The 56,349-nt window shown below is 46.4% G+C and carries 54 protein-coding genes and 1 pseudogene; 30 read left to right on the top strand and 25 right to left on the bottom strand.

Annotated features, from left to right (window positions below; genetic code table 11):
• Positions 1 to 696 (bottom strand): annotated as a pseudogene (locus tag Q0537_RS02485) (hypothetical protein); the annotation flags it as partial.
• 589 nt (positions 697 to 1,285) lie between these two features.
• The gene (locus Q0537_RS02490) at positions 1,286 to 1,852 is read right to left on the bottom strand and encodes a PAS domain-containing protein (RefSeq protein WP_005870765.1); all 567 of its coding nucleotides are present in this window, start codon (positions 1,850 to 1,852) and stop codon (positions 1,286 to 1,288) included.
• 156 nt (positions 1,853 to 2,008) lie between these two features.
• Here Q0537_RS02490 and Q0537_RS02495 point away from each other — a divergent pair, with 156 nt between their 5' ends.
• The 6 genes from Q0537_RS02495 (at position 2,009) to Q0537_RS02520 (ending at position 8,923) form a co-directional block, all read left to right on the top strand.
• Positions 2,009 to 3,241: an MFS transporter gene (locus Q0537_RS02495; RefSeq protein ID WP_299224833.1), complete on the top strand. Its 1,233-nt coding sequence runs from the start codon at positions 2,009 to 2,011 to the stop codon at positions 3,239 to 3,241.
• 85 nt (positions 3,242 to 3,326) lie between these two features.
• Positions 3,327 to 5,591 (top strand): thiosulfate reductase PhsA, encoded by a 2,265-nt coding sequence (phsA, locus tag Q0537_RS02500; RefSeq protein WP_299224835.1) that lies wholly within the window; start codon positions 3,327 to 3,329, stop codon positions 5,589 to 5,591.
• Between the two features lie 10 nt (positions 5,592 to 5,601).
• Positions 5,602 to 6,168 (top strand): 4Fe-4S dicluster domain-containing protein, encoded by a 567-nt coding sequence (locus Q0537_RS02505; RefSeq protein ID WP_299224837.1) that lies wholly within the window; start codon positions 5,602 to 5,604, stop codon positions 6,166 to 6,168.
• Entirely contained in the window at positions 6,161 to 7,132 is a 972-nt protein-coding gene (gene nrfD, locus Q0537_RS02510; protein WP_299224839.1) for an NrfD/PsrC family molybdoenzyme membrane anchor subunit, read from the top strand. Before Q0537_RS02505 ends, nrfD begins: the two co-directional genes overlap by 8 nt.
• A gap of 26 nt (positions 7,133 to 7,158) precedes the next feature.
• The gene (locus Q0537_RS02515; RefSeq protein WP_299224841.1) at positions 7,159 to 7,812 is read left to right on the top strand and encodes a response regulator transcription factor; all 654 of its coding nucleotides are present in this window, start codon (positions 7,159 to 7,161) and stop codon (positions 7,810 to 7,812) included.
• Entirely contained in the window at positions 7,805 to 8,923 is a 1,119-nt protein-coding gene (locus Q0537_RS02520) for an ATP-binding protein (RefSeq protein ID WP_299224843.1), read from the top strand. The genes Q0537_RS02515 and Q0537_RS02520 overlap by 8 nt, the downstream gene beginning before the upstream one ends.
• Before the next feature lie 92 nt (positions 8,924 to 9,015).
• On the opposite strand, the gene Q0537_RS02525 is transcribed toward Q0537_RS02520, so the two are convergent.
• Genes Q0537_RS02525 through Q0537_RS02535 form a run of 3 tightly spaced genes read right to left on the bottom strand, consistent with a single transcriptional unit; the run spans position 9,016 to position 11,097 of the window.
• Positions 9,016 to 9,885: a hypothetical protein gene (locus Q0537_RS02525; protein ID WP_299224845.1), complete on the bottom strand. Its 870-nt coding sequence runs from the start codon at positions 9,883 to 9,885 to the stop codon at positions 9,016 to 9,018.
• A 25-nt stretch (positions 9,886 to 9,910) separates the two neighbouring features.
• Entirely contained in the window at positions 9,911 to 10,729 is an 819-nt protein-coding gene (locus Q0537_RS02530) for a cache domain-containing protein (RefSeq protein ID WP_299224848.1), read from the bottom strand.
• Positions 10,726 to 11,097 carry an HIT family protein gene (locus Q0537_RS02535; RefSeq protein ID WP_297881567.1) on the bottom strand — a complete coding sequence of 124 codons (372 nt, stop codon included), beginning with the start codon at positions 11,095 to 11,097 and terminating at the stop codon, positions 10,726 to 10,728. The genes Q0537_RS02530 and Q0537_RS02535 overlap by 4 nt, the downstream gene beginning before the upstream one ends.
• 162 nt (positions 11,098 to 11,259) lie before the next feature.
• Between Q0537_RS02535 and Q0537_RS02540 the strand changes: the two genes are divergently transcribed.
• Complete coding sequence (locus Q0537_RS02540; RefSeq protein ID WP_299224850.1) at positions 11,260 to 12,468, top strand: MFS transporter; 1,209 nt, start codon at positions 11,260 to 11,262, stop codon at positions 12,466 to 12,468.
• Between the two features lie 210 nt (positions 12,469 to 12,678).
• Here Q0537_RS02540 and Q0537_RS02545 read toward each other — a convergent pair whose 3' ends face one another.
• Positions 12,679 to 13,287, bottom strand: a complete 609-nt coding sequence (locus tag Q0537_RS02545) for a YigZ family protein (RefSeq protein ID WP_299224852.1) — start codon at positions 13,285 to 13,287, stop codon at positions 12,679 to 12,681.
• 70 nt (positions 13,288 to 13,357) lie between these two features.
• Here Q0537_RS02545 and galU point away from each other — a divergent pair, with 70 nt between their 5' ends.
• The 3 genes from galU to Q0537_RS02560 all read left to right on the top strand — a co-directional run bounded on the left by galU (position 13,358) and on the right by Q0537_RS02560 (position 16,071).
• Positions 13,358 to 14,194 carry a UTP--glucose-1-phosphate uridylyltransferase GalU gene (galU, locus tag Q0537_RS02550; RefSeq protein ID WP_297881561.1) on the top strand — a complete coding sequence of 279 codons (837 nt, stop codon included), beginning with the start codon at positions 13,358 to 13,360 and terminating at the stop codon, positions 14,192 to 14,194.
• Positions 14,181 to 15,443 carry a glucose-6-phosphate isomerase gene (locus tag Q0537_RS02555; RefSeq protein ID WP_299224854.1) on the top strand — a complete coding sequence of 421 codons (1,263 nt, stop codon included), beginning with the start codon at positions 14,181 to 14,183 and terminating at the stop codon, positions 15,441 to 15,443. The genes galU and Q0537_RS02555 overlap by 14 nt, the downstream gene beginning before the upstream one ends.
• A 235-nt stretch (positions 15,444 to 15,678) precedes the next feature.
• Positions 15,679 to 16,071 carry a VOC family protein gene (locus Q0537_RS02560; protein WP_299224856.1) on the top strand — a complete coding sequence of 131 codons (393 nt, stop codon included), beginning with the start codon at positions 15,679 to 15,681 and terminating at the stop codon, positions 16,069 to 16,071.
• A gap of 160 nt (positions 16,072 to 16,231) precedes the next feature.
• On the opposite strand, the gene Q0537_RS02565 is transcribed toward Q0537_RS02560, so the two are convergent.
• From Q0537_RS02565 to Q0537_RS02620, 12 genes are all read right to left on the bottom strand, one after another.
• On the bottom strand, positions 16,232 to 16,951 hold the full coding sequence (locus Q0537_RS02565) for a hypothetical protein (RefSeq protein ID WP_299224858.1): 720 nt from the start codon (positions 16,949 to 16,951) through the stop codon (positions 16,232 to 16,234).
• Between the two features lie 11 nt (positions 16,952 to 16,962).
• Complete coding sequence (locus Q0537_RS02570; RefSeq protein ID WP_299224860.1) at positions 16,963 to 17,991, bottom strand: hypothetical protein; 1,029 nt, start codon at positions 17,989 to 17,991, stop codon at positions 16,963 to 16,965.
• A 490-nt stretch (positions 17,992 to 18,481) separates the two neighbouring features.
• On the bottom strand, positions 18,482 to 20,488 hold the full coding sequence (locus tag Q0537_RS02575) for a TonB-dependent receptor (RefSeq protein WP_299224862.1): 2,007 nt from the start codon (positions 20,486 to 20,488) through the stop codon (positions 18,482 to 18,484).
• A gap of 157 nt (positions 20,489 to 20,645) precedes the next feature.
• A complete protein-coding gene (locus tag Q0537_RS02580; RefSeq protein WP_299224864.1) occupies positions 20,646 to 21,737 on the bottom strand; it encodes a hypothetical protein in 1,092 nt (363 codons plus the stop codon).
• A 99-nt stretch (positions 21,738 to 21,836) separates the two neighbouring features.
• Complete coding sequence (locus Q0537_RS02585; RefSeq protein ID WP_299224866.1) at positions 21,837 to 22,892, bottom strand: hypothetical protein; 1,056 nt, start codon at positions 22,890 to 22,892, stop codon at positions 21,837 to 21,839.
• Positions 22,879 to 23,370 (bottom strand): hypothetical protein, encoded by a 492-nt coding sequence (locus tag Q0537_RS02590; protein WP_299224868.1) that lies wholly within the window; start codon positions 23,368 to 23,370, stop codon positions 22,879 to 22,881. The genes Q0537_RS02585 and Q0537_RS02590 overlap by 14 nt, the downstream gene beginning before the upstream one ends.
• 34 nt (positions 23,371 to 23,404) lie before the next feature.
• Positions 23,405 to 23,911, bottom strand: a complete 507-nt coding sequence (locus Q0537_RS02595; protein WP_299224871.1) for a hypothetical protein — start codon at positions 23,909 to 23,911, stop codon at positions 23,405 to 23,407.
• Positions 23,898 to 24,566, bottom strand: coding sequence for an SDR family oxidoreductase (locus Q0537_RS02600; RefSeq protein WP_299224873.1), 669 nt, complete (start codon positions 24,564 to 24,566; stop codon positions 23,898 to 23,900). Before Q0537_RS02600 ends, Q0537_RS02595 begins: the two co-directional genes overlap by 14 nt.
• A 50-nt stretch (positions 24,567 to 24,616) precedes the next feature.
• Positions 24,617 to 24,769, bottom strand: coding sequence for a hypothetical protein (locus Q0537_RS02605; RefSeq protein ID WP_299224875.1), 153 nt, complete (start codon positions 24,767 to 24,769; stop codon positions 24,617 to 24,619).
• Between the two features lie 167 nt (positions 24,770 to 24,936).
• Positions 24,937 to 26,211, bottom strand: coding sequence for a spore photoproduct lyase family protein (locus Q0537_RS02610; RefSeq protein WP_299224877.1), 1,275 nt, complete (start codon positions 26,209 to 26,211; stop codon positions 24,937 to 24,939).
• 73 nt (positions 26,212 to 26,284) lie between these two features.
• Positions 26,285 to 26,764, bottom strand: coding sequence for a hypothetical protein (locus Q0537_RS02615; RefSeq protein WP_299224879.1), 480 nt, complete (start codon positions 26,762 to 26,764; stop codon positions 26,285 to 26,287).
• Between the two features lie 104 nt (positions 26,765 to 26,868).
• On the bottom strand, positions 26,869 to 27,987 hold the full coding sequence (locus tag Q0537_RS02620) for a hypothetical protein (RefSeq protein ID WP_299224881.1): 1,119 nt from the start codon (positions 27,985 to 27,987) through the stop codon (positions 26,869 to 26,871).
• Between the two features lie 74 nt (positions 27,988 to 28,061).
• Here Q0537_RS02620 and uvrA point away from each other — a divergent pair, with 74 nt between their 5' ends.
• On the top strand, positions 28,062 to 30,908 hold the full coding sequence (gene uvrA / locus Q0537_RS02625; RefSeq protein ID WP_299224883.1) for an excinuclease ABC subunit UvrA: 2,847 nt from the start codon (positions 28,062 to 28,064) through the stop codon (positions 30,906 to 30,908).
• A gap of 21 nt (positions 30,909 to 30,929) precedes the next feature.
• On the top strand, positions 30,930 to 32,015 hold the full coding sequence (locus Q0537_RS02630; RefSeq protein WP_299224885.1) for a hypothetical protein: 1,086 nt from the start codon (positions 30,930 to 30,932) through the stop codon (positions 32,013 to 32,015).
• A gap of 54 nt (positions 32,016 to 32,069) precedes the next feature.
• On the opposite strand, the gene recO is transcribed toward Q0537_RS02630, so the two are convergent.
• Positions 32,070 to 32,684, bottom strand: coding sequence for a recombination protein RecO (recO, locus tag Q0537_RS02635; RefSeq protein ID WP_299224887.1), 615 nt, complete (start codon positions 32,682 to 32,684; stop codon positions 32,070 to 32,072).
• A 93-nt stretch (positions 32,685 to 32,777) separates the two neighbouring features.
• On the opposite strand from recO, the gene accD reads away from it, so the two are divergent.
• From accD to Q0537_RS02670, 7 genes are all read left to right on the top strand, one after another.
• Positions 32,778 to 33,677, top strand: coding sequence for an acetyl-CoA carboxylase, carboxyltransferase subunit beta (gene accD, locus Q0537_RS02640; protein WP_299224889.1), 900 nt, complete (start codon positions 32,778 to 32,780; stop codon positions 33,675 to 33,677).
• Positions 33,677 to 34,129, top strand: coding sequence for a 23S rRNA (pseudouridine(1915)-N(3))-methyltransferase RlmH (locus Q0537_RS02645; protein ID WP_177388645.1), 453 nt, complete (start codon positions 33,677 to 33,679; stop codon positions 34,127 to 34,129). Before accD ends, Q0537_RS02645 begins: the two co-directional genes overlap by 1 nt.
• A 9-nt stretch (positions 34,130 to 34,138) precedes the next feature.
• Positions 34,139 to 34,495, top strand: coding sequence for an RNA polymerase-binding protein DksA (gene dksA / locus Q0537_RS02650; RefSeq protein ID WP_005872423.1), 357 nt, complete (start codon positions 34,139 to 34,141; stop codon positions 34,493 to 34,495).
• A 2-nt stretch (positions 34,496 to 34,497) separates the two neighbouring features.
• Positions 34,498 to 35,499, top strand: a complete 1,002-nt coding sequence (locus Q0537_RS02655) for a LapA family protein (protein WP_298961949.1) — start codon at positions 34,498 to 34,500, stop codon at positions 35,497 to 35,499.
• A gap of 538 nt (positions 35,500 to 36,037) precedes the next feature.
• Entirely contained in the window at positions 36,038 to 36,964 is a 927-nt protein-coding gene (locus tag Q0537_RS02660) for a tRNA-dihydrouridine synthase (RefSeq protein ID WP_299224891.1), read from the top strand.
• Positions 36,965 to 36,986: 22 nt separating this feature from the next.
• Complete coding sequence (locus Q0537_RS02665; RefSeq protein ID WP_299224893.1) at positions 36,987 to 37,424, top strand: hypothetical protein; 438 nt, start codon at positions 36,987 to 36,989, stop codon at positions 37,422 to 37,424.
• A 99-nt stretch (positions 37,425 to 37,523) separates the two neighbouring features.
• Entirely contained in the window at positions 37,524 to 38,255 is a 732-nt protein-coding gene (locus Q0537_RS02670) for a metallophosphoesterase (protein ID WP_299224895.1), read from the top strand.
• Positions 38,256 to 38,376: 121 nt separating this feature from the next.
• Here the strand turns inward: Q0537_RS02670 and Q0537_RS02675 are convergent, their stop codons facing one another.
• Complete coding sequence (locus Q0537_RS02675) at positions 38,377 to 39,207, bottom strand: prephenate dehydrogenase (RefSeq protein ID WP_299224897.1); 831 nt, start codon at positions 39,205 to 39,207, stop codon at positions 38,377 to 38,379.
• Positions 39,208 to 39,288: 81 nt separating this feature from the next.
• Here Q0537_RS02675 and bamA point away from each other — a divergent pair, with 81 nt between their 5' ends.
• The 10 genes from bamA to Q0537_RS02725 all read left to right on the top strand — a co-directional run bounded on the left by bamA (position 39,289) and on the right by Q0537_RS02725 (position 51,462).
• Positions 39,289 to 41,544, top strand: coding sequence for an outer membrane protein assembly factor BamA (gene bamA, locus Q0537_RS02680; RefSeq protein ID WP_291935735.1), 2,256 nt, complete (start codon positions 39,289 to 39,291; stop codon positions 41,542 to 41,544).
• Positions 41,545 to 42,101: 557 nt separating this feature from the next.
• Positions 42,102 to 43,481 (top strand): M23 family metallopeptidase, encoded by a 1,380-nt coding sequence (locus tag Q0537_RS02685; RefSeq protein ID WP_299224899.1) that lies wholly within the window; start codon positions 42,102 to 42,104, stop codon positions 43,479 to 43,481.
• Between the two features lie 50 nt (positions 43,482 to 43,531).
• Positions 43,532 to 44,416, top strand: a complete 885-nt coding sequence (gene lpxC / locus Q0537_RS02690; protein WP_299224901.1) for a UDP-3-O-acyl-N-acetylglucosamine deacetylase — start codon at positions 43,532 to 43,534, stop codon at positions 44,414 to 44,416.
• 207 nt (positions 44,417 to 44,623) lie between these two features.
• On the top strand, positions 44,624 to 44,878 hold the full coding sequence (locus Q0537_RS02695; protein ID WP_299224903.1) for a glycoprotease: 255 nt from the start codon (positions 44,624 to 44,626) through the stop codon (positions 44,876 to 44,878).
• Positions 44,879 to 44,886: 8 nt separating this feature from the next.
• On the top strand, positions 44,887 to 45,768 hold the full coding sequence (gene thrB / locus Q0537_RS02700) for a homoserine kinase (RefSeq protein WP_298027264.1): 882 nt from the start codon (positions 44,887 to 44,889) through the stop codon (positions 45,766 to 45,768).
• A gap of 21 nt (positions 45,769 to 45,789) precedes the next feature.
• Positions 45,790 to 46,017 carry a hypothetical protein gene (locus Q0537_RS02705; RefSeq protein WP_040304108.1) on the top strand — a complete coding sequence of 76 codons (228 nt, stop codon included), beginning with the start codon at positions 45,790 to 45,792 and terminating at the stop codon, positions 46,015 to 46,017.
• Positions 46,001 to 48,709 carry a translation initiation factor IF-2 gene (gene infB / locus Q0537_RS02710; protein ID WP_299224905.1) on the top strand — a complete coding sequence of 903 codons (2,709 nt, stop codon included), beginning with the start codon at positions 46,001 to 46,003 and terminating at the stop codon, positions 48,707 to 48,709. Before Q0537_RS02705 ends, infB begins: the two co-directional genes overlap by 17 nt.
• 1,158 nt (positions 48,710 to 49,867) lie before the next feature.
• The gene (gene rbfA, locus Q0537_RS02715; RefSeq protein WP_299224907.1) at positions 49,868 to 50,233 is read left to right on the top strand and encodes a 30S ribosome-binding factor RbfA; all 366 of its coding nucleotides are present in this window, start codon (positions 49,868 to 49,870) and stop codon (positions 50,231 to 50,233) included.
• A complete protein-coding gene (locus Q0537_RS02720; protein WP_297882894.1) occupies positions 50,226 to 50,645 on the top strand; it encodes a ribosome maturation factor RimP in 420 nt (139 codons plus the stop codon). Before rbfA ends, Q0537_RS02720 begins: the two co-directional genes overlap by 8 nt.
• A gap of 691 nt (positions 50,646 to 51,336) precedes the next feature.
• Positions 51,337 to 51,462, top strand: coding sequence for a hypothetical protein (locus Q0537_RS02725; RefSeq protein ID WP_299224909.1), 126 nt, complete (start codon positions 51,337 to 51,339; stop codon positions 51,460 to 51,462).
• 34 nt (positions 51,463 to 51,496) lie between these two features.
• Here Q0537_RS02725 and Q0537_RS02730 read toward each other — a convergent pair whose 3' ends face one another.
• Positions 51,497 to 51,751 (bottom strand): hypothetical protein, encoded by a 255-nt coding sequence (locus Q0537_RS02730; RefSeq protein WP_069435689.1) that lies wholly within the window; start codon positions 51,749 to 51,751, stop codon positions 51,497 to 51,499.
• 542 nt (positions 51,752 to 52,293) lie between these two features.
• Between Q0537_RS02730 and ribD the strand changes: the two genes are divergently transcribed.
• On the top strand, positions 52,294 to 53,451 hold the full coding sequence (gene ribD, locus Q0537_RS02735) for a bifunctional diaminohydroxyphosphoribosylaminopyrimidine deaminase/5-amino-6-(5-phosphoribosylamino)uracil reductase RibD (protein ID WP_299224911.1): 1,158 nt from the start codon (positions 52,294 to 52,296) through the stop codon (positions 53,449 to 53,451).
• Positions 53,452 to 53,536: 85 nt separating this feature from the next.
• On the opposite strand, the gene Q0537_RS02740 is transcribed toward ribD, so the two are convergent.
• The 4 genes from Q0537_RS02740 to Q0537_RS02755 all read right to left on the bottom strand — a co-directional run bounded on the left by Q0537_RS02740 (position 53,537) and on the right by Q0537_RS02755 (position 56,130).
• Positions 53,537 to 54,097 carry a hypothetical protein gene (locus Q0537_RS02740; protein ID WP_299224913.1) on the bottom strand — a complete coding sequence of 187 codons (561 nt, stop codon included), beginning with the start codon at positions 54,095 to 54,097 and terminating at the stop codon, positions 53,537 to 53,539.
• A gap of 251 nt (positions 54,098 to 54,348) precedes the next feature.
• Positions 54,349 to 54,630 (bottom strand): hypothetical protein, encoded by a 282-nt coding sequence (locus Q0537_RS02745; protein ID WP_299224915.1) that lies wholly within the window; start codon positions 54,628 to 54,630, stop codon positions 54,349 to 54,351.
• A gap of 157 nt (positions 54,631 to 54,787) precedes the next feature.
• Complete coding sequence (locus tag Q0537_RS02750) at positions 54,788 to 55,366, bottom strand: hypothetical protein (protein WP_299224917.1); 579 nt, start codon at positions 55,364 to 55,366, stop codon at positions 54,788 to 54,790.
• Positions 55,367 to 55,575: 209 nt separating this feature from the next.
• On the bottom strand, positions 55,576 to 56,130 hold the full coding sequence (locus Q0537_RS02755; RefSeq protein ID WP_298990062.1) for a hypothetical protein: 555 nt from the start codon (positions 56,128 to 56,130) through the stop codon (positions 55,576 to 55,578).
• Between the last annotated feature and the right edge of the window lie 219 nt (positions 56,131 to 56,349).

Below are 56,349 nucleotides of genomic sequence, written 5' to 3' on the forward strand. Positions count from 1 at the left end.
AAAGGACCAATCCATATTATGCTGCAAATTTTCACATTGCTCGACATACGCAATTTTATCTTTTTCGTAAAATTCTATTTGGTTGTTTTTAAGCTGTATCATCGGTCTCTCTTTTTTATAATCTATAAGTTCTGGCAATATAATAAATAGCGATAAAAATAATAGAAACAAAATCATGTATATACTGTCCTTGACGCTATAATTCGCTGCGCCGCTGGCTTTCCAATCAAAATTTACAATTATGGCAAATACGCTGCCTATAAAAAGAGAGAAAACCATTAATAGCTTTTGATATAGATATTCGTAGTTTTTAAGAATTATCGGATATTTGTCGTAGTCCCTGGCTTTGGGGCTCTGCTGCAAAGGGCCGCTGTCATTTGAGGTAAAATTTTGCTGCTCTGCGCTGTTTTTACAGGCGGAATTCTGAGCCGCTTCGGTTTCTAAATTTAAAGCGTCGGTAGCGAAATTCGGAGCTTTAGAATTCATGGATTCAGAATTTGAGACTTCAGAATTCTGAGCTTTAAAATTCGAAGCTTCAGAATTCGGGGCTTCAAAATTCGAAACTTCTAAATTCTCAATTTCAAAATTCTCAGTTTCGGAATTCTCGGCATCAAGCTCCCTGTCTAGATTTTGCTTTGCATTGCTACGCCGCTCATCCAGAAGCCTTTTTAATTCCTCAAGCCTGCTTTGATCCATTTATCGCCTTTAAATTTGATGGACGCGCCATTTTATATTCTCATCACTTAAAGCTCAGTAAAAATTTTATCGCTCATTCGCTGTCCTACAATAAGGCAAAGACTCTAGAAATTTTAAGCTATACGTAAAATCTACCATAAATCCAAAAAATTCTAATCAAGCGTATAAATTCCCTTATTTTTAAATCCGCCTTATACTCAGCTTTTTAAATTTTAAAGCAACCCTCGTGTCTTATAGTAAATTTCTCTCTTAGCAAATCACCTCTTTCTTAGATCAAGTAGCTATATAGCTCGATACCCTGTTGTAAGTTACTTTCTAGCGCTTCACGGAGCTACGCTAAATACGCATCAGGAATTTTAGATGTAGAAACAACCTGTATGGTGTGATACTACTAGGTGTAAAATATATATAAGAAATCTAAAATATAATCTTTAAAGAATTTTTATTAAATTCTATATTTCAAATTTAAGAAATTTCCGCGGAATTTTGACTAAATTTCGCATTTTATAATTTTATTATGTCATGGAATTTTCGAGGTAAAATTCCAACCAATTCCGCGGAATTTTAATTTGCGTCCGTGTCAGTCAAACTAGCTAAAAAGCTTTTTCATCGCCTTAAAAAACATTGCGGTGAGCGGATTTGATTTACCTGAGACCTTTGCGATCCAGCTCTCATAGGTCTCGCCTTTGCTTTTTAGAAAGTCCACGAGCGCCTTTTGGCTAGCCTGCATACCGCCGTTTCTTTCAGCATCCAGCAATGCCCTATAAATAGGCTCTATAGTTTCGATCGCAGATCTTGGCGGAGCCTTGCGAAATGCTGTGTATTCGGTGATCTGCCCTGTCACGGGATCTTTTTTAGAAGTAAATTCCGTAATGACCCAATAAAAGCGCCCGTCTTTGGCTAAATTTTTAACCACGGCGGTAAAATCCTTGCCTTGTTGTATCGTATCCCACATAAGCTTAAACGCTATTCGCGGCATGTCCGGATGTCGTATGATGTTATGCGGCTGCCCCAAAAGCTCAAGCTCACTATAGCCGCAAATCATACAAAAATACGGATTTGCAAACGTGATAATGCCCTTCGGATCGGTTTTGGAAACGATATAGCGCTTCTCATCGAGTTTGATTTCCTGATTAATCGGAGTCGGTCTTTGCATTTTTAATCCTTTGCTTAAAAATTTATTGCAGAGTATATAAAATTTTTCTTTTCAGAAATATTAAATTTTCGTTAAATTTTTATAAATGTTAAATCTTTAAGTGAATTTTTAAAATTTAATGTATAATCTCAAATCAAAATTTCAAAAGGCAGCGCGTTGAAAAATCCCTTCCTATCGCTTAAATACTCAAATTTTAGAATTTATTGGATCGGGATGAACCTCTCGCTGATCGGTTCTTGGATGCAAAGCGTCGCGCTGCCGTGGCTAGTGCTAAGCATAACCGCAGATGCTTTTAAAGTTAGCCTTGTAGCCGCGGCGCGGTTCTTGCCCGCGCTACTTTTCACGCCGTTTTCCGGTGTACTGCTCGATAAGTTTAATCGCAAAAAGATCCTTCTACTTGCTCAAATAGGCATGGCGGTGACTGCCTCAATTTTCGCGGTTATGAGCTTTTGCGAGCTATATTCTTTCGGCAAAATTTTATTTTGCGCTTTTGCAAGCGGCATCTTTACCAGCATGGACGCCCCGAGCCGTCAGTCGATGGTAAAAGACCTCATCGACTCGCCCCGCGATCTAGCCAACGCCATAGCGTTAAATTCTATGTCCTTCAACGTCGCTCGTATCGCAGGACCCGCACTTGCGGGGATCGTGATGGCGCTGTGGGGCGTGGGTTTTTGCTTTTTATTCAATGCACTTAGCTTTTTAGGCATTATCGTTTCGCTGTTTTTTATAAAAATTCCACCATCCGCTACTACGCTATCTAGCAGAAGCGGAGGCGTTTTTGCCTCGATCGGTGCTGGAATTTCGTATGTATCGCACAAAAAAACTCTAAGCGAGCTAATGATAATAGTGCTTATCGTAGCGACGCTGGTGCCAAATTACAACGTAACAATCTCGGCGCTTGTTAAGCTTAGCCTAGACGCGGATGAGCGAAGCTTTGGATATTTGATGTCGGCTCTAGGCGTGGGAGCCTTTTGCGGCGCGCTTTTTGTAGCAATTTTTGATAAACTTGGCATCCGCAAAATCAGATCGTGCGCGATCGCTATGGGGGTGAGCTTAGCTCTTACTGGAGCTGCGAATTCCTTCGCATGGGCTGCGACAGGGCTTGCCGTAACTGGATTTCTTTTCGTAATCACAAACTCAAGCATCAACTCCACCGTGCAAATGCACGTAAGCAACGAATTTCGCGGGCGTGTGCTTAGCTTATATGCGCTCTTTTTAATAGGTAGTACGCCGTTTGGAGCGCTCATATCGGGATTTTTTACCGAGTTATTAGGCGCTCGCGTAGCCCTTGCAATCTGCGGTGCAATTAGCATTTTGCTACTGCTGGCGCTATTTTATGGCTTTAAAATACGGCGCAGGACGCATTTTATCTTTCGAGATAAAGTCTAAGCCAAAAGCTGCATTATCAAAATTAACCTTATTTTTACGATGGGATTTTAGAATTTCCGCCAAAATTCAAAGGTAAGGAGTTTTTATGAATAGACGAAATTTCTTAAAAAGTACCGCCGCAATCGGCACGCTAGCGACGCTAAATCTAAATTTAAACGCTAGCGCGGTCACCGGCGGGACGGAAAAGAAAGTCGCCAGCGTCTGCGAGATGTGCTCCTCGCGCTGTCCTATCGAGGTGACCGTCAAAGACGGCCGCGGCGCTTTAATCGAGGGCAACCACAGGTTTTCAAACAAAACCTCCGTCTGCGCTCGCGGCGGCGCGGGCATCAATCAGCTCTACGACGATCAAAGGCTCATTAAGCCGCTCGTTCGCGTAGGCGAGCGCGGCGAGGGCAAATTTAAAGAGGCGAGCTGGGACGAAGCGCTTAAAATTTGCGCGCAGAGGCTAGACGAGATTTCGCAAAAATATGGCCCGCAGAGCGTGGTTTTTACATCCAAAACGGGCGAGCACCACACTCAGATGATGAATTTCGCCTGTGCCTACGGCAGCCCGAATATCTACTCGCACTGGTCCTGTTGTCCGATCACCTACAATATCGCCGTGCCGCACACCTTCGGCGCTAATATGCAAAGAGACTACGGCGACGCAAAATATATCGTAAATTTCGGCCATAATCTTTTTGAGGGCATCGACATCTCAAAAACCAAAAAGCTCGCAAAAGCCGCAAGCAGAGAGGACGTAAAGCTTTTGGTTCTCGATCCGCGCTTTAGCGTCGTAGCTTCCAAAGCTGACGAGTGGCTGCCGATAAAACCGGGAACCGACGCGGCGTTTTTGATGGCGCTAATCCACGTCTGGCTGCGCGATAACAAATACGACAAAAAATTTATCGAACAATACGCCGTGGGGCTAGAGGAGCTAAGGCAATCGGTGAAGGATACGACGCCGCTTTGGCAAGAGGCCATTACTGGGATCAAAGCGGACAAGGTAGAGCGCATCGCAAATGAAATTTACGCTGCGGCTCCCGCAGTTGTAATCGACTGGGGGCACAAAACCACGACCGCTAAGGCCGAATATATCCGCACGCGCGCCATCGCAATCGCAAACGCGCTGATGGGAAACGTCGAGAAAAAGGGCGGAATTTACTTCTCTAAAGACTCCAAAACCTTCAACGCGCTTTGCAAAGAGGATCTATTCCCTACCATCTCGAACCCGGATAAAAATTTTAAAATTCCAAAGACCGCGCGTATCGACGGCTGCGGCGAAGAAGGTAGCGAAAATTTCTTCGTGCCGCGCAAACACGGCGTTTTGATGCAGATCGCGCCTACGATTTTAAGCGAAAAACCGTATCCGGTAAAAGGCTGGGTCAGCACGCGCTTTAACCACCTCATCAACGTTGCGGGCGTGGATAAGAGCGTAGAAGCGATCAAAAAGCTAGACTTCGTGCTCGCAATCGACGTGTATATGAGCGACTTTGCGTGCCTAGCCGACGTGATCTTGCCCGAATCCACCTATTTGGAGCGCGACGAGTCGATTCAAAACAAAGGCGGCACCGCGCCGGGATTTGTGATGCGAAATAAAGCCGTCGAGCCGGTGGGCGATACGAAGTGCGGCTATGAAATTTTTAGAGAGCTTGCGAGGGTGATGAAGATCGATAAGGACTACACCTGGAACAACATCGACGAATACCGCATGCAGCAAGCCAAAGGTAACGCCGAGCTAATCGCAAATTTAATCAAAAACGGCTACGTAAGCTACAAGGTGCCGAAGCTGTATTACCGAGAGCCGAAGCTCGTGGCTAAATTTATCGATAAATATCCTGCCGCGGCGGAGTTCGTGGACGAAGACGGCGAGATGAGCTCGCAGATGAAATTTAAAACCCCGAGCGGCAAGATCGAGCTTTTCGCGCCGAAAGTGGAGGAGCTTTTCGCGGGATACGGCTGCTTAAACACCGAGGGTATGGACGTATTCGGCGGGCACAAATACTGCCTAATGACCGGCAAGACCGCGCTTCACACCAACGGCCACACTCAAAATGTCAAAATTTTAAACGATATGATGAACGAATCGCCGGTTTGGATCAGCCCGGCTTCTGCAAAAGCGGAGGGGCTAAAGACGGGCGATGTTGTGAAGCTTAAAAACAAATTCGGCGAGCAAAAGGCTAAAATTTTCGTCACGCAAGGCATCAGGGACGATTGCCTATTTTTATACCACGGCTTTGGGCACGTAAGCCCCGGGCTAAAGCGCACGAACGGCGTAGGCACCAACCAAAGCGTCCTTCTCGATCCCGCTGCGGGTCCTGTGGTAAGCACGATGGTAACCAACGTCGGTGTCGATATAGTTAAAATTTAAGGGAGCGGTTATGAAAAAACTCATAATGATTCACGACGAAAATTTATGTATAGGCTGCCAAGCCTGTTCGGTTGCGTGCAGGAACGAAAACGGCGTACCGAGCGGCGTTTATAGGCTGCAGGTGCACGGCAAAACAAGCGGCATTTTTCCAAATTTAAAGCTAGATTATTCGCGCGCCAGCTGCGTTATGTGCGAGGATAGCCCTTGCGTGGACGTCTGCCCTACGGGAGCGAGCTTTAAAACCAAAGACGGCGTAACGCTCATAGACGAGAGGCTTTGCGTCAGCTGCAAATACTGCATCCTGGCCTGTCCTTACGACGCTAGATTTGTCGATCCTATCACGCACGCTATTGGCAAATGCACCTTTTGCTACACTAACCGCACTAGCAAAGGTTTGCAGCCCGCCTGCGTAAGCGTGTGCCCAACAGATGCTTTAACTTTCGGCGACGTAAATGACGTAAATTCCGAGGTAAGCAAGCTGCTAGCCAAAACAAGCGTAGAATATCCAAAAGCATATCTAAACACCAAGCCGCGTCTAGCGAATATCAAAAACAAAAAAGGAGGACGCTATGAATAATATGTGGGGCGATATGAGCCAATACTCTGAAATTTACTGGCCTTGGCCGATTGCGATCTATCTATTTTTGGCGGGTCTTAGCGCGGGAGCGACGATGGTAGCGCTTTTAGTCAAATGGAATCGCCACGAAAGCGAGCAAAATTCCATCTGGGACGCGATGATAAGAGCGGGAGCGATCACGGCGCCGCTTACGATCTGCGCGGGGCTTTTGCTTTTGATCTTTGATCTGGGCAAGCCTCTTACCTTCTATCTTTTGCTGATCAAATTTAACTTTGGCTCGGTGATGAGTCTCGGCGTTTTGGCGCTTTTGATCTACGTGCCGTTTAGCTTTGTATTTGCGCTATGCGTCTTCGGCGAGGAAATTTGTAAATTTAAACTACTTGCGTTTCTGCGACCTATCGTAAATTTACTAAGCTCGTTTGCCAAAGCTTCCAAACTATTCGAGCGAGCTTTATTTATCCTTGCTCTTTGCGTGGGCGCATATACGGGCTTTTTATTAAGCGCGGTGATGAAAATTCCGCTTTGGAATACTCCGGTGCTGCCGATTTTATTTTTGCTGTCGGGCTTTTCCAGCGGCATCGCGGCGAGCATTTTAGTGGGACTTCTATTTTTTAAAGGCTCGTTAAACAAAGATAGCATAAAATACCTTTTGGTGCTTGATCTGCGCGCGATACTCTTTGAGATTCCGCTTTTATTCATTCTGTTTGTCGGGATGTATTTCGAGGGCGGCACGAGCGCGCTTGCGGCACAGCAGGCTTTGACGCACGAGGTTTACGGTAAAATTTTCTGGATCGGCGTTTTGGGCACGGGGCTCATCGCTCCGATCATCATCGCCTTTACGGCGCTGAAAAATCACGCCTACAAGCCTGCGTTTATAGTTTTAAATTCTTTCGTCGTGCTTTGCGGCGTCATTCTGCTTCGCTACTATATCGTATATGCGGGGCAAATTTGCACGGGAGCGTAGTCTCGCTCCCGATTTAGGGAACGGGTTTGAAAATTTTACTTTTAGAAGACGATTTTGAATACAGAAGCAGCGTAAGCGAGTATCTACAGGAGCTTGGCTACGAGGTGGACGAATGCGAAAGCGGCGACGCAGCCTGCGATAAGATCGCCACAAATGCTTACCACTTGCTGATCTTAGACATCAAGGTGCCGGAGGTCTCGGGCGTAGAGGTACTCAAATACGCGCGAAGCCTCGGTCTTAGCACCCCCGTGATGATGATGACCTCGCTCGGCGACATCGACGATTTGAGCCAGTGCTACGAGCTTGGTTGCAACGAATATCTAAAAAAGCCTTTCCACCTAGCCGAGCTTAAATTTAGAGTAAGCGAGCTGATGCGAAAGTATTTCGGCGACGAAAAGGGCGCCGTCAAGATCGCGGATAAATTTCACTACTTCGCAAATTTAAAAATTTTAAAACGCGCGGACGAAGAGATATCGCTAAGCGCCAAAGAGATCAAAATCATAGAATTTCTGCTTGCCAATATCAAAAGATTCGTAAGCGTCGATGAACTCATCGCCGACGTATGGGACGGCGAGGCGGGCAGCGTCGATGTGCGCGTGCATATCAGCAACCTCCGCGCCAAAACGAGCAACGACTTCATCCTCTCTAGCCGCGGACTCGGATATAAGATCAATGCTTAAAGGGTTTAAATTTACGCTTTTTAGCGCGATTTTCATCATCGGCGCCTTTATAAGCGAGAGTCTTTATATTATCTATTTAAATTCCAAAATCGAGGAGAGCGCCGACGTCGCCGAGCTGATACAAAAAAGCGGCGAAGCCCTAGCCGGCGCGGATCTGAATCTAAAAGACGAGCTAATTTACGACTACGCGATCCTAAACGCAAACGGCGAAATTTTAAGATCAAACCTAAGCGTGCAGCCGCCGGATTTTGCGTTTATCACGCTGAAATTCGGCGGGCGGGTGTTTTTTAAGCGCCACTTTCTGCATGAGGGCAAGCTGCATTTTTTCGTCATTTCAAAAAAGATAAGCTACGCCAAGATAGAATTTATCGCGATCTCTACGATCTTTATCACGATTTTCGTAGCGCTCATCATCGCGCTGTTTAACTACAAAATCATAAAAAATTTCTACGCGCAGCAAAGCAACCTCATCAAGGCGTTTTTCAACGACGCGATGCACGAGCTAAAGACCCCTCTGGGCGTCGCGCTCATCAATACCGAGATGCTTGGGCTGCGCGACAAACACACTGCGCGAATAAAATCCGCGCTCAAGCAGATGGTAATTACTTACGAGGACGTGGAGTACTTCATCAAAAGCGGCAAGATGAGCTTAAAAAGCCGCCGCATCGATATGAGCGAGTTTTTGGACGCTAGGATAAATTTCATCTATCTGGTCGCAAAAAGCAAAAACATAAACCTGCAATCGCGAATAGCGCCCGACGTGAGCGTCTTTATGGACGAAACCTCGCTAATGCGCCTCATCGACAACACCCTAAGCAACGCCATAAAATACTCGCGCCCCGGCGGCAAGATCATCATCGGGCTGGAAAAAGGGGTGAGCATAGCGGTCTTTAGCGTGCAGGACTTCGGCATCGGCATAAAGGATACGAGCGCGATCTGGGATAGATACTCGCGCGAAAATGCGGCTCTTGGCGGATTCGGCCTCGGGCTAAACATAATCGAGAAAATTTGTAAGCGCTACGGCATCGCAAAAAGCGTCAGCTCGAAGCTCGGCGAAGGCAGCACCTTTTGCTACAAAATCCCGCTGTTTAAGCAGAAACTTTTGGACTAAAACGGCGCGTAATTTTAGGCGCAAATTTTAAAATTTTAAAAGTAAAATTTGTGCGGCTAGGGCTTTTTAAAATTTTGTTTTAGCGCGGCTTTTCAGCCGCCTTTTGCCTCTCTACTACCTAAATAATATTCTTTCAATGGATAATTTAGATTTCCGCAGTTGTCCAGCTCAAAACCCTGTTTTATATCAAACGACGCCTTGTTTCTTTCCTGATAATATTCTTTGATTTTTTCAGAAAAATTCATTCTATCAAATAGGTATTCGGAATGGTTGCGTTGTATATAATTTTTATAAATTAAAACAAACTTATCTAACAATATATGAATATTCGGTCCTTTATAAGCGCCGTCTAGAATAATTATCGGTCTATCAAATCCAGCACTCATATCGTTCAAATTTATCTTTATATATTTCTTTGGGTCGGTTTTTTTAGCCTTTAATTTATTCATAAAAATTTCCTCAAACGTCTCATTATTATCATGATGCTTTTTTAATACTTCAAACCAATTAGATAAATTTATGTTCTCTAGTTCATAGTATGCAATTTCATATGAGCTACGCCAAGAACTGCCATAGGCGTAGGTCCTATAATCATTGATCATTTGTTCTAGTTTTAACTCATAATCCAAATACTGCCCTATCGCTCTTTTATACAGCTCTTTCTTCGGTAAAATTCTATTCTCTTTGAGGCAATAGCTCTGCTTGTATTTGTTATAGTCGGAAAGAGAAACTATCGCGAAGCCTCGTGAAGTGGAATAATCGGGGATGATGCGGATAAATGCGGCGCAGAGTATCGCCGTCAGAAGCAGCACGCCAGCTATTGCTTTAAATTTAACGGATTTATAAAATTTCATACCGACGCTCCTTTTAAAATTTAAAATTTCAGCGCAAATTTCCGCGATCTTGCGATTAAATTTAAAACGCTCGCTCGCCGCGTCGCCGCGACAAGGCAAACAAGCCACGGTCGCCTAAATTTAAATCCCGCCGCTAGCCTTCGCGGTGCAAAATTATATAGCCCAGCTTCGTGCCGTTTTCGTCCGAAAATGCCCGTACGTAAAAATAATGCCCGTCCTTTTTGATAAAGCTCTGCGCCCCAAAATCAAGCGTCGCCAAAATCGACAAAACGTCGTAATCCGGCGCGCTGTTTACGATGATAAAGTCCTTGATAACGCCTATTTTATCGTAGAAGCAGTCGGTTTCAAACCTCTTATCTACGAGGATAAAAATATCGTTTCCCATGCGGTTGATCTGGGCGATGACGTGCTCGAAATCGAGCATTATCTCAGCACTTCCGATAAATTTACCGTCGCTAAAAACGGGCGAAATTCCACGCATAAAAACCCCGCACCGCCCCATCTCGACGAGCGCTTTGGGAAGCAGACTTTGGCGGATCTGCAAAAGCGAATGGCGAAACGAGCTCAGATCGTCGTTGTAAAATTCATCGCTCCAGCTCCTAGCCAGGCTTCTGGTGTTTTGCGTATGAAAATGTATCTTCACGCCCGTGTAGAAGGGCACCGCGCTTAAGATGTCTTTGTATTTTTTCGTCACGTCCATGCACTCGCCGTGTTTGCCGCTCTTAAAGCAGCGCACCACGTCGCTATTCTGCGACAAAATCAGCGAGATCGCAAAGGCGTTTAGCTTTTCTTCGTCCACGATCTTTTCAAACAAACTCGCGCTAAAATCGAACTGCTGCTTGATTTTTATCTCGTTTTCCTCGCTTTTAAAGCGCAGGTAAAACGCAAAGGTGGCGACGCAGCAAGCAAGCGCGAAAAGACTTAGGTATTTTTTGGATCGCGCGCCTATCATCTGAATTCCATCTTTAAATTTGCCGCTAAAATTTCTGCAAATTCGCTAAATTCCGGCAGATCGAGCTTGCCATTTCGCATCTTTTTTCCCCAGACGGACTCCGGGAAAAAGCTGTCGTTTTTGAAGCGCGCTTGGACGTGAAAATGCACGCGCGGCACGTAGTTGGCGAAGCTTGCGATGTTGATCTTATCGGGCGCGTAAAACTCCCGCAGGCTCTTTTCGCACTGAAGCACGGCGCGCCACAGATGCGCCAGCGTCGCCTCGTCGCAGTCGCTAAGCTCCTTAAATTTTGCCTTCGTAAAGACCTTCACCCACGGCACTTCGTGCTCCTCGCGCTCCACGTAAATCATCTCGTCTTCGTAAATCATCGCTTCTCCTTGAAAATGGAATTTTAATGCAAAGCCCATTAAAGCTCGGTAAATTCCTCTTACATAAATAATATACTAAAATACATTAATTAAATATATCTATAAAATATCGATGTATTCGTGATTTTTATGCTATAATTCTATTTTTTAAAAGGAATATATATGAAATCAGTTTGGATAATGATCCTATGCGCCGCGGCGATTTTGATGATTACGATGGGCATTCGTATGTCATTAGGTCTTTTCGTGCAACCTATAATGCAAGCAAATTCCCTATCCATCGCACAAGTAAGCTTTGCGATGGCAACTACGCAGCTGGTATGGGGCTTTTCGCAACCGCTTAGCGGGATACTTGCAGACAAGCTCGGTGCCTACGTCGTGCTGTTTTGGGGCAGCGTGCTTCTGGCGATTAGCTGCGCTCTTGTGCCGTTATTTAGCAGTGAAAGTGCGCTTGTATTAACGATGGGTTTTGGGCTTGCACTGGGGCTTGGTGCAGGTAGTTTTCCGATTCTAATGAGCCTAATGGCAAAGCGCCTGCCATTTTCTATCCGCTCGGTTGCTAGCGGAGTGCTAAATGCAGGCGGCTCGTTCGGACAATTTTTATTTGCGCCAATGATTGGGTTTTGTATCGCAACGCCTGCTTTAGGATACGGCGGCGCATTTTTTACGCTTGCAGGACTTAGCTTGCTAATTCTGCCGCTTGCGAGACTTTTAGCAGGCGGTAAAATTCTACTTGGCGAGCAAACCAGCCTGCATGAAGAAGATAAGCGCAGCTTAGGCGAAGTTCTGCGTTTGGCACTGCGCGATAAAAGCTATATTTTGATAAATTTAAGCTTTGCTACGTGCGGTTTTCACGTAGCGTTTTTAGTGACGCATCTGCCTAGTGAAGTAGCACTAAGCGGGCATGGCGCGCAGGTAGCGTCCTTTTCGCTCGCACTGATTGGTATCGCAAACATCGTAGGCAGCTTATTCGTGGGATGGTGTGTTTCCAAAGTGCGCTGTAAAGTCATTTTATTTTGCATATATGCCCTGCGTATCGCTCTTATTGGTGCTTATGCGCTCTCGCCCAAAGATAGTCTTACGTTTTATATCTTCAGCGTGGGATTAGGATTTACCTGGCTAGCGACCGTACCGCCTACTGCGGCTGCCGTCGGTAAGCTATTAGGGACGCGATATTTAGCAAGCCTATTTGGATTTACGATGCTTTCGCATCAAATCGGTGGATTTTTTGGCGCATATATTGGGGGTCTTGCGGTGCGAGCATACGGCGCGTATGATTATATGTGGTATTTGGATATGACGCTAGCAGCTATTGCAGCTCTGCTAAGCCTGCCTGTGCGTGAAGCTAAGATGAAGCACGTGAAATTTTGAAATTTACGGACGGAATTTTCGCGAAATTTTGCAAGCTAAATTACGACAGAATTTTGAAAATTTTAAAATTTATCGGATTTTATGTTTCGTACGATGAAATTTCACTTTAGCTTTAAAATTCCGCTACGATAATGCGATAAAATGCAAAATCCGCTCATGCTTTCAAATTTAGCCGAGAGGGGCTTTTAAATTTTATAGAATTTTGAAATTTTAAAATTTCGGCTCGTGCAGCATTTTAAGAGCCGGCGCGAGAGCGTCTGCAAAGCCTTTAAATTTTTCAAATTCCTCCGCGCTAAGCTCTGCGTTAAACTCCGCTCCCGCAGCGCCGAAGCTCGCCTCATAAACAAAACCCGATTTTTTTAAAAAATGTTCAAATTTAGCCACCGCCGCAAACGGCACGAAAAACGCGCAGCGCCTTTTAAGAAAAAAGTCGGTTAAAGCGCTGCTGCTTGCGGCGACCTCGATAGCAAGATTTGCGCTACTGGCGTATGCCCGCACCAGCCCGCCGGTGCCTAGCTTGATGCCGCCGAAGTAGCGCACCACGAGCACGGCGGCGTTAATCAATTCGGCGCCGCGAAGCGCGTTTAGGCACGGCGCGCCCGCAGTCGATTTGGGCTCACCGTCGTCGCTTGAGTTTTCTACGATCTGCCCGGGCTCATTCAGCGCGCGATACGCCCAGGCGATATGGCGCGCCTTTGGGTGTTGCTGTCGCAGCCTCGCACGCAGCGCCTCGAAGCTCGCTAGCGGCGCTAGATAGGCGATGAAGCTTGATTTTTTGATCTCCTGCGCGGCGTTGATCTCTTTTTCAATCGTTTTCAAGGCTTTCCTTTGCGGAATTTTATCTTTTTTGCATTATAATAAAAGTTCAAAAAAAGATCAAAGGAGCTTCATGATCCAGACTTGTTTATTTCCCGCGGCTGGCTACGGCACGCGCTTTTTGCCCGCGACCAAATCGCTACCAAAAGAGATGCTTCCGATCCTTACCAAGCCGCTCATTCACTACGGCGTGGACGAGGCGCTGGAAGCGGGCATGGATAATATGGCGTTCGTCACGGGTCGCGGCAAACGCGCTCTGGAGGATTATTTCGACCGCAGCTACGAGCTGGAGGATCAAATTTCAGGCAGCAGCAAAGAGTATCTGCTCGACGAGATCAGGGCGCTTATGAAGCGCTGCACCTTCTCTTTCACGCGCCAAGAGCAGATGAAGGGGCTTGGCAACGCGATTTATACGGGTAAAATTTTAATCCGCGACGAGCCTTTCGGCGTGGTGCTCGCAGACGATCTGTGCGTGAACGAAAACGGCGAGGGCGTGCTTGCGCAGATGGTTAAAATTTACGAAAAATACCGCTGCAGTGTCGTTGCAGTAATGGAGGTGCCGCCGCAGGACGTAAACAAATACGGCATCATCGCAGGAAAGAGTATCAGCGACGATCTGATAATGGTCTCGGATATGATAGAAAAGCCGGAGCCCGGCGAGGCTCCGTCAAGCCTAGCCATCATCGGGCGCTACATTCTAACACCTAATATTTTCGATCTCATCGAGCAGACGGCGCCCGGTAAAAACGGCGAGGTGCAGATCACCGACGCGCTTTTGAAACAGGCTCAAAACGGCGTGGTGATCGCGTATAAATTTAAAGGCACTCGCTTCGACTGCGGCTCGGTAAAAGGCTACGTGGAGGCGATCAAATATTTCTACGAGCGAGAATTCGGCGATGGTAAAAAATGAGCTGTTTTTCCCGCCGGCAAAAGAGGGCGCGCTAGAAGAGGTAGCGGCAAAGATCCGCGCCGAATACGAAAGTGGCGAGATAGGCTACTACCGCCTGCCGCAGCAAGGCGCAGACGAAATAGCGCGGGCGCAGGAATTTTTTAGCGCACGAAGCTACGACGGGGTCGTGCTTTTGGGCATCGGTGGCTCCAGCGTGGGCGTGCGAGCGCTTTATGAGATGCTGCGTCCGCGCGTAAGAAAGAATTTACGCTTTAAAATTTTGGATAATCTCGACGGACACAGTGTAAACCGCGCGCTTGAAGGGTTAAATTTTGCTCGCACGATCTTCATAGTATCCTCCAAATCGGGCGGCACGATCGAGACGATCTCGCTTTTTAAAGTGGTTTTGCAGCGTTTTGGAATTTCAAATTTAAAAGCGCTAGCGAAAAATTTCATCTTTATCACCGATGCGAGCTCGCCGCTTGATATCTTTGCGCGAGAGCACGGCGTCTGCGTAATAAATATGCCCGCTAACGTAGGCGGTCGTTTTAGCGTGTTAAGTGCGGTAGGGCTAGTGCCCGCAGTTGGGCTAGGCCTTGATGCAAGCGCGATGCTGCGCGGAGCTGCCGCCGCAAAAGAGCGGTATCTGGATGAAATTTTAGCAGGCGATCCCGCTAAAATCGCGGAGAATAAAATTCTACGAAAAGCCCATCACTACGCCACGCACAAAAGTGCGAAAATCAACGTCCTTTTTAGCTACGGCGACGCGTTGCGCGCATTTGGCGAGTGGTATGTGCAGCTCTGGGCGGAAAGCCTAGGTAAAAAGATCGGCTTTAGACGCGAGGGGCTTACTCCTGTGGGGCTTGTAGGCTCGCGCGATCAGCACAGCTTCCTTCAGCTCATAATGGACGGCGTAAAGGATAAGACCGTGACTTTCTTAAAGCTCACGGACAACGGCACTACGGACGCGGTACCTGGTATCAGTCTGCAAGGTCTTGAGAGCTGCGACTTCGTAAACGGCATGCGACTGGATGAGGTGCTAAATCTTCAGTGCAATGCTACGCTGCAAGCTGTGCTAAATGAGGGTATCAGCGTCGATCTTATCGAGGTTTCGCGGCTTTGTGAACAGAGCATGGGCGAGCTATTTTACTACTTCGAGCTGCTAACCAGCGCTACCGGAGCGATACTGGGCGTCAGTACTTACGATCAGCCGGGCGTCGAGGTAGGCAAGAGAATTTTAAAATCGCTAGTTTTGAAATCGCGGGATTAGAATTTGCGGCGCTAGCTAGACGGAATTTCGTCGGGTCAAATTTTACTAAAGTCAGACTCTACTCGCGCTCCATTTTTACTTAGGCTAAATTTTAGAATTTTAAAATTTACGCCGCGAAATTTTGATTTCGCGCTATGAGCATTTGGAATTTTGTCGCAAAATTTCACGGTAGAATTCCAAGATTGCACCGCGAGGCGTAAAAATTTTGCGACTTGCAAGCGCACAGGGAGATGAAATGAAAATCACAGATATCGATCACTTCGTCCTAGTTACGGACGATCTGCAAAAATGCGTGGAATTTTACGAAGGAATTTTGGGGCTAGAGCACGTTTACGAGGGCGGCAAACACAGCCTGTGCTTCGGCTCCTCAAAGATCAATATCCACACCCGCGCGGGCGAGTTTGCGCCGTTTGCAGCGCGTCCTAGCGTAGGCTCGGCGGATTTTTGCCTCATCTGCGAAGATCAAAGCGCACAGCAGCTCAAAACGGAGCTGGAAAGCAAAGGGGTGCAAATAGAGCTTGGCGTCGTGTCTCGAATGGGCGCGCGCGGCGCTATGCAAAGTATCTATCTGCGCGATCCTGAAGGCAATCTCGTAGAGCTCGGCGTATATGAAAGCGGCGATGATTAGTGCGTAAATTTAAAGGCAAAATTTCAAGCGGAGCGTTAGAATTTAAATTTTTTAAATTCTATTTTTCATTAAAGATCGATATTCTGCGGATTAAATTGTTTATCCCGCGGTACGCTAATTATGTATCGTTTGTATATTTTTTAAACCTTATCTTTTGTTTTTAGAATTTCATAAATTTGTTCATTTTATTCACTATTATTTTTGCAATATCATAAGGCGGTTTCCAAAATAAATATCCCTCTGTAATATCTATATTTAGCGTATCCAAGAAATATTTTTGCAGCTCGCCAAACTCCTTTTTATTATTGATCGTAAATACTTCGGAATCGGAGCCATTGCATATCAATAATTTATCACAAAGCAAGAACCTAACGGTTTTCTCAAATAGAATATAGTAGATAAATTTAATAATGGGCATCAGCAATAAGCCCATAATTATAAAAATAAACATATAAAATTTAAAGTTGTATAATGCCACGACGATCATTATAAATAAAACTAAAACACAAAATTTAATTTTCACATCAAATGGCGCAAAATTCGGAATCATATAAGCATATCTGTAAATGGAGATATTTTTTAACGCCATCTCTTTTTCGCATTTGGTTTTATTTTTAAATTCTATTTTGTCCTTCATAAAGGCTATAGTTTTTTTGCTATTTATAAAGTTTGCCGCGTATATAAAGAAAAAGGCAGTGCCATAACCTAGCAATATTTTCATATAAAACCTAAATTTATACTCGCCGTCAAAATTCTGTATCAAAGAACAAATTAATAAAATTCCAAGAGCTATCAGCCAAAACAGATCATCCATCTTTTTTACGACTATCGGATCTTTGTCGTAGTCTCTAACCCTAGCTTCTTTGTTCCTTGTATCCATAACCGCCCGCTTTAGCTAAGATAATATTTTTCTATTTTATCAATATCGATATGTTTTCTAATCAAAAACCATTCTTTTATTTCGTTTAGCCTTTCTGTATCATATACGCAAACTAAATAATTTTTTGCCGATAAAATAGAGCTTAAATAATAAGTATTTTCCTGCTCATAGTACGGATAATCCACTACGATTGCAGAAAAGAATGAAAAATTCTTAAAATTGCCTACGATTAAAAAGTGAAAAAATATTTTCAAAAAGATTGCAGAAAGTATTGAAAAAATGAAGAATAATAAAATTTGCGATGATAGAAACGAAAGTGCTGCAATAGAAAAAATTATAATAATATTATAAATGAGGCGACGAACTTTATCATCGTTGCAATATCCCCAAAATGGTCTGCCCATCACATAATTTAAATGAAGGTTATTTGTCCTTCTCTCAAGCTCGCCGTTGTTATAGAAATCTATAGAATTATTCATAAAGTAGATTTTGCAATTATTGTTGCTAACGCAGCTGCTATAAATAAGTCTCAATACTATCGCTATAAAAATTCCAAATATAACGCTAGAGCCTATTTCCATCATCGATATATGGTGTTTTGAAAAAATTAAATCCCATATACTTAGGATATATCCACCTAAAATCATAGGCGCGTATAAAAATGTAATTGTAGATATTAGCAGCCTCTCATAATTTTTTACTATTATTGGATATTTGTCGTAATCCCTGGCTTCGGGGCTCTGCTGCAAAGAGCCGCTATCATCCGAGATAAAATTTTGCGGCTCTGCGTTGTTATCACAGGCGGAATTCTGATCCGCTTCGGTTTCTAAATTTAAAGCGCCAGGATCGGAATTTAGGGTTTCAGAATTTGAAGCTTCGAAATTCGAAACTTCAAAATTTGAGGCTTCGGAATTCTGGATTTCAGAATTCGGGGCTTTAAAATTTTCGCCGTTAGAATTTTGTACCAAGCCCCGCTTCGGCTCTTGATGCCGCTTTTGTAGTAGCTTTTTTAATTCCTCAAGCCTGCTTTGTTGATCCATTTGCCGCCTTTAAATTTGATGGACGCGCCATTTTATATTCTCGCCGCTTAAAGCTCAGTAAATTTTACCGCGTGTCCGTCGCGCGCAGGCAAGCCCGACGAACCGAAACGATGCCGACGGATCAGGCGCCGCGAAACCGCCTTTTTGTACAAAGCTTTAATCTGATCTGCGGGCCAAATTTCATCTCAAATCGCACAACCGCCTTCTGTGCCGGCGCTTGTCGCGTGAGATCACGCCCGAATAAGCATCATATCCGCCGCGGGCCGCACCGAGGCTTCGACGCCGTGCGGAAAAAAAGGCTCGGACGACAAAAGCCGCGCCTAGCCGTACAAATTTAGCGCGAGCTCGGCCGCTCAAGGCACTTGCAAATTTTATCTATACTTTAGCGTCTGTTTGCAAGCTCGCACAGTCCTTGCGCAGTGCGCCGAAATGGGGTGTCGCCCAATCCGATACAAAATCTAAAACGCGCCAAATCCGGACGATCTAGGCCTTAAAAATGCACTTTAAATTTCGCCCAAAAGCTTCTGCCCGGCTCATAAAGCCTCGTGCCATTCGGGATAGTTTCGTAGCCTGCGATACCGCCGCCGTAGCCGCCTTTTGAGTTATGATAGGCGTATTTGGCGTCGTTTAGGTTTTCCGCCGCTAGCAAAAATTGATAATTTTTATATTTATAGCCCGCGCTTAGTCCTAGCGTCCAGAAGCTATCGCTCTTGCCCAGATCCATGCCGCCCACGTCGCCGTAGCCCTTTTGTGCGCGGTTTTGCGACGCGTTAGCGTAGAAGTCGGCTTTGACGAACCAGTCTGGCTTTTCTAAGCCGGCGCTTAGTTTAAACGCTAGAGGCGAAACCTTAGGCAGCGCGTCGCCGTCTTCTAGGCCGCCCGCGTTTTTGGTCACCTTGCCGTAGACGTAGGATACACCCGCCCCCAGTCTAAATATATCGGCCAGTAGCGTATCGCCCTCGATCTCGCCGCCGTATAGTAAAGCATCGGTATTAAATACGTTTGAAGACATGCCCATAGGATTATATTTTAGCATGATATAATCATCCATCTTTGAGACGAAGAAATTTGCGCTTAGTTCGTAATTTTGATCTTTCAGTACGGCGCCAAAATCCAGCTGAGTATTTCTTTCTTTATTTAGCTTGAGGTTATCGTCTTTACTCGTTTCCCAGTGATCGGGCAGTCTTTGTGCGTGTCCTAACCCAGCATAAAGCGTTAAATTTTGCAGATATTTTTCGTATCTAAAAAAGCCTGAGAATAAATTTTCGCTCCTACTTTTATGCGTTAGTAGCTGTTTTCTCTCGCCGACGTCTAATCTAAGACCGCCAAAAAGTCCGTAATCTCCCTCAAGGACGTATTCGTTTTGAGTGTATATAGTTTTATACGTTACCTTGCGCTGTTTTACGTGGGGCTTTGATAGGGCAGCGTCCATGTCGGCTTTAGATACGCCGGCCCCGCCCGTTCCGGCGCCTCGCCATTTAAAGGAGTCTTGCGAATAACCGGCGCCGATGAAGCTGGTTAGATTATCGAAATTTAGCTCGCCTTCTAGCTTAAAGCCGTACATATCGCGTATCGGGTGGCTGATGCTATATCCCTTGCCAGGCCCCGTGCCCGGCACCACCGGACGCATGGTGAAGTTGTCCATTATGTGATCGATTTGATGATAGTACGAGCTTAGCCTGATCTTGTGCTCGCCGACGTCTTGTTCAAATTTGAGTCCGAAAGACTTACGGTCAAACTGCACGCCGTCCCTCATCCTGTCCGCATACGCCGCTTCGCCCTCGCCCAGGTCCGTGCTAAGCTGAATGGCGGTAGAATCGGTAGGCGTGATCGTGCCCACGAGCGAGACGCTGTTGCGTTTATAGTGCGTATGCATTTTCTGTCCGCCGCCGCTTTTATAGTCGCCGCTCTCGTAATGTCCGCCCGAGATCTGCAAGCTGCCCCATTCATTGCCCACGACGGCGTCGGCTACGGTTTCGAAGCGTCTAAAGCTTCCGCCTAGCACGCTAAAATTCCCGCCGAATTGCGTTTTATCTAGTCTTAAAATATCTCGATCGAAGAAAATACCGCCGCTGATGAGCGCTCCATATCTGACGTCCTGCGGACCTTTGACGATGCGCACGGAGTTGTAGTTTTGCGCCGAGATGTAGGTGATGGGCGTATCCATACGCATGCCGCAGCCGCCGTTTAGCGTGCTGCCGTCGATGAGCACGGGCAGTCTGGACGCCGTCTGCGAGCGGTAATAAACCTCGCTGCCGCCTCCGCCCTTGCGCTCCATCGAAAAGCCGCTTAAGTTCAAAAGCGATTTTGCGATGTCGCCGTTTTCTAAAATAGTGTCTTTACCTGCGATCTCCACCTTCGTGGGCTCTTGCAAGATAGATTTTTTAAAATTCGACGATACGATTATCGTGCCTAAATTTACGTCCTTGCTCGCAGCATCGTCTGCGCTCAAGACGCCGCATAGCAAAACCCCCGCCACAACGTAAGATAATTTCATTTTTGATCCTTTGGATATTGTGATAAATGATTGTGAAATTTAATCACAAAAAATATTAAATTTATATTAAATTTAATATTTTAAAAAGTTAAAATTTTACGCCGTAAATCCCAAGCCGAAGGGCGCTTCGGAAAAATATATAGCGATCCTTTAATCGCTAGAATTTAAATTTTCTAAATTCTATCTTTTCGTTAAAAATCGACATCGTGCGTTGAAGATTACTTATATCTTTTTGTATCGTTTGCATAAAATAATCACGCAGCTGCAGATACTCCTCCTTATTTGCCATCAAGATATTTAGTATCTCGACCTCAGCGTTTTCTTTATAAAGCACAAGCTGATCGTGAAGACCGAAAAAGCCGAGGCTGCCGTTGCGTAGGTGCATAAGAGGCTTTGCTCCAAAAATCCCCGACGCGGCTAAAACAAAAAGACACAATACATTAGTTATATATTCACCAATTGTTACATCGTATGAATTAGCGACAAAAGCTAATAAAAGCCAAAGAAGCAGCGCTATTTTTATAAACCAATTTACCCTTTGTCGCATACTGTGTCTGCAATCAAAGCTAATCACCATTGCGCCTATGCTGTTTAGTTCGAAAATTTTGCGAATTTTATTTTTATGATAATACAGAATTTTATCGTTTTTAAACTCAAAATACATACCGTCTTTATCGCGAATTACGGTCAATAATGAAACCAATATAAATGGAAGCATTCGAAAGGTCTTAAGGCTAACGGGATTTACTATGGTAACAAAAGTCAAAAATATAATAAAACCTATCAGTAGCGCCGGAAATTGATAAATCATAAATTCGTAATAAGTATGATCTTTGATGATTAGCGGATCTTTGTCGTAGTCTCTAGCTTTGGAATTTTGCCGCAAAGAGTCGCTATCATCCGAGATAAAATTTTGCGACTCTACATTATCTTTGGCGGTAGAATTCTGAGCCGTTTTGCTTTCTAAATTTAAAGCGTCAGGATCGGAATTTGGGGCTTTAGAATTCTGGGTTTCATAATTCGAAATTTCAGAATTCGGGAACTCAGAATTCGAGGCTCCAGGATTCAGAGATTCAAAATTTGAGACTTCAGAATTCAGGGCTTCAAAATTTGAAACTTCGGAATTTTTGGTTTCAGAATTTGGGGCTTTAAAATTTTCGCCGTTAGAATTTTGTTCCAAGCCCCGCTTTGGCTCTTGATGCCGCTTTTGCAATAGCCTTTTTAATTCCTCAAGCCTGTTTTGATCCATTTGCCGCTTTTAATTTGATGGACGCGCCATTTTATAGCGCCGCCGCTTAAAGCTCATTAAATTTTACCGCTCGCCCGCTATGCGCCGTTTGATCAAAATTTAGCCTTCATATCTTTGCAGCGATTTTTTATATGTTTTTGCCGCAGTGCAGCCCGTGCTCAGATACGCTTCAAACTCCTCGCTGGTAAGCCTACGCGGCTCATTTGCAAGCCTTGCCGCAGCCGCTGTACCCGTCGCACAGCTAGCGCTTGTACCGAAATTCACTTCATTTACGATCTCGCCTCGTCGGATTCGGTTGCTAAAGCCCGCTGCATGCGCTATTTTCGGCGCATGCTTTAAAGAAAAGCTTAAATTTCGCGTTTGCAGATTTAAAATTTTACCCATGCATTTGCGCGGACCCGCGATAAAATCGCCATTTTGTATGAGCGGGGCGGCATAGCCGAGCGAATCGCTGTCCGCCAAGCTGTGCAAGCCGCCTGCCAAGCCGGGTAAGCAGCCCGTTGAATCCGGTAAGCCGCCCGCCAAAAGCTCTGCGCCGCTTAGGACGCGCAGGCTTCGCACCAAAATCCCGCCGCCGCTTTGCGGGACGCTGCGAAACGAAATGTCAAAGCCGAAATTGTGAAAAAATATCTCGCCCGCCCGCGACGTGCGCTTGTAGGTGTTGCGATCTGCGCCCGTGAAATACGCCTCAATCTCCGCGAAGGCGAATTCCGCGCCGCTTACGCAAAGCACATAGTTTTGCAGCAGATCGCGCATGAAATTTTCGATCTTTGCCTGCGCTCGCTCGGCATTAAACTGCGCCTGCAGCGGCTCGTCACCGAACGCAAGCGCTTGTCTGACGCCCGGCTCCGACTGCGATGGACGGACGTTAAATTTTAAGTATGCTTGCTCTGTATCAAGACGCACTTTCTCGGCATCAAACGGCAGCTCGGTATTAAATTTTAAAATTTCATCTTGCTGCGCGCCGCTAAAATATGGCTGTTCGCCGCAAAATTCCACGTCGTCTTGTGATTTTAAGGGCTTGTCCTTATTCCTGTCTCTCGCGCTTCCTGCAAGCTTGGAATTTTTTGAAGCAAGCTTTGAGTTCGCAGAAATTCCAAACTCCGCAGCGTCGATTTTTGAGAAAAATTTTTCTAAATTTTCATCGCCCAGCATTTTGCTCTTTCGTAGAATTTCCTTTGCGCTTTATCGAGCTCGCATCGCTGTTCGCAGTGTCAGATTTGCCGTTGTTTGCCTCGATGCGCGTTAAATTTCCGCTATCCGTTGCGTTCGTATCGCCTCGTGCTAAATTACCGCCGCTACTTGTCGTATTTGCTTCATCGCCCTTTGATTTGGGCGTTTTAAAGCCCCAAATCTCGCAGCGATCCCCGCTAAAGCCTTGGAAATAATATCTCTCGTGCTCGCTCAAGTTTTCTACCCCTTTTTCGCATGTGCGCTTGATATATGCCTGGCTCGGATACCTTAGTCTATTTGCCGCTAGGTCATCGCCAGCGTCCGCGCGCTCTATTAGTCTGGCTATGCAAGCGTCATCCTCTTCGCCCTTATTGTTTAAAAAAGATTCCCAAATGTTGCAATACGCGCTACTGTTTCTTATATATAGGGTGCACAGAATAATAACTCCTACAATTAACAAAAAAATTTGACTTTTACTAGCTTTTAATTTCGCTTTATTGCCCAGCATTTAATCCTCCCGTAGAATTTACATCGCCTTTGATCGCACCTGTTTCATTGCGGATTGTATTCATACCTTCGCGCGTTAAATTTCCCTCGCCGTCCGTTGCGTTCGTATCGCCTCGCGCTAAATTACCGCCGCCGCTCGTAGTATTTGCTTCACCGCCCTTTGATTTGGGCGTTTCAAAGCCCCAAGCGCTACAACGATCTTTACTATAACGCTCGAAATAAAATCTTTCTCGCTCACCCAAGCTTTCCACTCCCTTTTCGCACACTCGCTTGATATATTCCATAGTTGGGTATCTAAGCCTACTTTCTGCAAAACTATTTCCGTCGTCTGCGCGCTTTATCAACTTGGCGATGCAGGCGTCATCTTCCTCATCATGCCTGCCTGAAAAAAATTCTCTCGCGCTACAATACCCGCCTCTACCGCTTACAAACGCGGCATAAATAATAAGAAGCGCCACGGCTAGCACAAAAACATGGCTTTTACCAATTTTCAAGCTCGCCTCCTTCGCGATTAAATTTCGATTTTTTCCGCAGATTTACGATTTGCGGGCGGATCGTAAACTCGCTTACGTTGGACTTCGTGCGCAGAATTTGCAGCGTAAAATTTGCGATCTCCCCCGCATCCACGAAGCTCGCCTCATCATCTGCGGGCTCGAAGCTCAAATCCTCGTAAAAGGGCGTTTTGGTGACGTCGGGGTTGATGCAGCTTACTCTGATCTGCTTGCGCGCCTCCTCGAAAAGACAGAGCAGAAACGCCCGCAGTCCCGCCTTGCTCGCGCTATAAACCGCGCTAAAGCGGCTAGATCGCAGCGCCTCGATCGAGCTAATGCCGATGATATGGGCGCGGTTGCGCTTTAAATTCGGTAAAAGCGCGCGCGTAATGATGATATTTGCGGCAAGATTTACGTTTAAAATTTTTAAAATTTCGCTCTCGCTCATCGCCTCAAGCGGCGCAAATTTCGCCGTACCCGCGCACAAAATCAGCGCGTCAATCTCACACGCCGCAGCCAGCGCGCGGCACTCCTTCGCTAGCGCGTCCGTATCCTCAAAGCGCGAGCTTAGCGTTAAAATTTCATAGCCGTTTTGCCGCAAAAGCTCCGCAACCGCGCTGCCGATACCGCCGCTTGCGCCCGTAATCAATGCTTTCATCTTTTCTCCTTTAAATTTTTATGCCGCTTCGGCTCGTTAAATTTAGAGCGTCACGTAAATTTCGCTGCGCTAAATTTTCTTTGCTCATTGTGCCCGCCGCTAAATTTACGCGGCTTATTTAAACCGCGTCGCGACTTTGCCGGGTAAAATTTTAAATTTAGCTCGCGGACGTTTTGCTGCGCGAGCGTTTTGTAAAATTTCATCGCCGCTCGCTGTGCCCGCCCCGCACGATTTATAAAATTTCATTTCATAAAGCCGGGTGTGGCGCTAAATTTTAACCGCTCACAGTGTCCGCCGCAAATTTCGCGCCGTATTCTCGGCGCCGCATGCGAGCTGATACGGACTGCGATGCTTGCGACAAACAGCGCGTCTAGCACTGCCGTATCTTTGCGAAATACGCCGCCTTCATCGCCTCCTCAAACGCGTCGTTGCTTTCGTACTCGTGCCCCAAAACCTCGCGCCACAGGCTCGCATCCTCCATGCAGAGGTAGAAAAACACTCGCTCGCGCCACGGCGAAAGCGCGTCCGCGGCAAATTTAAAAAGCTCGCGCTTGATCTGCAGCGGGTAGGACAGCTTGCCGTTCGCGTCCGTAAGGGGCATCTGCATAATTTTGCTCCGTAGCCCGCGAGAGCGCAGTTTTTTTACGACGGGTTTGATGAAGGTAAGCGTGCCGAGCGAAACCATCGCGACGCCGCTTGGATCAAAGCGGCGCAGCAGCTGCTCAAAAAGTGCGCCGTAATCGCTTTGCCACCCCTCATACCAAACCATCGGGTGGAGGTGAAAGCCCACCAAAATGCCGCGCGCCGCGAGCGCTTCGGCTGCAGCCAGCCGCGCATCCAGGCTCGCGCTTAGATGCTCCTCGTTCGCAATGATCGCGGGCGTATTTAGCGAAAAAGTGACGATGAGGTTGCGCGGGATCTCGCGCTGCAGGAAAAACTTAATATTGTTCGACTTGCTTTTAAGCTCCAAAATCACGTTTTCATGCCGCGCCGCAAAATCGCATAATGCGCTTAAAATGCCGAAGCGATCGCCCCACATGAGCGAGTCGGAGCTCTGCCCCGTGCCGATGTGGTAGCTGCGCGTGGGATCGAGTCGCAGCCGCGCTAAATTTGCCGCAAAATTCTCGTCAAAGCCGATTTTCCCGTGCTTGTAAAAGGAGCCGATCGCGCAATAGGAGCAGTCAAAGCCGCACGAATTGACCGCATCGAGCGTCAGCAGATTGCAGCAGCGCGTATTTTCGCTCGCTACCGGACAGCGGCCCAAAGCGATGCGCTCTGCGCGAAAGGAGGAAATTTCAAATTTTTTCGACTCGTAATCGCTTTTGAAGCTCACGTATGAATGCAGGCGCGACTTGAGATCCAGCCAGGCTTCGCGCACGAAATTAAAAATTTGCTCGCCGCTCGGGACTTTCCCCGCTTTATTAAATTTGGCTTTATTAAAATTTAGTCCGCACTGCTTGCTTGTAAGCAGCTCATAAATTGGCGCCTCGTCCCACGCCTCAAAATCGCTCGCAAACTCCGCAAGCTGCTTTCGTTGCTGAAATGAAAAGTGAAATTTCTCAAATAGCGCGCCCAAAAACGCGCTTGATCGCTCGCCCAGATTCACGCCAAACTGCGTGCCTAGCTCCTTTTTCGCCTCCGTCATCTTGCTCCGCTTCGTTAAAATTTTGCAAATTATACTTAAATTTCGCGCGCCGTCACTGAAAATCGTTGAAATTTCAGATCGCGCCGCAGAATAGTCGCTCGAAATAAAAGGCGTAAGCTAACGTAATAGCGACGTTTAGGATCAAAATTCCGCCGAGTGCGAACTTTTGTGAGATTTTTTTGACGCCCGTTCGGTAGTAATACGGCAGGGCGCAGAAAAACGCGGGCAGCACAAGCAGAACGATGCCTAGCGGCATGCCCGTGCCGCCGGTGCCTATCTCCGCACTGCGCACAAACTGCGCCATGGCGGGGAATTTAAGGGCGGCGAATATGGCCGCCGCAAAGAGTAGCTGCACGCAGACGCAGTAAAATAGGTAGCGCACGCCTATTAGGGCGTCTTTTAGCCATAGCCCGATACAGGCAAATACGAGCAAAAGGGCTAAAAAGACTAGCGAGGGCGGATCCGCGAGCAAATCCGCCACGGCATACGCGCAGACCGCGACGCATGCGCACGCCAAGAGGGCAAAATACAGATAAGAGTCTTTTATTTTCATCGTTTCTCCTGCGCCTCCGCAATACCTTCAAATTCCGCGACGTATTCGGCATATGAAGCCAAAATTTCATCTCTCGGCTCGGTTTTTTGCGTATGCACTTATAGTTAAATTTTGCTCTTTATTGCGGCACGGATTTGCGGCAGGCGCGCCTTTACGAGCTCATAGACGAAGCTTTTGCTAAGCCGCTCGCCGCGCAGATGATCGCTTACGATCTTCATCATCGCCCACGGCACGCCCGCGCGCTCACAAGCACTAACAAAAAGCGCACTCTCCATATCGTAAAGCGTAACGTAGTGATTTGCGTGCCCGCAGGTAGCATCTTTTGCCGTGCACGGCGTATTTTGTGTTGCTCGTGCTGTGGTATTCGTCGCGACGCTGTGCCCGCCTACCGCGATTTGTGAGGGTTTTACGCTCGCTAAATTTTGCACCTCGACTTGCGTTGCGCTTTGTGCCGCAGTCTGAGACGCGCCTTGCGTGAAATTTTTTGTATCTGCTGCGCCGTTCGTCCCTTGCGTTGGGGCTTGTACGTTTGTCTCGCCGCACGCTTCGATTTTTGCGATATTTGCTGCGCTCGCCTGCTCCGCCGCGTTTAAAATTTTAGGCTCGCTTACGCAGATTAAATTTGCCCGCAGCTTGCCGTCCAAACTCACGCCGCAAAATTCCCGCTCGCAAACGTTTTGAAATTTCGGAGTCTGCGCGCTGTGTTCCCCAACCTGCGAGCCGTAAAGCTCCGATCCGTCCTCGCCGCAAAATTCCCGCGCCTGTGCACCGTCAAAGTAAAACGCCTCGCCGATCCGCACGCCTTTATCTGCACAGCCGCAGACGCCTATGTTTAGCGCAAAGTCCACGCGGCGCGAAAGTAAAATTTCACCAAAGCGCTCTGAATTCTGCGTGGAGATAAAATCTGAAATTTCAAAATTTTCAGTCGCATTTAGCGCGAAGCCAGTTTCTGCATCGCCGCCGCAGAGCGCGCCCGCGTCCGAACGGAGCTCAAATTTTAGATCCGCGCTGCGCCGATCCTTGCGAAGCTCGCGTCCGAATTCCGCGTTCGTATCGACACGGCGAACAAATTCCGCGCCCGCTTCAAATTTAGCTCCAAACCTCACGCCGCATATGTATAGAAGCATCTGCTCGCTTGCGAACAGATCGCCGCTGCGAGTAAGTTTAAAACTCTCGATTATCGCTTGGGCTTCGCAGCGCAAAGCCGTACAGATCAGTATCATTTGCCGCCTTTGTTAAAACCGCATTTTAACAATTTGAGCTATAATGTAAGATTAATTTGCACAAAAGGGCGAAAATGAACGATCTCATCACCATCACGGGCGCGCGCGAACACAATCTGAAAAATATAAATTTGCAAATTCCAAAGGACAAACTCGTCGTTTTTACAGGTCTCAGCGGCAGCGGCAAGAGTACGCTGGCGTTTGATACGCTATATGCCGAGGGGCAGCGCAGATACGTCGAGAGCCTAAGCAGCTACGCTAGGCAATTTTTAGACCGCGTAGGCAAGCCCGACGTCGATAAGATCGACGGTCTGACGCCTGCGATCGCGATCGATCAAAAAACGACGTCAAAAAACCCGCGCTCGACAGTGGGCACGATCACTGAAATTTACGACTATCTGAGGCTTCTTTATGCGCGCGTGGGGGTGCAGCACTGCCACAAATGCGGCAAGCCGATCTCAAAGATGAGCTCCAGCGACATCATCGCCGAGATTATGAAGCTGCCGCGCGGCGCAAAGGTGATCTTGGGCGCGCCCTTGGTGCGCGAGAAAAAGGGCAGCTTCGCCGATATGCTGCAGAGCCTACGCGAGCAGGGCTACGTGCGCGCTCAGATAGACGGCGTACTGGTGCGGTTGGATGAGGAGATCGAGCTAAGCAAGACGAAAAAACACTCGATCAAGGTCATCATCGACCGCACGACCATCGACGAGGAAAATTCCATCCGTGTTGCAAGCGACGTCGAAAAGGCGCTCAAGCTCAGCTTCGGCGAGCTTGAGGTGGAGATCGCAAACGCCGCCGAGCTGGGGCTCGCGCAGAGTCTGATCCACTACAGCGAGCATATGGCGTGCTTTGATTGTAAAATTTCATTCAAGCCGCTCGAACCGCTCGCATTTAGTTTCAACTCCCCAAAGGGTGCGTGCGAGAGCTGCGACGGGCTGGGGATAAAATTTAGCCTCGATCTGGGCAAGATCATCAACGAAAACGCCTCGATCGAAGGCGGCGCGATCAAGGTGATGTCGGGATTTAACAAGAGCTATTATTATAAATTTCTGCTCGGGTTTTGCGAGGCAAACGGCATAAACGTTAAAATCCCGTATGCAAACTTAAGCGAGGAGCAAAAAAAGCTGATCCTCTACGGCAGCGTCAAAGAGATCGATTTTTACTGGAAAAAACATAAGCTCGTGCGTAAATTTGAGGGCGCGATCAAATACGCCTACGATCTGCTCAAAAACGAAAGCGATCTGGACGATTATATGAGCGAAAAAATCTGCCCCGACTGCGGCGGGCTGCGCCTGCGCCCCGAAAGTCTAGCCGTAAAGGTCGCAGGGAAAGGCATCGGCGATGTGATAAATATGAGTATCACAGACTGCGTGGAATTTTTCAGCGACGAGAAGCGGTTTTCAAATTTAAGCGAAAAGGACGCACAGATCGCTGCGCCGATCCTAAAAGAGATCAACGAAAGGTTGTTTTTCTTAAAAGACGTGGGGCTTGGATATCTCACGCTGGGGCGCGATGCACGCACCATCAGCGGCGGCGAGGCGCAGCGTATCCGTATCGCAAGCCAGATCGGCTCTGGTCTTAGCGGCGTGATGTATGTACTCGACGAGCCTAGCATCGGACTTCACGAGCGCGATACGCAAAAGCTCATCAAGACGCTACGAAGCTTACAAGAAAAGGGAAATTCCGTAATCGTCGTCGAGCACGATAAAAAGACGATCAAGGCGGCGGATTTTGTCGTGGATATCGGCCCGGGGGCGGGTAATCTAGGTGGCGAGGTCGTATTTACCGGGGATGTGGCGCATCTGCTTCAAAGTAATACGCAAACCGCGCTGTATCTGAACAACCAAAAGGAGATAAACTACCAAAAGCACCGCAAGCAAGAGCTTTGGCTAAGTATCAAAAACGTAAATATCAATAACATCCACGGTCTTTGCGCGAAATTTCCGCTGCGAAATTTAGTCGGCATCACGGGCGTTAGCGGCAGCGGCAAGAGCTCTTTAGTGCTGCAAACCATACTGCCGACGGCGCTTGAGGAGCTAAATCGCGCGAGGAAAGTGCACGCGGTAAAGGGCGCTAAAATTTCGGGGCTTGAGAGCCTGGATAAAGTGATCTATCTGGATCAAACCCCGATCGGACGCACCCCGCGCAGCAATCCTGCGACCTACACGGGAGTGATGGACGAGATCCGCGCGCTTTTTGCCGCGACGAAGGAAGCGCAGCTGCGCGGATACAAGATCGGCCGCTTCAGCTTCAACGTCAAGGGCGGGCGCTGCGAAAAATGCGCAGGCGAGGGCGAGATCACGATCGAGATGCACTTCCTGCCCGATATCAGCGTCGTTTGCGACGTTTGCCACGGCACGAGATACAACGCGCAGACGCTTGAAATTTTATACAAAAACAAAAGCATAGCCGACGTTTTGGCGATGAGTATCGACGAGGCGCTCGAGTTTTTCAAAGCCGTGCCTAAAATTTATCAAAAGCTAAAGACGCTCGCGGACGTCGGGCTCGGCTACGTTTCGTTAGGCCAACCCGCCACGACGCTTAGCGGCGGCGAGGCACAGCGCGTCAAGCTCGCCAAGGAGCTAAGCCGCACCGATACGGGCAATACGCTATATATCCTGGACGAGCCCACGACGGGGCTACATTTTGCAGACGTAGATCGCCTGGTAGCGGTGTTACATCATTTGGTCGATCTGGGAAATTCCGTCTTTGTGATCGAGCACAATCTGGACGTCATCAAAAACTGCGATTACATCATTGACATGGGGCCAGAAGGCGGCGAGGGCGGCGGACAGATCGTCGCTTGCGGCACCCCAGAAAAGCTCGCGAAAGATTTCAAAAAGACGCTCAGCTACACGGGCGAATTTTTGGCGCAGGAGCTAGCGGCGATGAAAAGCGCGAGGAAAAATAAGCGAGGTTAAAGCGCCTTATCGGGGGCAAGAATGGATCAAAGCAGGCTTGAGGAATTAAAAAAGCTACTACAAAAGCGGCATCAAGAGCCAAAGCGGGGCTTGAAACAAAATTCTAACGGCGAAAATTCTGGAACATCGAATTTTGGAGTCTCGAATTTCAAAGCTCAAAATTCCGAAATCTCGAATTCCGAAGTCTCAAATTTTGAAGCTTCTAATTCTGAATTCCTGAATTTTGAACCTCCGAATTCCGAAATCTTGAATTCTGAACCTCCGAATTTGGAATCTTTGAATTCCAAAGCTCCGAATTCCGCTAATGATGCTTTAAATTTAGAAGCCGAAGCGGATCATAATTCTGCCCTTGAAAACAGCGCAGAGCAGCAAAATTTTATCTTGGATGACAGCGGCTCTTTGCAGCAGAATTCCAAGGCTAGAGATTACGACAAAAATCCGATAATCATCAAAGACCATACTTATTATGACTATATGAAATACTCTGTAGTTCCTACTATGGTAGGCTTGTTAATAGCGCTTGCATTTGCCACTATCGTAAATCCCATAAACATTAAAATGTTTCGCCTCCTTCCTTTGGTCTTGGTAATATTCGTAACAAATTTTATAAATAGAGACGGCGCATACTTCGTGTTTTATAACGATAAAATTTTATATTACAATAAAAATAAGATTCGTAAAACGTTCGAGATAAATACAATCGGCGCTATGGCTTTAAGCTTTGATTGGAGATGGAGCTGGAAACAAAAAATACCTATTTATATAAAGGTCTTTCTTGTTCTTTGGTTTTTACTCGGCTGCTATACGACGGGAGAGCCGATCAATGGCGTGGCGATAATTTTTACTTTTTGCTTTTCCATTTTAACTACCAAAGCCTATATGCATCTGCTTAACGGTAGCCTCGGCTTTTTCGGTCTTCACGATCAGCTCGTGCTTTATAAAGAAAATGCTGAGGTCGAGATACTAAATATTCTGATGGCGAATAAAGAGGAGTATCTGCAGCTGAGAGATTATTTTATGCAAACGATGCAAAAAGATATAAACAATCTTCAGCGCACGATGTCGATTTTTAATGAAAAGATAGAATTTAGGAAATTTAAATTTTAAAATTTGATTAGATTATGTATTTTAAAATTTCGTACTAGTTTGCTTTTTTTTGAGTTAAAATCCCTCTGCTACAATGTCGTAAAGATATCCTACCGTTTCGTCGCTTAAATTTAGCGTCTTTTTGCTTTGTAAAAATTCTAAAATTTCATCCTGCGCAAAGCCCGTTCTTTGCGCGCAATGCTCGTGCGCGGGCAAAAAGCCGCGGCACAGCGCGATATTTTCTAAAATTTCTTCGTCGCATAAAAAACAATACGGCTCGTCGTGCAACCGCCCCTCAAATTCTAAAATTTTAACGTAGCTTTCTACGATTATGCGGCGCGGATTTTGTTTACCAAAGCGCATAGCAGCGCGGTTTAGTAGCTCGTAATAGAATTTATCCAGATGCTCGGCATCTTTTAGGTGTGCGTATAAAAGTCGCATAAACTGCTGCCAAAATAGCAGCTTCTCGCGGCTTGCGAGCCACGCGTATCCCAGATGCATCACGCCGCTAAGGCGAGGGAGGAAGTTTGGATTTTGCGAGAGCTCGAAGTCGATCTTATAGCCCTGGATGATGTTTGAATGGCGCGCGCCGTAGAAGCGATACGCACGCACGAGCGCGCTTTCGCTCAGCACATCTACGATGCAGTCCTCGTCCCTAACCTTGGTCGTTTTTAATATAAATCCTTGCATTTTCCTATTTTAGCGAAATTCACATATAAATTTAAATAAAGAATTTTAGGTTATAATCAGAAGTTTCATTTCATAGAATTTAAAGGAAATCATATGAATTTTGGAGATCTATTTTCAAAAATACGTAGAACGCAGCCCGCACCGAGCGAAGCTCCTACGCATTGGATCAAGTGCCCAGGATGCGGCGCGCTGATGTATAGCAAAGAGGTCGAGCAAAATCATAGCGTTTGCCCCAAGTGTAACTATCACCTTCGTTTTGGCGCGCAGGCTCGCATCGATCTGATCTGCGATGAAGGCTCTTTCGTGGAGTACGATCAAAATTTGCAGCCCGTCGATCCACTAAAATTCGTCGATAAAAAATCCTACAAAAAGCGTATCTCCGAGAGCAAGGAAAAAACAGGCAGGTTTAGCGCGGTGATCGCAGGCGAGGGCGCTATAAGTCGCCAAAAAATTCAGCTCGTGGTATTTGATTTTAACTTCATGGGCGGAAGCCTGGGCTCCGTGGAGGGCGAAAAGATCGTGCGTGCCGTAAAGCGCAGCCTCGATAAAAACGAGCCGCTAATCATCGTAAGTGCAAGCGGTGGTGCTAGGATGCAAGAAAGCACCTTTTCGCTAATGCAGATGAGCAAAACCTCTGCCGCGCTTAAAATTTTATCCGAGCATAGGATTCCTTTCATCTCCGTTCTTACCGATCCTACGATGGGCGGCGTGAGCGCGTCCTTTGCGTGGCTGGGAGATATCATCATCGCAGAGCCCGGCGCTCTTATCGGCTTTGCCGGACAGCGCGTCATCAAGCAAACTATCGGCGCGGATCTGCCGGAGGGCTTTCAAAGATCGGAATTTCTGCTCGAGCACGGATTAATTGATGCGATCGTTCCTAGAGCCGAGATGAGGCAGTATCTAAGCGATATAATCAACGTGCTGAGCAAAAACGCTGTGCAGATTGACGACACGAGTGACAAATCGCTGCACGAAGAGGGAAGCGAAGAGTAGTGCAGATAACGGTAAATTCCATCCAAAAGGGCACGGACGAGTTCGCAGGCGCGATAAGCGATTATAAAAAAATGGCGGCTAAATTTGCCGCGGTGCGAGATGAGACGTTTTTTAATGCTAATATCGCTCGCGCGCAAAGCACATCTGCTGAGCTAGCGCTTAAGGCGTATGATGAAGCTTATCTACCGCGCCTTAGCGGATACGTCGTAGCTTTGGATGAGCGCGGGCAGGAGCTAGATAGTGTGGAATTTGCGAGTATGCTAAAGGATAAAAGCGCCGTGTCGTTTTTCATCGGTGGCGCTTATGGGCTTAGTGAAAATTTTAAGGCAAAAGCCGATAAAATAATCAGTCTTAGCAGGCTTACGTTAGCGCACAAAATCGCTAAACTTTTGCTCTTTGAGCAAATTTTTCGCGCATTGTGCATTAACGCAAACCATCCATATCACAAATAAAGGGAAGTAATGAAGAAAAACGAGTTGAAATTTTACAAGAAAATTTTAGAAGAAAAAAGAGAGCAACTCATCGCCAATATTAATAGCTCTGTAAATGAAATTTCGGAATTGCGCGAAAATAAAGCTGCGGATGATTTTGACGTAGCGAGCATGAATACGGATTTAAGCATCGAATACTCGCTCAATGTTAATCAACAAAAGGCGTTTTTAGAGATCGAAAGCGCGCTTAAGCGCATCGAAAATGGAACCTATGGGCTTTGCGAGAGCTGCGGCGAGCAGATAAGCTTAGAGCGCCTTAAAGTAAATCCAGAGGCGAGATTGTGCATTTCGTGCAAGGAACAGGCGGAAAAGCAAAATAGGAGTTAGCTATGAAAACCAAGCAATTCTTTTTATATTCGATCGTCTATATCGCAATCGTCGCGATTTTGGTCTTTACGCAGCAAAGCAGTAGCTATACACTGGGGCTTTTCGGTTTTACGTTTACGCTTCCTGTGGCGGTGTGGATCGTACTGCCGTTAATTTTATATATGATTTTGGCGATTTTTCATATCGTTTTTCATAGCTTTGCTTTTTACCGCACAAAAAGGGCGATCGCAAAGGACCTAAGCGCGTACGATGCGATGAGTAAAGAGGTTTTGCTGGGTCTTGATACCAATAAAGACTTTAAAACCGAGTATTTTAAAGACCCAAGCGAGCTTACTAAAATTTTATCTCCGTGGTACGATAGCACCGGCATAGACGTCAAAAATGAGGATCTAAAAGAGGTCATAGGCGTTATCGAGAAGGTTAAAAACGGCGAAGTGGCGGATCTGCGAAAATATAAACTTCCTAAAGATAATGGACTATTTTTGCAAAATGAGCTCAACCGCCTCGACGCCGAGCCTGCGTATGCGTATGAAATTTTAAAAACTAAGGGCGTTTATAGCGAAAATATCACTAAAAAAGCCTATGCCGTAGCGCTTGCCAAAGGAAGCTACGATAAGATCAAGGCCTATAAAATTCCTCAAGATATAGCCGAGGTAAATATTTTAGTGGATCGCGCGGTGAATGACGCGAGCTTTGAGATCAGTAGCGAGGAACTTTTTGATCTCGTAAATAATGAAAAATTTAGCGAGCAGGATTTTATCGGCTTTGCTAAAAAGCTAAAAAATCATCTCGCTCCAGAGCAATACAAAGCCTTTTTCGAGCGGCTCAAAAACGAGAATCAAGAAGCGACTGAGGCATATCTGTACGCGCTATATGAGCTTGGCATGATCGACGAGTTTAGGGAGCAGCTAAGCCTTGCCGACGGCGACGAGTTTGAGAAGTTTAAAATTCTGCTATTTTTGCGTGACAACGGCAAAAACGTCCCCGCCTCGCTATTATTTTAGCTCGGTAATTTTACGAGTTCGTTTTGTGCTGGTAAGAGAGGCTGCTTTTACGCTCTTTGCGGCTATCAAACACAGCCTGCGCGATAAATTTAAAGTGTGGATAAAATTCCAACTCGCGCAAATTTGAAATTTCAAAATTTATCGAAAGATCAATGCGCGCAAGCGGTAAAATTTAAAAGATTTGCTTGCGTAGTGTGCGCGTAAACGGATTTTGCATTTACGCGATGAAATTTAGAATTTAAACGTAAAGCGCAAGACTTGCTAGCCAAATAAAGTGATGAAATTTTAAAATTTCATGCGGCGTTTTGCAAGTTGCTTGCTGGGCTCGCCGCGCGAATAAAATTTAGTGGCGATCATTCTTGCTGCCGTTTTGCCGCCATGCAAATTAGTCAATCTTAAAAATAAAATTCGCGCCTAAATGCGAATACGTAGCCTATGAAATTTAAAATTTGAAAGCTCGCAGCAAAACCCGCTGCAAGCGCTGCGGCGTTAAATTTAAAGGTTTAAATTCAAACGAAATCAAAATGAGAAATTTAAAATGACAAAAGATTTTTTTAAAACGAACCCTCTATTTTTGGCGCCTTTGGCGGGCTTTTCGGATCCGCCGCTGCGGGGCGTAGTGAAAAAATTCGGCTGCGACGCGACCGTAAGCGAGATGATAAGCGCAAACGCCCTTGTTTTCGAGGGCGAAAAGACGCTAAAGATGCTCGAAAAAAACGCCGCCGAAACCCCTTTTTTCGTGCAGATCGCAGGCAGCGATGCGGAAATCGTCAAAAAGGCGGTTTTGCTCATCAATAAATTTGACGGCATCGACGGCATCGATCTAAACTGCGGCTGCCCCGTCCCTAAAGTCGTAAAGCAGGGCGCTGGCTCGGCGCTGTTGCTTGATCTTCCCCGCCTATCGCGCCTGGTTGAGACGATCAAAAAATATTCAAACAAAAAATTTACGAGCGCGAAGGTGCGACTGGGCTTCGGCGCTGTGGATATCGAAAATATCGCTCGCGCCGTACAAAGCGCAGGAGCCGATTTTATCGCGATTCACGGTCGCACCAGAGCGGGCGGATACAGTGCGGCGGTGGATTACGGCGCGATCGCAAGAGCCAAATGCGCGCTGCAAATCCCGGTGATCGCAAACGGCGACATAAACTCCGCCAATGCCGCCGCTGTGCGAGATCTTAGCGGCGCAGACGCGCTGATGATCGGTCGCGCTGTCGTCGGCAGGCCGTGGATCTTTCGCGAGATCAAAACGGGCGAGCAGGCAAGCGACGCGCTAAAAAGAGAGGTCGTGCTCTATCATTTCGCTCAAATGCTAAGCCATTACGGTAGCCACGGCGTAGCGATATTTCGCAAGCATCTGCACGAATACTCTAAGGGGCGCGAAAACGCCGCAAGCTTTCGCGAGCAGATCAACCACGTCGCCGCCGAGAGCGAGATGGCGCGGCTGATCGAGGAATTTTTTAGCTAAATTTAGAATTTTAGGAACTCTGATGATTATTTTAAAAATTATAGCCTGTGCATTTTCGATGAGTTTTTGCTTGATGAATATTTCGAGCTTGGGCGATTTTGTGGTATGGCGGATTTTTGACACGTCTAGCGTCTGGTATGACGACCCCATAGAATGGCTACAGCAGAAGTGCGTATATTTCATATTTTTGTGGATATCTTTTTGCGGGGTTTGCGCAGTGCTTGCCGTAAAGTTAAAGGATTTTGATAGGCTTGTGAATTTTTTCGTCAATCTGTTTTTGCCGATCGTGGCGATTTGGATACTATCGCCATATTTAGGGATAATAATTGCGGCTGTTTGCATTTCGGATACAAATCTTGTTGACTTCTATTCCGCATTGCTTAGCGCATTAATATCTATCGTTCTTTTTATGATCGTCGTAGCTGAGGTCCTAAAGCGGGCTTATCCGTCCAAGTCCTAGCGCGCGAAATTTTAAAATTTAGCGCAGAGCTTTTATCTACCGCTTACAATCACAGCCCGCGCGTTAAAAGGCGAGGGCGTTAAAATTTAAGGAAAAATTATGGAAAATATCTACATCATCGGCGACGTGCACGGCTGCTACAGATCGCTTTTGGCGTTAATAGAACAGCTGCCGCATAAATTTGATAGCAAAATTTGCTTCGTTGGCGATCTGATCGACCGAGGTCCTGCGAGTGCGGATGTGGTGGAGCTAGTGCGCGCTCGCGGATATGACGCGGTGATGGGCAATCACGAAAAACGCTTTGTGGGCAACGCAAAAACCGCTCTGAGGTGCGCAAAGACGGGCAAATTTACGAGCTCAAACGACCCTTATGCGTTTTTTAGCCTGGACGAAAGCTGGCTGTTTAATAATGGTGGTGAAGCGACGCTAGCATCGTACTATCGTCACGGAGGCGTGAAGCAATGCAAGGAGCATCTGCGGTTTGTCTCGCAGCTGCCGATTTACTTGGAGTATGATTTGCACGATGAAAGCGGTCGCGCGCTCGTCGTATCGCATTCCGCAGTAGGGCGTATGTGGCGGCTCAGACACGATGCAGAGCGTGCGAAAAGCTTCGCAGCTCACGTGCTAAGCGGGCGCGGAGACGATAGCGCGAATGATGGAATTTTTAACGTCTACGGGCACACGCCAGTAAAAAAGCCCGTCATTACGGAATTTAGCGCAAATATCGATCTGGGTTGTGTTTATAAAAAGCACTGGGGCGAGAAAGCAAGGCTTTGTGCGCTGGAGTTTCCCTCAAAGAAAATTTTCACGCAAGAATGCATAGATTTTTGAGTTTGTATCAGACCCATACAGATTAAAATTTAAATTTAAGCGGGCTGTTTGAAGGCGAAATTTTAGAATTTAAAGGCGCGTTCTTAAAGCGTCCGTCGCGCAGTCGGGTCGCGCTGAAATTTTAAATAATATCCCTTAGTTTGCGCGCTTCATACATCCACGCTTCAAGCTCATCCCAGCGCTCGTCACGAATCATCCCCACGCAAAGATCCAGTTCGTTTTTAAAAGCGTCGATCGCGCCTAGGAGGTTTGTGCGGTTTTGCTTGAAAATATCGACCCACATCTGCGGTGAGCTTTTGGCGATACGGCTCATGCCCGAGAAGCTGCCGCCGGCTAAATTTATGATGTTGCGGCGATTTTCCTCTTTTAGCACGCTATTTACGAGCGAGTAGCTGATCGCATGCGGCAGGTGCGAGATGAGCGCCACGTGGTGATCGTGGCTTTTTGCGTCCATAAATACGATCTTCATCCCCACGAATGAAAAAATTTCGACCGCTCGTTTGATATGCACTTCGTCTGCGCCGTGATCGTCGCAGATAACGACTACCGCGCCGTTTAAAAGCTCTTTAAACGCCGCTTGCGGGCCGGAGTTTTCGGTACCAGCCATTGGGTGAGCTGCGATGAAATTTCGTCTGATCTGCGGTGGGCAGTTTTGCAAAATTTTAAATTTCGTGCTTCCCAGATCGATGATCGTCGTCTCGCTTCTGCAGTCGCTTAGTTTTTGCAACGTCTCAATAATTGCCTCCACGGGGATTGCAAGAAAGATCGCGTCGCAGCTTTGCTTCATCTGCTCCAGACTTAAAATTTCATGCACAAGCCCGAGCCGTAGCGCTTCTTTTTCATTTTCACGGCTGATGTCGCAGCCATAGACGGCGCTAATTATTTTGGTGCTTTTTAGACATAGCCCCAGCGAGCCGCCGATGAGACCCAGACCGATAATTCCTATCTTCATAAAATTCCTTTTTGATATATGCAAGTTTTAATTTTAATGTGGTATTATACGCAAATTATTTTCGTTTTTAGGTAAAATTTTATGAAAAAAAGCGTTTTTTTACTCTTAGTAGGCGGGATTTCCGTGGCGTGCGCCGCACAGATCAAATCCATTAAATTTGAAGGTCTTAGGCATCTCTCTCCGCAGGTCGCACAGCAAATTTCGGGGCTTAAAGTAGGCGATGAGCTTAACGGCGAAAACACCAATGCTGCGATTTCAAAGCTATTTGAGCAGGGCTATTTCAGCGATGTTTATATCAGCGAACAAGGCGGCGCGGTCACTATCAACGTAACCGAAAAGCCGACTATCGCTAAGGTCGAGATCAAAAACGTAGTTACCAACGACCGCGACAAGATCAATGAGCTCATCGGCTTGCGTCCGGGTCAGGTTTACGATGAGGTGGCTGCTAAAAAAGCGGAGACCCGTATCAAGCAATACTACGAAGTTAAGGGCTTTTTCGACACCGTGGTGGAATTTTATCCAAAGCCGATCAACGACGATAAATCGGTCATCTTGCTAACGATCGAGGTAAATCGCGGCGAAAATATCATCATCGATAAGGTAAATTTAGTAGGTGCAGACAAGCTAGACTATGATGATATAGAGCCATCCGTTGCCAATAAAGAACGCGAGATGCTGGGCTGGATGTGGGGCTTTAACGACGGCAAGGTAAAAACCGCCGAGCTTCCTAACGACGCAAATAGAATTCAAGAAGAATATTATAAAAAAGGCTACTTAGACGCGCAGGTTTCGGCGCCGCTACTTAATGCCGATATGGATAATTACACTGCTGATCTTACCTACTATATCAGCGAGGGCGAGCAATATACCGTAAGCTCCGTAGATATCGAGTATCCTGCAGATATAATCAAGCTTGATAAAGAAAAAGTTTTGGACGATTTCAAGCTTCAAAAGGGCGATACGATGAATTCCGAGCGTTTGCGCCGCGATATGAATACGCTAGAGACTTTAGTCGCCGATCAGGGATATGCCTACGTGCGTATCGTGCCCAAGACTAAGCAGGACAAAGAAGCTCGCACAGTCGCTATCACGTATCAAGTCATCCCGGAGGATAAAGTCTATATTAGAAACGTAACGATTTCGGGCAACGATAAGACCGAGGATAAGGTTATCCGCCGCGAGATGTATCTGACCGAGGGAAATTTATATAGCAAAACCGACTACAACGATTCGTTAAATTCTTTAAAACGCACGGGGTATTTCGATGAGGTGGAGATTAAAGAAAACCGCGTTTCTAATGATCAGATCGATCTTGAAGTCGCAGTCAAAGAAGCTCCTACAGGCTCTATCACGGGTGGTATCGGATATGGCAGTGAGGATGGAATTTTACTTAGCGGCGGTATCAGTGATCGTAACGTATTTGGCACCGGCCTTCACGGCGCGTTCTCGGTCGAAAAGAGCGACGATCAGCTAAGCGGACGTTTGAGCTTAACCAATCCTAGAGTGTTTGATTCTGAGTATAGCTTGGGCGGATCGATCTTTGCCAACGACTACGACTGGGACGATTACGATGAGAAATCTTACGGATTTTCAATTACGGGCGGTCGCAAGATCGGGCGCAATACCGACGTAAGCCTTACATATTATCTAGAAAAAAGTGAGATTAAGGGCTTAAACGAATATTACGCCAAAGCAGGCTATCTAGATGGTAAGAATTTAAAAAGCTCGATTATCCCGTCTATTACATACAACAGCACCGATGATTATTACTTACCACGAAGCGGTATGATCGCAAGTGCCAGCTTAGAATACGCGGGTCTTGGCGGCGATATGGACTACACCAAGGCGCGAGGATCGTTTAACTATTATTTTGGCTTGCGAGATTATATCGATCACGACATTATCTTTAGATACAAAGCTGCAACGGGCTATATGTGGGAAGGTAATAAAAAGATCCCGATCAACGAAAAGCTATTCCTAGGCGGAATGAAAAGCATTAGAGGCTACGAAGGTCGCAGTATCCCGAAAAAGGAGATTTGCTTAAATGCAAATAATTGCCGCTATATCGAAACGGGCGGTATGCAGAGCTTCAATAACTCCTTTGAGCTAAGCTTTCCGGTGGTCGATAGGCTTAAAATGCGCTTTGTAACGTTTTTTGACTACGGAATGATCGGCGATCATGACTGGAATGAGGAGGAGCGCTATAGCACAGGCGCCGGTATCGAGTGGATGACGCCGATGGGGCCTTTGCAGCTATACTTCGTCAAGCCGCTTAATAAAAAACCGCACGACGACACAAATAGCTTCGAATTTAGCATCGGCGCTAGATTTAATTAAACGCGACGACTTGCGAACGCTGTGGCGTGCGTAGAATTTCTACCGCACGCCTTAAATTTAATAATGCTCACGATTTTAGCTTTTTGTGTAGCGCTTATTTGCAGCTATTGTAGGCGGTTTGAGCTAAATTTTAATTGGGATTCTGCTCGGCTTAGGATGAAATTTAAACGTATAGCTTGCTTTGAATTTTTTAGAATTTTATTTATCAAGATAGTTTGAAATTCCATTCGTATGGTAAAATTTTAAGTACAAGAGTTCTAAAAAATCAATACAAGCAATTAGCATAATTTAAAGAAATTCTAAATATTGGAATTTTAAAGATTACTATATATACGATAGACGCCGCTTTATTGCGCGCGGAATTTCACTGCATAGGATTTAGCGCGCCACTGAATTTTAAAGCTAATAAATTTTGATATTCTAAAATTACTAGAATTTAAAATCTGAAATTCGCCTCGTAAATCGCTAAACATTTGCGTTAAATTTTGCCTCGCTTTACCGATAATTTAAGTTAAGCTTGTAAAATCGCGCTCTAAAATCATATCAAAGGCTCTTTTATGCGTAGAAATGGCAATGGAACGAAGCTTAAAATTTTAATATTTCTTATTATAATATGCGCTTTGGTTTATGGAATCTTTAGAATTTTCACCTCGCCGAAATTTGAAAAAAATCCTCCGCAAATTGCGCTGGAAAATGAAATTTATTGGAATTTAACCTCGCCTTTAAAGATTAAAATTTCAGACGATACCGGCATTAAGCTCGTTCGCGTTAATTTAAACGACGGAGCCAGCACGATACCGCTACTAAATGAGGAGCTGAATGTTCCGCAAACGACGCTAGAGCTTGCCGTGCAATTTCCTAAAAATTTGATGCTTAATAAAGATAAAAACTACAAGCTTGAGGTTTTTGCAAACGACATTAGCTCGTGGAATTTTGCGCAAGGAAATAAGAGCGTAAAAACGGCAAATATAATAATAGACGACAAAAAGCCCATCATCAATATCATCAATCAATCCTACAAAATCACCAAAGGCGGTAGCGCCGTGGTTGTATTTTCGGCAAAAGACGAGCGCCTAAACGAAGTCTATGTCAAAACCAACTATGGCAAAATTTTTAAAGCGATTCCTTTTGTAAAAGAGGGCTATTATGCGTCTCTCGTAGCGTGGCCTGCAAATTTAGAGGAATTTCGCGCAGAAGCGGTCGCCACCGATCGTGCAGGCAACGAAAGCATTTCGCAGATCAAATATTTTTATCAGGACAAAAAATATAAAGTCTCTACTATCAAGCTAAATCCGGGCTTCATTAACGGCAAAGTAAGTGATCTGGCTAGCCAATATGCGCAGAATTTTAACTCGATGAGCGATTTGGAGAAATTTAAATTCGTAAACGAAACTCTGCGTAAGAAAAACGGAGATGATCTGCACGCTGCTACTAGCGCGGTGCACGAGGATAAAATAAATGGATTTGAGCTAAAGCCTTTTTATCCGCTTGCTAAAGGCGCAGCGGTAGCAAGCTTTGCCGATCATCGGATATTTTTTATGAACGACAAACAGGTAAGCGAGTCATGGCATATGGGGCTCGATCTAGCAAGCGTCGCAAACGCCGATATCAAAGAGAGCAACTACGGCAAAGTGGTTTTCGCGCAGGAAAACGGAATTTTCGGATTAAATTTAGGAATTTACTATGGCTTTGGATTATACGGCATATATGGACACTGCTCGGCGACGCAGTTAAGTGTGGGCAGCGATGTAAAGCCGGGCGATATTCTAGCACAGACGGGCTCAAGCGGCTTTGCTTTTGGAGATCATCTGCATTTTGGCATCGTAGTTCAGGGCGTGGACGTAAGGCCTGAGGAGTGGATGGATCCTAAGTGGATGAAAGATAACATTACCGACGTCTTAGAATCGTCAAAAAAAGTAATAGAAAAAGGTAAGTAAATTTTAAAATTTTCGCTATAATGCGCGGGTTAATGAAAACGAGGATAGAAATGAGACAGACAACGATAGCTAAGAAAGTCCATAACGTCGGCATTGGGCTGCACAAAGGTGAGCCTATCAAACTTACGTTAGAGCCTTTAGAGGCAGGCAGTGGAATCGTATTTTACAGAAGCGATCTTGGTATGAGTTTTAAAGCCGAGCCGAAAAACGTCATAAATACGCAGATGGCAACCGTCGTAGGAAGCGAGAAGGGCTATATATCAACGATAGAGCATCTAATGAGCGCTATTAATGCCTATGGTATCGATAATATCCGTATTATCGTCGATGCTAATGAAATTCCCGTAATGGACGGAAGTTCGGCGAGCTTTTGTATGCTTTTGGACGAGGCGGGAGTAAGAGAGCTCGACGCAAATAAAAAAGCTCTCATCATCAAGCGTGCCGTGGAGATTCGCGAGGGAGATAAGCTCGTACGACTAAGCCCGAGCAAGAGCCCTAAATTTGATTATACAATTAAATTTAGCCATCCGCTCATCGGCACTCAGCACTATGTTTTTGAATTTAGCAAAAAAGCCTATCTTAAAGAAATTTCGCGAGCGCGCACGTTTGGATTTTTGAAAGACGTGCAGGCGCTACGCTCAATGGGGTTAGCTCTAGGCGGCAGCTTAGAAAACGCCGTCGTAATCGATGAGAATAAAATTTTAAATCCCGAGGGTTTGCGCTTTGAAAACGAGTTCGTTCGTCATAAAATTTTAGACGCTATCGGCGATCTTGCGCTCGTGGGCGCTCCGATTTTGGGCGATTATACGGCGTTTGCGGGAAGCCACGATCTAAATCATAAACTCACTTTGGCAGTCCTTGCCGATGCTAAAAATTTCGAGCTAGTAGATCTTACCGCCGAGGTTGTGCGCGAATATCAAAAAGTCTTTGCTTAAGGCTGAAAAATCAAAGAGGTTGAAATTCTAATTGCCGCCCTTAGCGCTCCATGCCTGCTCGGCGTTTATGAAAACGGCGCTAAGATAGCGGAATTTGCAAGCGTTGAAGGCGAAAAAGCCGATAAATTTCTGGTCGCTAAATTTAGCGAAATTCTAAAAACTTATAAAATCAAAGAGCTCATCTACGCAAATACTCCCGGCAGCTTCATGGGCATGAAGGTAAGCTACGTAATATTGCGCACGCTTAGCATCGCCCTTGATGTGCCGCTATACGCGATCAGCGGCTTTGAGCTAAGCGGCTTTGAGCCGATCAGGGCGAATAAAAACTTGAGCTACGTTTATGAGAACGGAGAAATCAAAATGAAAAAATGCGCGCCCGCCGCGCTATCTTTGCCGCAGGATTTATCGGTTTTAAATAAAAGCGATGATATACTTCCAAATTACATCATAGAAGCGGTTTAGGAGAGAGCTTGATTATAAGAATTCCTGCGACGAGCGCAAATTTAGGCCCCGGTTTCGACGCGCTCGGCCTTAGCCTAGGGCTATTTAACGAAGTAGAGATTACCGAGCAGAAGTTTTTTTGCGTATCGCTTAGCGGCGAGGGTAGCGACAGAGCGTGGCTTAAGAAGGGCAACGCTTTTTTGAACATTTTCAATGAAATTTACAGAAAACTAGGCGGCGGGCAAGAGATAAATTTTAAATTTGCTTTTCACAACAACATCCCGTTTTCGCGTGGGCTGGGCAGTAGCTCGGCCGTGATCGTAGGCGCCATCGCAAGCGCTTATAAAATTTGCGGTTTTGAAATCGATCGCGCTAAAATTTTAAACACGGCGCTGGAATATGAAAATCACCCTGATAATATCGCACCCGCGACGCTCGGCGGCTTTGTTAGCAGCGTCGTGGACGGCAAGACGGTTCGCACGCAAAAATGCGAAATTTCGCAAGATCTGCAAGCGGTCGTCGTTATCCCCGATACGCCGATGCCTACGAACGAATCGCGCGGCAAGCTGCCTAAGAGCTTTTCGATCAAAGATTGCGTTAGCAACCTCTCGCACGCGGCGTTTCTGACCGCTTGCTTTATGCGGCGCGATTACGACAGCTTACGCCACGCCTGTATCGACAAGATGCACGAGCAGATGCGCATGGGCGTGCTTCCGCAGCTTTTTGGGGTGCGCGAGATCGCCTATGATAACGGCGCGCTTATGAGCTCGCTCTCGGGAAGCGGCTCAAGCTTTTTAAATTTAGCCTACAGAGCCGACGCCGCAAAGCTTAAAGCCTGCCTTAGCGAAAATTTTAAAAACTTCCGCGTCGAAATTTTAGAGATCGACAACGGTGGATTTAATATTGACTAAGAAAAATAAAGATATAATCGCATGAGCGAACCGATTAGGATGTGCGTTATTTGCAAGGGGCGCTTTGCCAAGCGCGAGCTCCACGCCTTTTTGCAAAATTTTAAAAATATAAGCTCAAACAGACAATTTTATATTTGCGACGGTTGCATAAATCAAAAAGAGAAAATTTCAAAATATCTATCTAAATTTGCGTCTAGCGCAGATTTGGGACATATCAAGGAGAGGGTTTTAAATGGGTGTTCTGATTAAAGATATTGCGGACGAGCTTGGATACGCAAGCAAAGAGATAATCGAAAAAGCGCAGGAGATGGGCTTTAAAAAGGTAAAAACCGCGTCGAATAAAGTAAGCGAAGAGGAAGCTGCAGCTATTTACGATTATATCCAGACGGGAATTTTGCCGGGGAAAAAGTCAAAGCCCGCAAAGAAAAGCTCCGAAAAAGCGCAAGAAGATGAGAAGAAACCCGCTAAAAAACAGAGCGAAACTAAAAAAATCGCTAAAAAAGAGAGTCCTAAAAAGGCGGAAAGCTTAAAAGCTTCCGAATCCAAAGAGTCTGCGCAGAGTGCTAAAGAGCCTAGCGACGAAAAAACGCGTACGCAAGAGCCTGAGGCGAAAACCGAAAAAGCCCAAAATCAAAAAGAAGAAATTTCCTCCGCCCCGCAGGAGAAAGAGGAGAAGCAAAACACCGCTTCAAAGCCCGCTCCAGTGCAGATAAACAGCGGCGATAGTATCGCTAGCGAGAGCCTGCAAAAGCGCCGTGGCCTAGTCATCGTCAAAAAGAAAAAGGAAGTTCAAGCCCCGGCGGCACAAGATAGAACCGAGCCTAGGCGCGAAAAGATGAGCGCGAGCTTGGAGGCGATCTTTTCAAACGCCGAACTAAATTTGAAAAAGAAAAAGATCGAAAAGAAAAAAGCCCCCGCCACTAAAAAAGAGGACGCCCTTAAAATCGACATCATTCCTGATCACGAAATGGCGGATATCGTCATTGAGGACGAAGACGTCGTGGTAATGCCCGATTTCACCGTCAAACCGATCCAGACCGAAAACCGCACCAAAAATAAAAACCAACCCAATATTTACCGCGCCTCGCAGAATCAAATTTTCAGCAGCGAAGGCGGTATAAGTCGCGGCGGTCGCAAAAAGCATAAAAAAGCCCCTCGCGAGCAGGGTAGCGAAATCGTAAGCTCTGTAAATATCCCAAAAGAGATCCGCGTTTACGAGTTTGCCGATAAGATCAAAAAGCAGCCTAGCGAGATCATCGGCAAACTATTTGCGCTTGGGATGATGACGACGAAAAACGACTTTTTGGACGAGGATGCGATAGAAATTTTAGCAAGCGAGTTCGGTATCGAGGTAAATATCGTCGATGAGGCGCAGGAGTTTGACTACATCAAGGCTTACGAGGACAGCGAAGGCGAAGAAAATTTAATCGCTAGAGCGCCTGTCATCACCATTATGGGGCACGTCGATCACGGCAAAACGAGCCTGCTTGATTATATACGAAACTCGCGCGTCGCAAGCGGCGAAGCGGGCGGCATCACGCAGCACGTAGGCGCGTATATGGTCGAGAAAAACGGCAGGAAGATCACCTTCATCGACACTCCTGGTCACGAGGCCTTTACTTCGATGAGAGCGCGCGGAGCCGAGGTTACCGATATCGTAATCATCGTAGTGGCGGCAGACGACGGCGTCAAGCCTCAGACTAAGGAGGCTATAGCGCATGCCAAGGCCGCAAATGTTCCGATCATCATCGCGATAAATAAGATGGACAAGCCTAATGCCAATCCCGATCTCGTAAAAACCGGGCTTGCAGAGCTTGACATCATGCCTACCGAGTGGGGCGGCAGCTACGAGTTCGTGCCGATCTCCGCAAAAACGGGCGAGGGAATTGAAAATTTATTAGAGATCGTGCTTTTGCAAGCTGATCTTTTGGAGCTCAAAGCCGATCCTAGCAAGCAAGCTAAGGCAACCATCATCGAAAGCTCCCTTCAAAAAGGGCGCGGTGCCGTTGCCACCGTCATCGTGCAAAACGGCACCCTACGCGTCGGAGACACCGTCGTAGCGGGCATCGCGTACGGCAAGGTGCGCGCGCTTAGCGACGATAAGGGCAGGGCGCTAAAGCAAATTTTACCGGGCGAATGCGGCGTCATCATAGGCCTTAGCGAGGTTCCGGGCGCGGGCGAGACGTTGATCGGCGTTTCAAGCGATAAGGAAGCGCGCGAGTACGCGAGCAAAATTTACGAGCACCAGCGCCAAAAAGAGCTTAGCAAATCGACCAAGGTCACCATCGACGAGCTAAGCGCCAAGATCGCCGAAGGCTCGCTAAAAAGCCTGCCCGTTATTGTCAAGGCCGACGTCGCTGGCTCGTTAGAGGCTATCAAAGCAAGCCTTGAGAAGCTCCGCAACGACGAAGTCAAGGTCGATATCATCCACAGCGGCATCGGCGGCATCACGCAAAACGACATCGCCTTAGCAAGCGCTAGCGAAAACTGCGTGATCTTGGGCTTCAACGTCCGTCCTACGGGCGAGATCAAAGAGCTTGCCAAGGAGCGAGGCGCGCAGATTAAGACCTACAACGTCATTTACAATCTAATCGACGATATCAAGGCGCTTTTGAGCGGTCTTATGAGCCCGATCATCAGCGAAGAGGCCTTGGGTCAAGCTGAGATCCGCCAGGTCATCAATGTGCCTAAGATCGGGCAGATCGCGGGCTGTATGGTTACCGACGGGCTCATCGCTCGCGGCGCAAAGATCCGCGTCATCAGAGAGGGCGTTATCGTTTTCGAGGGCAACGTCAGCTCGCTCAAGCGCTTCAAAGACGACGCCAAGGAAGTCGCCAAAGGCTTCGAGTGCGGCGTAGGCATCGAGGGCTACGACGATATGCGCGTGGGCGATTTTATCGAAAGCTACAAGCAAAAAGAGGAGCAGGCTACGATCGACTAGCGCTCGCGGAATTCCGCGTGAGCATTCGCTTTATTCGCACGGCTTGCGGCTAAATTTAAGCCTCGGCTGCGCTTTGAAATTTTATGCTCGTAAAATTTGGGCATGAAATTTCGCCTTTTAAATTTAGCGGCGGAATGCGCGAGCAAGGCTTTAAATTTTGTCGGTTTCTGCGCGAGGCTTTGTCGCGTAGCGGCTAGTTTTAAAATTTTAATGTTTAGACTTTTTGCGGCGCGGCTTTGCGATCAAATTTTAAATTTACGCCGCTTGCTGGTCGCAGTTTTTCCGTGCGACTTAAATTTTAAATTTAATCGCAAAGTTAAAATTTCAAAGCGGCAAAATTTAGATTTCGCATGGCATCGAAGCGCTTTTAAAATTTAAGATAAATTTCGAAGCGGCGCAGTGTGCGGCAAAATAGCGACGCGGCGGGTAGTGCGATTTAAAAATGATGCTGCAACGGCGCGTGGTGCCATCGCGGCGCTGCCAAAAGACGGCAGCGCGGATATCGCAAAAGCGACGCAGTAAGCGAGCGTAGCGCAAAGAGGGTGCCGCCGCGCGCTGTGGCGGCACCAAGAACGGGCAGCGTGGCAGCGGTATAGCGCCCGTGGCGAGCAGAGCACGGCGCAGAATAGCACCGCGTCTTGGCGCGAAAATATTTCTGTGGTAGCGGTGCGGCTATGCGACGAGCTTTTGTATGCGAGCCGCAAAATTCTTGCGCGATCTGCGTTTAAAATTTAAGCGTGGAGCACCGGGCTAAAGGCTAAAATTTAAGAGCAAAATTTCAAAGCCGAGCTCGCTTTTTAAAATTTAAAAGCGAAATTTTAAAAAGCGCGGCGCCGCTTGCAATATCTGCGTGCGGCAAACCGCTCAGAATTTAAACGGATGCTCCGACGCATCGCAAGCCGCGTCAAATTTAAACAGGCCGCGTCGCCGCAGGACGGATATTTTGCCATGTCGAAACGAGATAAAATTCTGCGTTGCCGCCGTGCCTAAGAGAAATAGAATTCCGCGTCGCCAATAAGATGGATGCGAGACAAAATTCTATGTCGCCGCGAGACGGACGCTCCGCTGCGACAAAGCAATAAAATTCCGTCATCGCAAGACGCAAAATAAAATTCCATCGCCGCGCAATCTGCGGCGATTTAAGATAGCGAGGTAAAGATGAATCCGACCGAACTAAGAAGACTGCGCACGCAAAGCGTGCTAAAACAACTCATCCCCGAAGCGCTCGCAAGCCTTGAGGACGAGCTTTTGCGCGGGCTGTGCGTCACCGACGTGGAGTGCAAGCGCGGGCGCTACGACGCGTTCGTGTATCTGGATAAAAACGCCTTCGACGAGCGCGAGCAGGAATTCGTGCTCGAAAAGCTCGGCCGCGTGGCGAGATATTTGCAAAACTTCTGCGCCGAGGCGGAGGGCTGGTACCGCTGCCCCGCGTTTCACTTCAAATTTGACGACCGCTTGGAGTATCAAAACAAAATGGACGATCTTTTTGACAAAATAAAGGAGGAGCTGCGCAAAAATGGTTGATTTAGAGGCTTTGGCGCGCGAGTGCGGCGTGCAGCTTTACGACGTGGAGACGGTGAGCGAAAACGGCAGAACGATCTATCGCATCAGTATCACGAAAGCGGGCGGCGTGGGGCTGGATGACTGCGAGCGGCTATCGCGGCTGCTTTCACCGATTTTTGACGTGGAGCCGCCGCTTGAGGGCGAGTGGACGCTAGAGGTCGGCTCGCCCGGGCTTGAGCGCAAGCTAAGCAAGCCACAGCATTTCGCAAACTCCGTGGGCGAGCTGGTGCGCCTAAGCCGCACGGACGGGCAGAAGCTAAGCGGCGAGGTGCTTGGCTGCGAAGGCGGCGTGCTTAGACTGCGCACGGACGGCGGCGAGGTAAGCGTGCGACTTGACGAGATCAAAAAGGCGCGAACCTACGTGCAGTGGTAGCGACGTGGATTTTAAAGCTCTGCGCGCAGATTTGAAATTTTGCAAATAAGGCTTTAAAATTTACCGCGCGGGATTTGCAAGTTTGAAATTTTAGCTCAAAATTTTGAGGTTTAAATTTTAAAATCGCTTTTGAAATTTACAGCTCCTAGTTGTTCTTAGCCGCTCTTGATCTCTCGTGGCGCTCGGCGCAAAATTTTAAATTTCCAGCGCCGCTTTGCTTGTTTTGAAATTTTATCTTACGCCGATAAAAGGTAATTTTTCACGCTACTAGGCGGCGCTTTAAAATTTCACGCTGCACCGCTAAAAGATAAGTTTTGCGTGATGCTTGCGCGTTGCTTTGGAATTTTACGTCGCGCCAAAAGGCGGCTAAATTTAAAATTTACGCGCTGTTTCGGCGCGGCAAAATTCCACGCTTTTTGCCGCAAAGTAGAATTTTAAATTTTACGCTTTGCCATAAATTTAGATTTTACCGTCCGCACCAGAATATTGCGCCTGCGAGCTTTGCGGCGTCTGTATCGCGATCGCGCTACGGCTATTTGCAAGCACGGCTTAATCGCAAAATTTCATCAATAAGGCTTTTTATAGAATTTCGGCAGCCCTGCTTTAGCGGTAAAATTTCGGCGAGAACGCGAAAATCAAAATCGAGTAAGGCGCGCCGTAAAATTTTACGCAAAGCGGTGCGGAAAATTCCGTGTCGCGAGACATAGACGGCACGCAAAACTCGCAAGGCAAAATCCATAGCAAAGCGGGAAATTCCGCGATAAATTTACGCTTTAAAACTCTGCGGGCAGAGGTTTGCGAGCCGCCCATCGGATAATTAAAATTCCGCCAAGCAGCGCGGATATTTGCGGCTACGAAGCGGAAATGCCGATTGTGGCTAGCAGCACGGGCGAGGTCATGAGTCCCACGATCGTAAGGATCCATGCGAGTATCGCTATTACGAGCGAGGCTTGTTTTTTGACGGCTTGATAGGTCGCGGCGATCGCACACAAAAACGCAAGCGGAACGAAAACGATCCCTAGGAAAAAGATCCCTAAAATCGCGAAGACTATGGAGAGTATCCCAAGCACGTTTGATTGGGGTTGAACGGTCGGTTGTTCAGACATTTTGATCCTTTGAAGAAGATTCGTGTAATTCTATCCCCCCCCCTGAATTTGAGCTGAAATCAAGCCGCGACTTTTGAAATTTCATATTCGCATCCGCTTGCTGTTTTGCCCTGGCACTCCATTAAAATTTTACTTCGCAAAATTAGCGTTTGTGCGCGCTATCGGTAGACGCTCTTTTGCACGATAAGCGTAAAATTTTGTGCCATTCGCGCGCGAAACGGACGCCGCAAAATTTGCGATTTAGGATAAAATTCTAAAACCTGTGGTAAGATTTCGCAGTTTCGCTTCCGCGCGGAATTTCGCCCGGGCACATACGGCGCGCGGCTTGTAAGCTCCGATAAATTTGGCGTTTAAAGCAAGCTTGGCTCTCGCAAGTGGGCTAAGTGCGAGCCGGCGCTATCCGGTACAGCAAGGATGAGCGCAGGTGAGCTAGTCGGTTTGCGCAGAGCTGCAATCTGTTGCGAACAGACGCGATTACTGGTTTGTCGCAAATCGGCTAAGCAATCGCAACGGAGCGGGACAATTTAAATTTTGGAAATTTTATGAACGACGAATTTTATATGGATTTGGCGCTGCGGGCTGCGTGGCGCTATCAGACCTTGACGCTACCCAACCCCGCCGTGGGCTGCGCGCTGCTGGATAAGAGCGGCAGAGTTCTAAGTATAGGCGCGCATAAAAAGGCGGGCTTTTTACACGCCGAGGCAAATGCTGTTTTTGCCGTGCTGTGCGATCTGGACGCAAATTTTGCGCAGGATTTCGCTTGCGAATACGCCCGCAAATTCGGCGTTAAATTTCAAAACACAAAAGCCCTAAAAAGCGCGCTTTTGCAGCCGAGCTTCACTTACGATTTCATCTTAAATCGCCACGGCGGGCTTTTGCGCGGCGCTTGCGCCTACGTCACGCTTGAGCCCTGCGCGCACCGCGGCAAGACCCCGTCTTGCGCCGAGCTTTTGGTGGAGCTTGGGCTGTCGCGCGTGGTAATCGGCGCGCGCGATACGAATGCACAGGCTGCGGGCGGCGCGGAAATTTTACGCCGTGGGGGCATAGAGGTGAAATTTGACGTTTGCCGTGCCGCGGCGACGGAGCTTGCGGAGCCGTTTTATCTGGCGCGCAAGGGCGGCTTTTGCTTCATCAAAATCAACGCCACGCTAAACGGCGCGGTGCATGGGCGGATCGGCAGCGAGAAGCAGCGCGCGTTCGTGCACGAGCTGCGCGGCGTGTGCGATTACGTAGGCGTGGGCGGGCAGACCGTGCGCGCCGACAGGCCGACGCTGGACGTGCGCGCGGCTAAATTTGACGAAATTAGCGCTTCGGCAGGCAGAGCCGATATGCCGGCGCTAGACGCGTGTGCCGCGCCGCAAAACCTAAAGCCGCGCCCCCCTGATGTTTGGATATACTCGCGCCGCGCACTTTCGGATTTTGATACAAGCATTCCGCTTTTTGGCGTCGCGGATCGCAAGGTGGAGGTCTCGTCCGCGCCGCCTGCGGGCGCGAAAATCACGATGATAGAAGCGGGTGCGAGTTCGTTTGACGAGTTTGCGCAGTTTGCGAGCCATGCGCTTATTTTTTACAGCGCGCAGATGAGGGACGCGGGAAATTTTAGAGCAAATTCCTCGCTACGGCCGCTTTTCATCTCTAGCGCGGGTGATCTGCACCTGGAAGCGAACGAATTCTACGGCTGGTTTAAGATTACAAAGTAGAGCAAGATAGTATTGTAGCTGCAGAAATAGTATTTTAATCAAAATCTTGTGTTTGCCTGGTAAAAAGCAGTAGCGACTTTAATACCTAAAAACTCTTTGCTATTATCGGTATAATTACTAAGAGCGCGATTATAAGCAGTACTATCAATAGTGCTTTGTCAATTTTGTAGTGTCTTTTGCTACTGCAATTTTGCAAAAATTTCCCCAACTCATATTCGCTGCTCTTGAATAGCCAAGCTGTCCAAATTATCCCTAAAAATAGACACATTGCTGAAAATGCCGCATTTGACTTTTGCCATACGATCGTACCGAAAATCATAAATAAAGATAGTATGTTTACGATGAATATACCTATCGTCGCAAAGGCGATGAAAAATATAATATTAAGCTTGCGATCAATGCCTTTGACATAAAAATCGCTCAAACTGCTACTGATATAGAAGGAAAATAACTCAAGAATTACCGTCGTAAAAGGCAGGCGAATATCGCCCGGAAATAAAAAATATCCCTTCAAAAGGTCTATTATATTAACATTTAAAAGTTTTGAGAGGTGCCACGAAGCAACGTAAAATGAAATCAAAAAAACTGCCAAAAAGACATTGCCTAAAAGAAACTTGTAAATTAGGTATTTTATGTTTTTGCGCACCTTGGCTCCCTGAAATTTCGCGAGATTATACGGCAAATTTGCTTTTAACAGGCTCAAATCGGCAGGAAAATTTGATGAGTGAAATTTAGCCAAAATTTTGATGCGTAGTTTAAATTTGCGGCTCTATTTACAGCTCAATTCGCGGTGCGAAATTTTAAATTTGAGCGGCGCGATGCACTTGGCTAAATTTAAAAATGTAGCGCGCGTTGTGTCGTTTCCACGCTATTAAAATAGAAGGCGTTTGGCTAAATTTAAAACCACTCCGTGTGTTCGATAAATTTCGTCGCATTTGCCAGCGCAGGTATGCTATAAGTCCAAAGCTCGGGCTTTTCAAAAGGGGTGTAGATATTATTCAAATACAAAGCTAAATTTAAGACAAGCAGTAGAAAAAATATATAATTCTTTTTCATAAAAGGAAAAGCGGCGCAAACCAAGACTACTATCAAATTTAATGCGATAAGAAAACCTATGTAATTAATATCTATAAAGGCGCAAAGTAAGCCTAAAATCGCGATTAATATATGTTTTTTCATATCCAATTGCCGTCCTTTTTAATTCCTGCAATTATAATGCGTAGGTTTAAATTTTGATAAAAAATATTTCGTGCTTTAAAATTTTGTCTCACCGTGCGGGCGATCTACGCCTATTAAATTTAGCGCAGACGGACAAAATTAAACGGGGCGCTTAGCTTTATTTAGATTCAAAAACGATAAAGTTTAACCATATTATTACGCCTATAAGCAATAAAATAGACGATAGTGTTTCGTTGGCATTCCAGCGCCTTTTTAGACTAACGATTTGTAAAAATTTACCGAGCTCGTAATCGCTTTTGCGAAATGAAAATGCCGTGGAATAGGTGCCTATGAATAATATCACGGCGGATAATATCGCTACTAATTTTTTATCCAAATCCAGACCGAATAGCATAAAACCGAATACTATGATATAAGTAACGGCGGTAAGCGCTAAAATTCCTATCGTCGTAAAGGCGATAAAAAATATAAAATTTAGCTTGCGATCGACCTCTTTGACATAGAAATCGCTCAAACTGCTGCTGATATAAAAGGCGAATAGCTCAAGAATCGCCGTCGTAAAAGGCAGACGAATATCGCCCGGAAATAAAAAATATCCCTTCAAAAGGCTCATAACATCGATATTTGAAATATTTTTAATATGCCACGAAACAACGTAAAATGAAATCACAAAAATGGCCAAAAAGACGTTACCCAAAAAGAACTTGTAAATTAAGTATTTTATGTTTTTGCGCACCTTGGCTCCCTGAAATTTCGCGAGATTATACGTCAAATTTGCTTTTAATCGGCTCAAATCGGCAGGAAAATTTAATGAGTGAAATTTAACCAAAATTTTGAGCGTAGTTTAAATTTGCGGCTCGATTTACAGCTAAATTCGCAGCGCAGAATTTTAAAATTTAGCGGCGCGAATCACGCTGGGTGTAGACGCAATTTGCACTGCTACTTTTATGCGAGCTTGCAATAAAGCATGAAGCAGGCTATGAGCGCGAGCAGTATCGTTACGATGACGCGGAGCTTAAAATCTACATTAAAGCTCGCGCCTAGATTTTTCAAAAGCCCGCTTAGCATAAAACCAGAGCGTTTAAATAGCGCGTATGTGAGGCACACAGACAATAAAAATGTGCCGCCGAAAAAGTAAAGCTCGTACCGTAAAAGCAATAATCCAAATATCAAACACAAAGAGCCCATCACGATCATTGACGCAAAGCATGCGCAAAATGTTATGAAAAACATAAAATCTAGCTTGCAATCTATGCCTAGAATTTTGTATCTAATCATCCTAAATGCGAAATATCCGCCGAATAAAAAAGCCGGCAAGAGCTTTTGCGCAAACGTGAGAAAATAGGCAAAAATAGGCGAGCGTGGAGTGGAGGCAAAATCGATTTCGATCCCAAGCTCGTTTAAAATAGTAAAAAGCATAAATCCCGCAACGCCGAAGCTTGCATAAGAGATCAAAAGCGAGATGAAAATTATCCGTATGGGGCTTTTGTCTTGGTTCACGAGCAGTCCTTTAGATTTTCGAGATTATATAAAATTCCCGCTTTCTTCACTATAAAATTTAGATGAAATTTTGCTTACTCGCGGTATTTGAAGCGTATGAAATTCTGATTTTGCGGTTAAAATTTGGAGTTAGAATTTGGCGGCAGAATTCCTAAGTAAGAATTTTGCGGCGAGAATTCTATAAAGAGAATTTTGCAATTAAAATTTTAAAATTTAAAA

It is taken from the genome of uncultured Campylobacter sp. (assembly GCF_938017775.1).
In the GTDB taxonomy this organism is placed as follows: Bacteria; Campylobacterota; Campylobacteria; order Campylobacterales; family Campylobacteraceae; genus Campylobacter_B.

Excerpts from the sequence above, each read along its gene's own strand:
- Q0537_RS02505 (WP_299224837.1), top strand. The coding sequence starts at position 5,602 with ATGAAAAAACTCATAATGATTCACGACGAAAATTTATGTATAGGCTGC.
- Q0537_RS02695 (WP_299224903.1), top strand. The coding sequence starts at position 44,624 with ATGGGCATGAAGGTAAGCTACGTAATATTGCGCACGCTTAGCATCGCC.
- Q0537_RS02535 (WP_297881567.1), bottom strand. The coding sequence starts at position 11,097 with ATGATTTACGAAGACGAGATGATTTACGTGGAGCGCGAGGAGCACGAA.
- Q0537_RS02660 (WP_299224891.1), top strand. The coding sequence starts at position 36,038 with ATGACAAAAGATTTTTTTAAAACGAACCCTCTATTTTTGGCGCCTTTG.
- Q0537_RS02615 (WP_299224879.1), bottom strand. The coding sequence starts at position 26,764 with ATGAAAATAAAAGACTCTTATCTGTATTTTGCCCTCTTGGCGTGCGCA.
- Q0537_RS02720 (WP_297882894.1), top strand. The coding sequence starts at position 50,226 with ATGGTTGATTTAGAGGCTTTGGCGCGCGAGTGCGGCGTGCAGCTTTAC.
- Q0537_RS02520 (WP_299224843.1), top strand. The coding sequence starts at position 7,805 with ATGCTTAAAGGGTTTAAATTTACGCTTTTTAGCGCGATTTTCATCATC.
- Q0537_RS02600 (WP_299224873.1), bottom strand. The coding sequence starts at position 24,566 with ATGAAAGCATTGATTACGGGCGCAAGCGGCGGTATCGGCAGCGCGGTT.
- Q0537_RS02670 (WP_299224895.1), top strand. The coding sequence starts at position 37,524 with ATGGAAAATATCTACATCATCGGCGACGTGCACGGCTGCTACAGATCG.
- dksA (WP_005872423.1), top strand. The coding sequence starts at position 34,139 with ATGAAGAAAAACGAGTTGAAATTTTACAAGAAAATTTTAGAAGAAAAA.
- Q0537_RS02705 (WP_040304108.1), top strand. The coding sequence starts at position 45,790 with ATGAGCGAACCGATTAGGATGTGCGTTATTTGCAAGGGGCGCTTTGCC.
- Q0537_RS02610 (WP_299224877.1), bottom strand. The coding sequence starts at position 26,211 with ATGACGGAGGCGAAAAAGGAGCTAGGCACGCAGTTTGGCGTGAATCTG.
- recO (WP_299224887.1), bottom strand. The coding sequence starts at position 32,684 with ATGCAAGGATTTATATTAAAAACGACCAAGGTTAGGGACGAGGACTGC.
- Q0537_RS02675 (WP_299224897.1), bottom strand. The coding sequence starts at position 39,207 with ATGAAGATAGGAATTATCGGTCTGGGTCTCATCGGCGGCTCGCTGGGG.
- Q0537_RS02530 (WP_299224848.1), bottom strand. The coding sequence starts at position 10,729 with ATGATAGGCGCGCGATCCAAAAAATACCTAAGTCTTTTCGCGCTTGCT.
- Q0537_RS02580 (WP_299224864.1), bottom strand. The coding sequence starts at position 21,737 with ATGGATCAAAACAGGCTTGAGGAATTAAAAAGGCTATTGCAAAAGCGG.
- infB (WP_299224905.1), top strand. The coding sequence starts at position 46,001 with ATGGGTGTTCTGATTAAAGATATTGCGGACGAGCTTGGATACGCAAGC.
- Q0537_RS02665 (WP_299224893.1), top strand. The coding sequence starts at position 36,987 with ATGATTATTTTAAAAATTATAGCCTGTGCATTTTCGATGAGTTTTTGC.
- Q0537_RS02585 (WP_299224866.1), bottom strand. The coding sequence starts at position 22,892 with ATGCTGGGCGATGAAAATTTAGAAAAATTTTTCTCAAAAATCGACGCT.
- Q0537_RS02540 (WP_299224850.1), top strand. The coding sequence starts at position 11,260 with ATGAAATCAGTTTGGATAATGATCCTATGCGCCGCGGCGATTTTGATG.
- Q0537_RS02560 (WP_299224856.1), top strand. The coding sequence starts at position 15,679 with ATGAAAATCACAGATATCGATCACTTCGTCCTAGTTACGGACGATCTG.
- ribD (WP_299224911.1), top strand. The coding sequence starts at position 52,294 with ATGAACGACGAATTTTATATGGATTTGGCGCTGCGGGCTGCGTGGCGC.
- Q0537_RS02570 (WP_299224860.1), bottom strand. The coding sequence starts at position 17,991 with ATGGATCAACAAAGCAGGCTTGAGGAATTAAAAAAGCTACTACAAAAG.
- Q0537_RS02630 (WP_299224885.1), top strand. The coding sequence starts at position 30,930 with ATGGATCAAAGCAGGCTTGAGGAATTAAAAAAGCTACTACAAAAGCGG.
- accD (WP_299224889.1), top strand. The coding sequence starts at position 32,778 with ATGAATTTTGGAGATCTATTTTCAAAAATACGTAGAACGCAGCCCGCA.
- Q0537_RS02745 (WP_299224915.1), bottom strand. The coding sequence starts at position 54,630 with ATGAAAAAACATATATTAATCGCGATTTTAGGCTTACTTTGCGCCTTT.
- Q0537_RS02555 (WP_299224854.1), top strand. The coding sequence starts at position 14,181 with ATGGTAAAAAATGAGCTGTTTTTCCCGCCGGCAAAAGAGGGCGCGCTA.
- nrfD (WP_299224839.1), top strand. The coding sequence starts at position 6,161 with ATGAATAATATGTGGGGCGATATGAGCCAATACTCTGAAATTTACTGG.
- Q0537_RS02490 (WP_005870765.1), bottom strand. The coding sequence starts at position 1,852 with ATGCAAAGACCGACTCCGATTAATCAGGAAATCAAACTCGATGAGAAG.
- lpxC (WP_299224901.1), top strand. The coding sequence starts at position 43,532 with ATGAGACAGACAACGATAGCTAAGAAAGTCCATAACGTCGGCATTGGG.
- bamA (WP_291935735.1), top strand. The coding sequence starts at position 39,289 with ATGAAAAAAAGCGTTTTTTTACTCTTAGTAGGCGGGATTTCCGTGGCG.
- Q0537_RS02730 (WP_069435689.1), bottom strand. The coding sequence starts at position 51,751 with ATGTCTGAACAACCGACCGTTCAACCCCAATCAAACGTGCTTGGGATA.
- Q0537_RS02685 (WP_299224899.1), top strand. The coding sequence starts at position 42,102 with ATGCGTAGAAATGGCAATGGAACGAAGCTTAAAATTTTAATATTTCTT.
- rbfA (WP_299224907.1), top strand. The coding sequence starts at position 49,868 with ATGAATCCGACCGAACTAAGAAGACTGCGCACGCAAAGCGTGCTAAAA.
- phsA (WP_299224835.1), top strand. The coding sequence starts at position 3,327 with ATGAATAGACGAAATTTCTTAAAAAGTACCGCCGCAATCGGCACGCTA.
- Q0537_RS02655 (WP_298961949.1), top strand. The coding sequence starts at position 34,498 with ATGAAAACCAAGCAATTCTTTTTATATTCGATCGTCTATATCGCAATC.
- Q0537_RS02575 (WP_299224862.1), bottom strand. The coding sequence starts at position 20,488 with ATGAAATTATCTTACGTTGTGGCGGGGGTTTTGCTATGCGGCGTCTTG.
- Q0537_RS02605 (WP_299224875.1), bottom strand. The coding sequence starts at position 24,769 with ATGAAATTTTACAAAACGCTCGCGCAGCAAAACGTCCGCGAGCTAAAT.
- Q0537_RS02565 (WP_299224858.1), bottom strand. The coding sequence starts at position 16,951 with ATGGATACAAGGAACAAAGAAGCTAGGGTTAGAGACTACGACAAAGAT.
- uvrA (WP_299224883.1), top strand. The coding sequence starts at position 28,062 with ATGAACGATCTCATCACCATCACGGGCGCGCGCGAACACAATCTGAAA.
- galU (WP_297881561.1), top strand. The coding sequence starts at position 13,358 with ATGATCCAGACTTGTTTATTTCCCGCGGCTGGCTACGGCACGCGCTTT.
- Q0537_RS02620 (WP_299224881.1), bottom strand. The coding sequence starts at position 27,987 with ATGATACTGATCTGTACGGCTTTGCGCTGCGAAGCCCAAGCGATAATC.